Source organism: Paenibacillus sp. J22R56 (assembly GCF_056269375.1).
The window spans coordinates 403,699-461,369 of the sequence record NZ_JBWDNV010000005.1; the positions used below are offsets into that span (position 1 = coordinate 403,699).

The 57,671-nt window shown below is 47.1% G+C and carries 40 protein-coding genes (1 of these 40 running past the window's edge); 9 read left to right on the plus strand and 31 right to left on the minus strand.

Translation table 11 applies throughout. The annotated features are described in order from the left end of the window. Positions 1-7: 7 nt before the first annotated feature. The 4 genes from ytaF to AC0YNT_RS14695 all read right to left on the minus strand — a co-directional run bounded on the left by ytaF (position 8) and on the right by AC0YNT_RS14695 (position 11,435). Positions 8-709, minus strand: a complete 702-nt coding sequence (gene ytaF, locus AC0YNT_RS14680; protein ID WP_475805263.1) for a sporulation membrane protein YtaF — start codon at positions 707-709, stop codon at positions 8-10. A gap of 99 nt (positions 710-808) precedes the next feature. Beyond that, a complete protein-coding gene (mutM, locus tag AC0YNT_RS14685) occupies positions 809-1,672 on the minus strand; it encodes a DNA-formamidopyrimidine glycosylase (RefSeq protein ID WP_475805264.1) in 864 nt (287 codons plus the stop codon). 179 nt (positions 1,673-1,851) lie between these two features. Beyond that, on the minus strand, positions 1,852-4,533 hold the full coding sequence (gene polA, locus AC0YNT_RS14690) for a DNA polymerase I (protein ID WP_475805265.1): 2,682 nt from the start codon (positions 4,531-4,533) through the stop codon (positions 1,852-1,854). Positions 4,534-4,661: 128 nt separating this feature from the next. Next, positions 4,662-11,435, minus strand: a complete 6,774-nt coding sequence (locus AC0YNT_RS14695) for an S-layer homology domain-containing protein (protein WP_475805266.1) — start codon at positions 11,433-11,435, stop codon at positions 4,662-4,664. A gap of 321 nt (positions 11,436-11,756) precedes the next feature. Between AC0YNT_RS14695 and AC0YNT_RS14700 the strand changes: the two genes are divergently transcribed. Further along, a complete protein-coding gene (locus tag AC0YNT_RS14700; RefSeq protein ID WP_475805267.1) occupies positions 11,757-12,959 on the plus strand; it encodes a HupE/UreJ family protein in 1,203 nt (400 codons plus the stop codon). A gap of 65 nt (positions 12,960-13,024) precedes the next feature. On the opposite strand, the gene phoU is transcribed toward AC0YNT_RS14700, so the two are convergent. The 5 genes from phoU to AC0YNT_RS14725 all read right to left on the minus strand — a co-directional run bounded on the left by phoU (position 13,025) and on the right by AC0YNT_RS14725 (position 20,597). Further along, on the minus strand, positions 13,025-13,696 hold the full coding sequence (phoU, locus tag AC0YNT_RS14705; RefSeq protein ID WP_167280050.1) for a phosphate signaling complex protein PhoU: 672 nt from the start codon (positions 13,694-13,696) through the stop codon (positions 13,025-13,027). A gap of 22 nt (positions 13,697-13,718) precedes the next feature. After that, positions 13,719-14,492, minus strand: a complete 774-nt coding sequence (gene pstB / locus AC0YNT_RS14710) for a phosphate ABC transporter ATP-binding protein PstB (protein WP_167279660.1) — start codon at positions 14,490-14,492, stop codon at positions 13,719-13,721. 166 nt (positions 14,493-14,658) lie between these two features. Further along, positions 14,659-15,807, minus strand: coding sequence for a methyl-accepting chemotaxis protein (locus AC0YNT_RS14715; protein WP_475805268.1), 1,149 nt, complete (start codon positions 15,805-15,807; stop codon positions 14,659-14,661). Positions 15,808-15,962: 155 nt separating this feature from the next. Further along, complete coding sequence (locus tag AC0YNT_RS14720) at positions 15,963-18,158, minus strand: hypothetical protein (protein WP_475805269.1); 2,196 nt, start codon at positions 18,156-18,158, stop codon at positions 15,963-15,965. Between the two features lie 363 nt (positions 18,159-18,521). Next, positions 18,522-20,597, minus strand: coding sequence for a beta-galactosidase (locus AC0YNT_RS14725; RefSeq protein ID WP_475805270.1), 2,076 nt, complete (start codon positions 20,595-20,597; stop codon positions 18,522-18,524). A gap of 126 nt (positions 20,598-20,723) precedes the next feature. On the opposite strand from AC0YNT_RS14725, the gene AC0YNT_RS14730 reads away from it, so the two are divergent. From AC0YNT_RS14730 to AC0YNT_RS14745, 4 genes are all read left to right on the plus strand, one after another. Then, entirely contained in the window at positions 20,724-21,551 is an 828-nt protein-coding gene (locus AC0YNT_RS14730; RefSeq protein WP_475805271.1) for an AraC family transcriptional regulator, read from the plus strand. A gap of 91 nt (positions 21,552-21,642) precedes the next feature. Next, positions 21,643-22,824, plus strand: a complete 1,182-nt coding sequence (locus AC0YNT_RS14735; RefSeq protein WP_475805272.1) for a M20 family metallopeptidase — start codon at positions 21,643-21,645, stop codon at positions 22,822-22,824. Positions 22,825-22,999: 175 nt separating this feature from the next. Then, positions 23,000-24,694, plus strand: coding sequence for a M3 family oligoendopeptidase (locus AC0YNT_RS14740; protein ID WP_475805273.1), 1,695 nt, complete (start codon positions 23,000-23,002; stop codon positions 24,692-24,694). 12 nt (positions 24,695-24,706) lie between these two features. Continuing rightward, positions 24,707-25,582, plus strand: coding sequence for an N-acetyltransferase family protein (locus AC0YNT_RS14745; protein ID WP_475805274.1), 876 nt, complete (start codon positions 24,707-24,709; stop codon positions 25,580-25,582). Positions 25,583-25,867: 285 nt separating this feature from the next. Here AC0YNT_RS14745 and AC0YNT_RS14750 read toward each other — a convergent pair whose 3' ends face one another. The 3 genes from AC0YNT_RS14750 to pdxR form a co-directional block, all read right to left on the minus strand. Beyond that, a complete protein-coding gene (locus AC0YNT_RS14750) occupies positions 25,868-27,472 on the minus strand; it encodes a glycoside hydrolase family 9 protein (RefSeq protein WP_475805275.1) in 1,605 nt (534 codons plus the stop codon). A gap of 160 nt (positions 27,473-27,632) precedes the next feature. Continuing rightward, positions 27,633-27,989: a nucleotide excision repair endonuclease gene (locus tag AC0YNT_RS14755; RefSeq protein ID WP_208420456.1), complete on the minus strand. Its 357-nt coding sequence runs from the start codon at positions 27,987-27,989 to the stop codon at positions 27,633-27,635. 40 nt (positions 27,990-28,029) lie between these two features. After that, positions 28,030-29,451, minus strand: a complete 1,422-nt coding sequence (gene pdxR, locus AC0YNT_RS14760) for a MocR-like pyridoxine biosynthesis transcription factor PdxR (RefSeq protein ID WP_475805276.1) — start codon at positions 29,449-29,451, stop codon at positions 28,030-28,032. A 116-nt stretch (positions 29,452-29,567) separates the two neighbouring features. Between pdxR and AC0YNT_RS14765 the strand changes: the two genes are divergently transcribed. Continuing rightward, a complete protein-coding gene (locus AC0YNT_RS14765; protein ID WP_475805277.1) occupies positions 29,568-30,116 on the plus strand; it encodes a pyridoxamine 5'-phosphate oxidase family protein in 549 nt (182 codons plus the stop codon). A 43-nt stretch (positions 30,117-30,159) separates the two neighbouring features. Here AC0YNT_RS14765 and AC0YNT_RS14770 read toward each other — a convergent pair whose 3' ends face one another. Continuing rightward, positions 30,160-31,134 (minus strand): 2-hydroxyacid dehydrogenase, encoded by a 975-nt coding sequence (locus tag AC0YNT_RS14770; RefSeq protein WP_475805278.1) that lies wholly within the window; start codon positions 31,132-31,134, stop codon positions 30,160-30,162. Between the two features lie 152 nt (positions 31,135-31,286). Here AC0YNT_RS14770 and AC0YNT_RS14775 point away from each other — a divergent pair, with 152 nt between their 5' ends. Further along, entirely contained in the window at positions 31,287-32,153 is an 867-nt protein-coding gene (locus AC0YNT_RS14775; RefSeq protein ID WP_475805279.1) for a helix-turn-helix domain-containing protein, read from the plus strand. A 23-nt stretch (positions 32,154-32,176) separates the two neighbouring features. Here the strand turns inward: AC0YNT_RS14775 and AC0YNT_RS14780 are convergent, their stop codons facing one another. The 6 genes from AC0YNT_RS14780 to AC0YNT_RS14805 form a co-directional block, all read right to left on the minus strand. After that, on the minus strand, positions 32,177-32,896 hold the full coding sequence (locus AC0YNT_RS14780; RefSeq protein WP_167279646.1) for a response regulator transcription factor: 720 nt from the start codon (positions 32,894-32,896) through the stop codon (positions 32,177-32,179). Positions 32,897-32,989: 93 nt separating this feature from the next. After that, positions 32,990-34,765: a two-component system histidine kinase PnpS gene (gene pnpS / locus AC0YNT_RS14785; RefSeq protein ID WP_475805280.1), complete on the minus strand. Its 1,776-nt coding sequence runs from the start codon at positions 34,763-34,765 to the stop codon at positions 32,990-32,992. Between the two features lie 43 nt (positions 34,766-34,808). Beyond that, positions 34,809-35,771, minus strand: a complete 963-nt coding sequence (locus AC0YNT_RS14790; RefSeq protein ID WP_475805281.1) for a bile acid:sodium symporter family protein — start codon at positions 35,769-35,771, stop codon at positions 34,809-34,811. A 67-nt stretch (positions 35,772-35,838) separates the two neighbouring features. Next, positions 35,839-37,245, minus strand: coding sequence for an ATP-binding protein (locus AC0YNT_RS14795; RefSeq protein WP_475805282.1), 1,407 nt, complete (start codon positions 37,243-37,245; stop codon positions 35,839-35,841). A gap of 111 nt (positions 37,246-37,356) precedes the next feature. Beyond that, entirely contained in the window at positions 37,357-38,052 is a 696-nt protein-coding gene (locus AC0YNT_RS14800; RefSeq protein WP_475805283.1) for a Na-translocating system protein MpsC family protein, read from the minus strand. 124 nt (positions 38,053-38,176) lie between these two features. Continuing rightward, positions 38,177-38,878, minus strand: coding sequence for a Na-translocating system protein MpsC family protein (locus AC0YNT_RS14805; RefSeq protein WP_475805284.1), 702 nt, complete (start codon positions 38,876-38,878; stop codon positions 38,177-38,179). A 396-nt stretch (positions 38,879-39,274) separates the two neighbouring features. Here AC0YNT_RS14805 and yfbR point away from each other — a divergent pair, with 396 nt between their 5' ends. Both yfbR and AC0YNT_RS14815 read left to right on the plus strand, forming a co-directional pair. Next, positions 39,275-39,871: a 5'-deoxynucleotidase gene (gene yfbR / locus AC0YNT_RS14810; protein WP_475805285.1), complete on the plus strand. Its 597-nt coding sequence runs from the start codon at positions 39,275-39,277 to the stop codon at positions 39,869-39,871. A gap of 196 nt (positions 39,872-40,067) precedes the next feature. Continuing rightward, positions 40,068-40,499, plus strand: coding sequence for an NUDIX hydrolase (locus tag AC0YNT_RS14815; RefSeq protein ID WP_475805286.1), 432 nt, complete (start codon positions 40,068-40,070; stop codon positions 40,497-40,499). A gap of 219 nt (positions 40,500-40,718) precedes the next feature. Here the strand turns inward: AC0YNT_RS14815 and AC0YNT_RS14820 are convergent, their stop codons facing one another. From AC0YNT_RS14820 to AC0YNT_RS14875, 12 genes are all read right to left on the minus strand, one after another. Beyond that, complete coding sequence (locus AC0YNT_RS14820) at positions 40,719-41,696, minus strand: aldo/keto reductase (RefSeq protein ID WP_475805287.1); 978 nt, start codon at positions 41,694-41,696, stop codon at positions 40,719-40,721. Positions 41,697-41,917: 221 nt separating this feature from the next. Continuing rightward, positions 41,918-43,525: a glycoside hydrolase family 3 protein gene (locus tag AC0YNT_RS14825; protein WP_475805288.1), complete on the minus strand. Its 1,608-nt coding sequence runs from the start codon at positions 43,523-43,525 to the stop codon at positions 41,918-41,920. A 22-nt stretch (positions 43,526-43,547) separates the two neighbouring features. Beyond that, complete coding sequence (locus tag AC0YNT_RS14830; RefSeq protein WP_475805289.1) at positions 43,548-45,182, minus strand: response regulator transcription factor; 1,635 nt, start codon at positions 45,180-45,182, stop codon at positions 43,548-43,550. Then, complete coding sequence (locus tag AC0YNT_RS14835) at positions 45,179-46,996, minus strand: cache domain-containing sensor histidine kinase (protein ID WP_475805290.1); 1,818 nt, start codon at positions 46,994-46,996, stop codon at positions 45,179-45,181. The genes AC0YNT_RS14830 and AC0YNT_RS14835 overlap by 4 nt, the downstream gene beginning before the upstream one ends. A 23-nt stretch (positions 46,997-47,019) precedes the next feature. Next, a complete protein-coding gene (locus AC0YNT_RS14840; RefSeq protein ID WP_475805291.1) occupies positions 47,020-47,877 on the minus strand; it encodes a carbohydrate ABC transporter permease in 858 nt (285 codons plus the stop codon). Next, entirely contained in the window at positions 47,877-48,758 is an 882-nt protein-coding gene (locus AC0YNT_RS14845; RefSeq protein WP_475805292.1) for a carbohydrate ABC transporter permease, read from the minus strand. The genes AC0YNT_RS14840 and AC0YNT_RS14845 overlap by 1 nt, the downstream gene beginning before the upstream one ends. 264 nt (positions 48,759-49,022) lie before the next feature. Beyond that, positions 49,023-50,405 (minus strand): extracellular solute-binding protein, encoded by a 1,383-nt coding sequence (locus tag AC0YNT_RS14850; protein ID WP_475805293.1) that lies wholly within the window; start codon positions 50,403-50,405, stop codon positions 49,023-49,025. Between the two features lie 193 nt (positions 50,406-50,598). Further along, positions 50,599-50,772 carry a hypothetical protein gene (locus AC0YNT_RS14855; RefSeq protein ID WP_475805294.1) on the minus strand — a complete coding sequence of 58 codons (174 nt, stop codon included), beginning with the start codon at positions 50,770-50,772 and terminating at the stop codon, positions 50,599-50,601. Positions 50,773-50,781: 9 nt separating this feature from the next. Further along, positions 50,782-53,673: a DEAD/DEAH box helicase gene (locus tag AC0YNT_RS14860; protein WP_475805295.1), complete on the minus strand. Its 2,892-nt coding sequence runs from the start codon at positions 53,671-53,673 to the stop codon at positions 50,782-50,784. Next, complete coding sequence (locus tag AC0YNT_RS14865; protein WP_475805296.1) at positions 53,670-55,253, minus strand: SWIM zinc finger family protein; 1,584 nt, start codon at positions 55,251-55,253, stop codon at positions 53,670-53,672. The genes AC0YNT_RS14860 and AC0YNT_RS14865 overlap by 4 nt, the downstream gene beginning before the upstream one ends. A 135-nt stretch (positions 55,254-55,388) precedes the next feature. After that, positions 55,389-57,137 (minus strand): sensor histidine kinase, encoded by a 1,749-nt coding sequence (locus tag AC0YNT_RS14870; RefSeq protein WP_475805297.1) that lies wholly within the window; start codon positions 57,135-57,137, stop codon positions 55,389-55,391. Positions 57,138-57,243: 106 nt separating this feature from the next. Then, on the minus strand, positions 57,244-57,671 hold the 3' portion of the coding sequence (locus AC0YNT_RS14875; RefSeq protein WP_475805298.1) for a tetratricopeptide repeat protein. 244 nt of this gene lie beyond the right edge of the window; only the last 428 of its 672 coding nucleotides appear in the window; its start codon lies off the right edge, out of view; the stop codon is at positions 57,244-57,246.

A 57,671-nucleotide genomic window follows, 5' to 3' on the forward strand; every position in this document is an offset into this window, starting at 1 on the left:
AATCATCCTATAACAGCTTTAATATCCCAATCACAATCAATAAAATACCCGGAAGCACCGAAACCGCCTGCATTCCTTTCCAGTTCGAGAACCGGAAGCCAAACCGTATACCGCCAAGAAGAAACAAGGCGCTCGCCACGGCAATCATAATAGGAGTTAATAAAGGTGACAATCCAACCATCGCAGCCCCGATACCTGCACCAAAAGCATCAAATGACAAGGCAACACCAAGCATTAGCGCTTCAGTCGCAGAAATCGTCCCCGACTTATCAACATCGGCAGCCTGTGGAGTCCGCAATATTTGTATAACCAATCCTAGGCGCTTCAATTCAACAATGACAACAAGCACCGGATGCGAACGATCAACCAAGGTCGATGGCTCAGTTCCTGATTCCTGCTCGGCATCCGCCTCACCGTCACCAGCTCCGGCTTCCTTGCCGCTCCGTCTAAGCTGTAAGAGTGCCCAGGTCCCGATGGCAACAAGAACCACAGATCCAATTAACTTAGCGACAAAAGGGGATAAATATCCCGTAATCCATGAACCAACGAGCATCGACAGAAAAATAACCATGCCAGAGCAAATCGCAATGATGACAATCGATAAGAGCGGAATTCGTATTCGCCGCAATCCGTATGTCACGCCTACTCCGAAGCCGTCCACACTGACAGCAAAAGCAAGCACCAGCAAAGAAGCAAAATGCGCGAACAACCCGCAGCCCTCCCCCGCATATCAGATGTCTCAATCATCTAGACATCCGCCTATTGTTCGTAACAACAACAGCATATGCGGGGAATCCGCTACGGTGCATTAATCCTGCCGAACGTCCTTTTTGCGGACCTTCGGCAATGGCTGACAGCTCGCGCAAGTATGCGTTCCTCTGCCGCCTACGACCGTTTTATCAAGCAAGCGGCCGCACTTGGTGCAAGGCTCGTTCTTCCTGCCATACACAAGCAATTGGTGCTGGAACATGCCCATTTCCCCTTGCCCGTTCACGTATGATTTCACCGAAGAGCCGCCTGCAGCAACTGCTTTCGCCAGCGTCGAAATGATCGCTTCATGAAGAAGATCCCATTCTGCCTTCTTCAAGGAATCAGCCGTACGCTCTGGATGGATACCTGCGAGGAACAATGCCTCATCCACATAAATATTGCCAAGCCCTACCACATATTCCTGATTCAGCAGCAGCGGCTTGATCAGTCCGGTTTTTTTACCAAGTAAGCCTCTTAATGCATCCACTGTAAAAGCTTCATTATCAAGCGGCTCCAGTCCAAGCTTATTGAGCGGCTTCAGTTCAAATTCCGTGCCTGGCTCAAACAAATGCATCGTGCCAAACTGACGTACATCCTTATATCTTAAGTCCGTTCCATCTTCAAAATGAAACAGGACATGTGTATGAAGCTCTACCGGCTCATCGCTAGGGAAAACGCCGTAACGTCCTTCCATCCGCAGATGGGAGACAAGCACGAGATCATCTAATATAATTCGCAAAAACTTTCCTCGCCGCTCAACGGTCTGAATCGTGCGACCTTCAAGCGCAGCAGCAAACGCCTCTGGCTCAGCCGGTCGTTGTATGATGCGGGGAAGCTTAACCGTCACCGATGTAATCTTTTTACCGGCAACAAGTTCAATTAACGTTCTTCTTACGGTTTCTACCTCTGGCAATTCAGGCATCTCTATTCACCTCAACAACCATTATACCTGATTAATCAAAGGTTCGGCGTGGGATACTTTTGTCAATCCCACGGCTTAGCGAAACTTTCGCTATTGCAGGGATAAACCTCGCATCATTCAGGCGAAACTTCGCTTAGGCGGGATACTTTTGTCAATCCCACGTCAGCTTGAGTCCAGCCTTACTTCGCCTCATACCAGTTCATACCGTAGTTCACGTCCGCCTTCAGCGGAACATCAAGCTCAAGTGCTCCGGCCATTACGCTAGGTACAAGCTCCTTCATGAGCTCAAGCTCATCTTCAGGAACTTCGAAGACAAGTTCGTCATGTACTTGCAGAAGCATGCGGCTCTTCAGCCCACGTTCGCGAAGTGTCTCATCCATCCGCACCATCGCCAGCTTGATAATGTCTGCCGCTGTGCCCTGGATCGGCGTATTCATTGCGGTCCGCTCCGCGAAGGAGCGAAGGTTGAAGTTCGAAGCTTTAATCTCCGGCAAATAACGGCGGCGCTCTAGCAGAGTGGTCACATAACCATCACGACGGGCTTGCATAACGATATCGTCCATATATTTGCGCACGCCTTGGAACACTTCGAAATATTGCTCAATGAATTTCGACGCTTCCTTCCGCGTAATGTTCAAGTTCTGCGATAAGCCAAAATCACTGATTCCGTATACGATACCGAAGTTAACAGCTTTCGCCGAACGGCGCATATTCGAATCAACTTGATCAGCCGTCACGCCAAATACGTCCATCGCCGTCTTCGTATGGATATCCATGTCGTTGATAAAAGCTTCCTTCAGCCGTTCATCGCCTGAAATATGAGCAAGCACACGCAGTTCGATCTGCGAATAGTCCGCCGCAAGAATGTACCAGCCAGGCTCGGACGGCACGAATGCCTTGCGGATCTGTCGGCCTTCTTCAAGACGGATTGGAATGTTCTGCAGATTCGGGAATTGGCTGCTAAGACGGCCTGTTGCCGCGATCGTCTGACGGTAATACGTATGGATTTTGCCTGTCTCTTGACGAACCTCTTTCAGGAGACCTTCAATATAGGTCGATTGCAGCTTCGACAGCGTACGGAAATGTAAGATAAGCGGCACGATCTCATGATAAGGCGCCAGTTTTTCCAGTACTTCCGCATCTGTAGAGTAGCCGGTCTTCGTCTTCTTCTGAACGGGAAGTCCCAGCTTTTCAAACAAAACCTCGCCAAGTTGCTTAGGAGATCCAATATTGAACTCCATACCAGCCAAACGGTGAATTTCACTCACAGCTAATGTCAGCTTACTTTCAAGTTCACTGCCTAGACGTTCCAACTCTGCCTTTTCTACCTCAATCCCTTGTCTCTCCATACCGGCGAGCACGACAGATAAAGGCTGTTCAAGCTCATAATACAGCTTGTTCATGCCACTCTTCTCAAGATCCGCACGCATCAGCACGGTCAGCTTGCGAACCGCGTCTGCCTTAGCAGCCAGGTGGCGATATAACGCCTCATTATCAGGCACTTTGAACTTGGCGCCTTTGCCGTACACCGCTTCATCAAGCGGCACAGAAGACTGAGTATAACGATCACAAAGTGCGTTAAGCGATAGATTCGTATCCGTTGGATCAAGCAAATAAGCGGCAAGCTGCACGTCAAACGCTGCACCCTTCCATTCGATCCCATTCCAGCCAAGCGCCAGCTCGATCTTATGCGTATCAAAGCCAAACTTCGGCTTGTCCGCATCAGCCAGATAAGCACGTAGTTCTTCGGTGAAAGGCTGCTTAAGCGCAGCTGTTGGTACGACATAGACCGTATCTTCTGATACTGCTGCAGCAAGACCCAATACATCCGCATGATGAGGATTTTCCCCAATTGCTTCTACGTACAGGCCATGCTCGGCACCTTCCACGTTCAAGGCTTCAAGCAGCTTCTGCAACGCTTCCTGATCATTATCCGACTCGATGACAATCACATTCAGTTCAACAGCAGGAGCTGCTGCTTCACCGCTGTGTGCTCCTTCACCGCCGAGATCCAGCCGCTCGATCAGCGACTTGAACTCAAGCTTCCGGAATGCTTCTGCAAGCACGGCAGGCTCATAACCGTCATAACGAATATCATCGGCGCCATGCTCAAGCGGTACTTCACGGAAGATGGTCGCAAGCTTTTTGCTCATAATCGCATCTTCTTTATGCGTCTCGACTTTTTCTTTCATCTTGCCTTTCAGGCTGTCTGTGTTTGCCAAAACCTCTTCAACGGAACCGTGTTCATGCAGCATCTTGAGCGCTGTCTTCTCCCCAACTCCTGGAATTCCCGGGATGTTATCGGATGCATCGCCCATTAGACCCTTAAGGTCGATAATTTGCATCGGCTTCAGGCCGTATTTCTCATCAATTCCTGCTGGGGAGAACAGCTCCACTTCACTAATCCCTTTACGGGTAATCGCAATCGTTACATTATCCGAAGCAAGCTGCAGCATATCTTTATCACCGGTAACAACTAGCGTCTGCACGTTTTGCTCATCTGCCATACGCGTCAAAGTCCCAATAATATCATCGGCTTCATAACCGGACAGCTCGAATTGTGAGATCCCAAATGCTCGAAGCAAATCCTTCATAACCGGGAACTGCTCAGACAGCTCCGACGGCGTTTTCGCACGGCCGCCTTTGTATTCCGTATAGCCTTCATGGCGGAACACGACTTTACCCGCATCGAAGGCAACAAGCACATGGGTTGGTTTCTCTTCTTCAAGTAATCTAAGCAGCATCGTTGTAAATCCAAATACCGCATTCGTATGTAAACCTGCTGAGTTCGTAAGCGGCGGCATCGCGTAAAATGCACGGTTCGCGATACTATTGCCGTCAATTAATATCCACTTGTCCATTCAGACACCTCACTAAACATTTCTACCCTCTATCATACCATATTTATGAAGCAAACTCCTTGCTGCAGGCGGGGTAAATAGAAAACCGCCGGGACAATGTCCCAGCGGTAATCTCGAATGACTGGATGTTACTTTGTGAACGTCAGAATTGAAAGCAATCTGTACAGCATAACTACACTTTCTGCACGAGTTGCATCGCCTTCCGGATCAAATTCATTGCCCGGTTTGCCATTTACAACTCCAAAGCCTGCAAGCTGGCTGATTGCTTCTGCTGCCCATGCTGGAATATCTCCTTGGTCGGCAAAGTCACCAGCTTTATCTGCATCATTGGCATAGCCTGCGAACGCTAGACCACGCGATAAGATTACAGCCATTTCCTCACGAGTAATCGTTTGGTCTGGTCTGAATTCGCCATCCGCGTAACCGTTAATTAATCCGGCTTCTGTAGCTGTTGCAACTACAGATGCGAACCAGTCACCAGATTGAACATCATCGAACGTACTTCCGCTAGTTGTTGACGGAGTCGCAAGGCCGAACAGACGAACAACCAGGGCTGTAAACTCAGCTCGTGTAATGGAACGATTCGGATCAAAGCTGCCACTACCTACTCCGTCAACGATCAACAGATTAGACAATGCATCAATCTCTTTTTTCGCCCAATGGGCTGCCGTATCAGTAAATGACTTATCTGTCTGTACGATCAGGAATGTTCCATCCGTACGGCTCATGATAGAAACCTCTGAGCCACTAACCGTAAACGGTACAGGTGTATAGACGGTATTGCCTTTCGCATCCTTATCGATACGAACAACAGCTACATGCCCTGTGTTTGGCTGACTGCCAAGCTTAACGGTCCGTTTGATATAGTGACCAAGATCGTTCAAGACAATCTCTTGCCCATCTTTCTTAACTGCTTTTAGCATAAAGCTAGCCGAACCCAGTACGTCGAAGCCTGCTTTTTCCGCAGAATCCGATGCTGCTTGATCAACAGCCACTTCAAGCTTCAACTGCAAATCCGTTAGCGAGAGCCCAAACATTGTGACAAGCTTGCTCCAGTCATACTGGCCCGGTTTCAAAATATACGAGCCCGCTTGTGAATCAAAGATAATCGTGTCCACTTTGTTCTGAGCTAGGAATTTAGCCAGCTCTGCCGCACTGATGCTAATGCCTGAACCAGATACCTTAACCATAATGGTAGGAGAAGATGCATTTTTCAAAGCTTCCTCAAGCGGGCTTAAAGGTACTGTTGTGCCTCCGCTTGTCGGCGGCGTGACAACCGGTGCATTCTTTTTCGTAACGGTTAACATATACGTCTCGGTAGTTGTACCGTCTGGTGATGTGATAACAATCGTGAAGACTGTTGTCTTATCCGGAATGTTGAACATCGCTTTAATTGGTTCTTCCGGGTCCTGTACTCCCCCGCTAATCGTTACTTCAGCATCTGCATCCGTCGGAACGGCGTACATCAGTAATTGCTTTGTGTCGCTTTCCACTGTTACTGTGTAGTCCTTAACTCCAGGAGTGACAACAGGCGACTTGTACACTTCGTACGTATTATCAAAGACCGACAACTCTTTCAAAGTAACATCCTGCGAATGTTCGATTGCTTTGACACTTAGCTCCTTCGTATCACGTACACGAATCCGGTAACCTTCCGAGAAGCCTCCGAGTAATCCAATAGCTTCAAGCTCATCACCAATCGCCGCTTGAGGAACTGGACCCGACTGATTCACAATATAACCGTCTGTGAACACCAGCATCTCGCCGCTGCCATCATTGATCATATAAGAGTTTTCATCGTATTTCTTTGTTACTGTACCTTTTACTTTAACAAGCAAGCCTTGATTTGATGGCAAGTCTGCATCACCAGTGGCCATAATCTTCGGACTTGCTGCTGCCTCATGTCCAACAACAACGACATCCTTAGCGAAGGCTTCGTAAACAAGTTCTTTGTTATTCTCAAAGGTTTGTGTTTCACCATGGACACGCACGATGTCGCCAACTTTCAGCGCACCTTCCGGCACATCATGGAACGCCATGACCCCGCCTGTCGCATCCTGTACATAGAAGGCATCATAGAATACACCCGCTCCTGTCGTGACAACACCCTGGATAACAACATCCGTTCCGTCTGGCAATGCGCGTGCAGCACCAATATTCGATACGGTCATGCCGCGGCCAGCCAACCAGTTAATTGCGTTCAGGCCAAAATCATTGTTACCATAATCGCCATACGTATTATCCCATTCCAAATCATTAACCACGTTCATACCAGTGACTATGATTCGGCTGTTATTCGGCAGCACCTCAGAGGCCATAGCCGGAATTGTGGAACCGCCTGTTGTATCGGACACCGTATCATACGTGTAGGTTGGCGCTTTTACAGTCGTCTGATAGGTGGTTTCATTACCGCCAGCCAGAATCGATACCGAGCTGCTGTTAGTGAGCGGTCCGCCGCCAAGCTTGAACAAGCTTGATCCGCTGTAATACTCCAGCCAGCTCACACCATCCATGATGCCATTGTCAACGATGTTCGGGAACATCTTGACCGCATGCTTGGCTGTAGCAGGTGTTGACCAGTAGTTGCCTGTTGCGGAATCATCATAGATGCCATCATTTGAGATTTGAATCGTAGAACCTACGGACGCAAGCAAATCATTATTCAGCGTTGGATCAAAACTGAAGTTGCTTTTGCCTAACATGAAGAGAGAGCCGCCGCCATCCACGAATGCTTTGACCGTTGCATTCTCATCACCCGTGAAGTCCACGCCAGCGTTCGTCACCATCAGCACTTTAACTCCTGCTAATACTTCAGCCGTAAGGGCAGAGGTGTTCTCCACTACCGTATAGCCTTCTTGTGCAAGCATTTGTTTGAACAAGCCTAGCTTATTTTTGTACGTACTGTTTGGATCGCCAGATGTATTCTCATTCTTATGACTGGCGTCAATCATCACGGTAATGCCAAGCGGTGCTTTCACCGTTACATCGATGGTGTACACATTATCAGCAGGATTATCTCCTTCAACAGGAGACACCACCGCAATAAGCTTATGATCGCCTACAACCGGATCCGCCCATTTCACAGAGACGGAGGAAATCGTGTTGCTTGCCATCGAATCAATTGTACTTGTGCCAATCAGATGCGCTTCATCTTGGTTGTCATAATAGAATTTCACTGTCAGATTCGAAAGCGCACTTGTACCGGTATTGCTGATATCCGCTTTAAGTGTCGCTTCAGTACCTTGAATCAGTGCATTTCCTACAACTTCGGCAGCGGATATTTTCACATCCACTTCTGTATCCTGCGACCAAATTGGCGCCGAATAAGCACGTTCGCCATCTACTTGCGTCATTCGGATCATGTACCATTGCTGGCCACCCGTTACGTCAACGGTTGGTTCCCAAGTGAAGGACTTAGCACTCTCGCTTGGCACATAGGAATCGATCACCTTGCCGCCATTTGAGATCAGTTCAACCTTCGCCACATTGTCATTGGAAACATAGTTAGCTGGCAAATAATCATATTCGGTCATGGAACGGTTTTCCGTAACGTTGTCGCTGCCATGTACGCTGAAGTTCAGCTTGGAACCTTCCGCTACTCCACCCATATAAATACCGTTAGCCATAAAATCCAACGTTAGATTCGGATCTTCCGTCATGTATACCCGTCTCTTACGCATCGAATCCAAAAGCGACTCCGGTGACAGATCCTCAGACACAATCACTGTACGTTTCATCGTTTGGCCCCATGTACCGTCATGATTGTCTTCTCCGTAAGTTGGAGCAACCTTCCAGCCAAGATCCAAAGCGCCGAAATACGTTTGTTCGGCATTCGCGTACGAGTAGTGACCAGAACCGTTACCGACCTCAAACATGGTAAACAACTTCTCTGCCTCCACATTTGGCTTCATATTATTGAAGGAGCCTTTCGGATCGTTCGGGTGGTTGAATTGGGCTACTGCTTCGTCATGTGTCAGTACCCAGGCATAATACTGATTCACATCGGTATTGTAGATGCCGCCATTTTCCTTACGGTCTATAAAGTTCTCCGTACCAAAAACATTGGAATGCCCCCAAGTTGTTGAGGTCATCTCGAATGCAGGGAATACGACAAACTCATCGTTTTTCGTATACTCCTTGGAAAGAGTTTTCGTCAGCTGCCAATCCGCGCCGCCTGTTCTCTCCTCCATGCCGCCTTCGTTTTTCACTGTATCGGTAAAAGTACCCGAAGCAGGAGCATCGATGTCATGGGAATGATCAGAGAAAGCAAACCAGTCGTAGTTGTATTTCTCCGCAGCCATCAGAGCATCTTCCGGTGAACCGGTACCGTCATGCGAAATGTTCGTATGGTTATGCGTTGTACCGCGGTAATGATTGCCGCCTGTGAATGGCTCACTTACAATAAACGACCACTCAAATGTGCTATCGTTACCAACGGAGTCTTTTGACGTTACTTTTAATTGATGCGTACCAAGCGCAAGATCAGTCGACGGAAGATAAGTCACCTTCACATGCTGATTCGTAACCGAGGCTGGTGTCTTCGTAATCGAAGCCGTAACATCGGATTCATCAAGCTTCAGAGCGATCGAACTAAGATCTACACCACTCAGATCGTCGAGCTCGATAGCAATAGAAGGACGATAGTTCTCTACCCGGTAATCCTGTTCCGGTACAGCGCCAGTATATTCAGGGCCAACTGCATCCGTAATCAGCGTTACAGTGTATGGGGACGCCGCTGAACCTGATGTTTTGGAGGCAACTGCAGATGTAGCTTCAATATAATACTCGAAGTTTGAAGTCCCAATCGCATCTTTGGAGATTGTAGCTGAGTACGTATTTGTCCCAGACAATGTCATGGCTGCCTTGGTATATTCGCTCACACCCGCCTTTCGGTAATACAAGCTTACCGAAGTCGCACCATCCACGCTTGCTTCAACATTAACATCAACATTGGTATATGTTTGTTGGATAGGCGTATGTGTGATCGACAGCGTAGGAATGATATCCGCTGTTGCACGCGGGAACAATTGGTAACCAGTCGTGTACGGACTGCTGCTGTCATATTGCCCGACAAGACCAGTGATGACATAGGTTTTTCCTACTTGCAACGACGACGAAACATCAATTCCAGTCGTAGAAATCACACGTACCGTGATCGTCTTGGTCGTATCGTTTGGATCCTGTACAGTCATGTTATAATGGGCGCCGGAAGCGGCTTGGGCCGTTACGGTAGCCGTTAGAGAAACCAACTTGCCTTCGAGAGGTTCGGCTGTATTATAGGCGGTCAGGCTTGCTGCGGTTGTCTGAATTGGATCAGGCAAGACGGCACCTTCCCCTAATTTCTCTACTGCAGAAGGCTGGAACTCCGTTAATCCGTTATAGAAAATAAGAGACCCCGTTAAGCGAAGGCGGTCACCTTGTGCAATCGTCAGTCCGGAAGTAGTACCTCCGTATACATTCACACCACCGGTACTATCCTGCACGTAATACGTGTTTGCACCAAGAATATTATTAGTTGCTGTAGCCACGCCTTCAATTGTAAAGATCTGGTCTTTATAGACAGGTGAGCCATTAGCATCAGCCTGACGAAGCGTGCTGATTGGCGTAGTGCCTGAAGAATCAAGGCTTTCGGCCTTAACCGCATCACTCTCGAGTCCTCTGCCGCTCGAAGAATTGATCTGTTGGGTCACATAGACCGCAGCAGGCGCATCGTTAAGAGTAAAACTGAAAGCTTTGTCGCTGCCTGCGGTTACTGTCTGAGCACCACCGCTAGTCGACAACTTCGTAGTTAGAGTTTCATCGGAATAGACGGATATAATCGCACCTGCAGCCCCGGCTGTTCCGGCCACCGTTCCGACATTCGAGCCGTCAACAACGTAACCGTTAACGGTTACGACTGGTGCTTTAACTGCTTCATTAATAGTAAGATCAACACTTTCCGTCTTCCCTGTCTCTTGTACTGTAATTATAACGGAAGCTGCCGCTCCTACCGTAGCTTCAAAAGCACCGTTGGTGTCAGAGGTGGTTGAGGTAATCAGCGTATGAGTGTCTGCTGTGTAGACATTAACCCTCGAACTAGGTGCAGCCGCACCGGAGTAACCTGTTAATGTTCCGGATAACAGCTTAATCTCCTTACCTGCTGCCTTCGAGCTTGCCGGCAGTTCACTGCCACCTTCCGTTGGCGGAACTTCGAGAGGGGATGCAGAGTTTCTTGGATTTGGAGCAGTAACAATGAAATCGGCCGAGTTATCATTGCTGTCATAGCCTGCGCCCATACCTGTTGTTCCAGTACTATCTGTGCTGGAGGCTTTACGAATTGCCGCTGTGGAGTTGCTGAGGGCTGCCGTTTTTGCTGTTTCAAACTGGGTTGCATTATAACCTACAAAATCAATTAAACCCTTCACCGAAAGCCCCGAAGTATCCCCTGCAGTACCATCGATAGGGGTTGTAGAATTAACCAACGCAACCTTCCCCGCGGAAGCAGACATAGTGAATTTACCACCAGCTACATCAGGGACGGGCAAATCCTTAATATTATTCGCACCATTTGATTCTTGAATAAGATAATAGCCAAACGCCTTAATCGTACCCGTTAAAGGCGTCATTGAAGTCACTGCATTAGTAAAAGAACCTGATGAACTAGTATATTGTACCGACCATCCATCTAAAGAAACATCAGTTTTTGTGGGGTTGTACAATTCAATAAAATCGGAGGTATAAAGCGCCCCGCTATTCCCCCCGCCGCCATAAACCTGACTAATCACTACATGATCCGCAATCCCAGCAGCCGCAGCACCCTGCACGCTTGGAACACCGACACTAGACAATAATCCGGCCGATAATGATGCGATCAGCAGCATGCTTGTCCATTTCTTCTTGTTTCTCGATAAAGAAATAAGCATATGTCACTCTCCCATTTGAACATATGTTCAAAATTTACTACCATTTATCTTGCCAAAACCATAAAATTACCTTCCCCCAAATCACCTGCCCGCACTTTTTGTCGAATCACACTTAAATGTAACACCATTTTGTAAACTATAAGTTAAAATTTGATGTAGTATTATTAAATATAACCAGACCACCTTTGTTTTGTAAACAAATGCCTGTCTATATGTTAAGTTTATGTAAATGTTTTTTAGTATGAAGTTAATTTAATTGACATGTTATTTCCGACAGATTTATAATTTTATTAAACATTTCTTCTTTCGGGGGTTAATATATTGAACAAATTTTCACGAAGTAAGCAACTAATCATGTTGCTTTTGATCATGACCATACCGATCATAACCTTGCCAAAGACTGCTGACGCCCATCCACTTAGCGCAAGTTACACGGAAATTACATTCGAACAGGAGCAAACCAAACTCGACTTCTCCATTGATGAGCTATCTGTTCTAGAGAAAGTTGATGTGGATACGAACGGTGATGGCAAGCTTGACCAAGAGGAGTTAACAACTAACGAAGAGACAATTGCCCATTTTATAGAGGATTCAACGGCTTGGGAGGTTGATCAGCAGCAACAAGCCGGCGAAATGACAGGCATTGAGTTCAGTCAAAAAAACAGCATGACTTATGTAACCATCCATTTCGTCTATCCGGCAGTTCCCTATGGAGCTACTGTCAATCTGAATGACGGCCTATATTACAACGATAACAATACGAATTATGCCAATCTGCTCGTTGCGAACAGCGGCTCCGATGTCAGCCAAGCGATTCTTACCGGCAATGATCGGAATTTTACAATGATCCATACCGAGCCGCAGCTCGAGCAAGGCCAGACTGGTCAGACAGCAGCAACAAACACAACAGTTCCAGCAGCAGGGCAAGATACACCCGCAACAAACAGCCCTTCTGAAAATAAGCACAAAACCAGCTTTGAAGACTCGGCTTGGTTTTCTTTCTTCAAGCTTGGCATGCATCATATTCTCGGCGGCTATGACCACTTATTGTTCCTGCTCGCCCTTCTGCTGGGCAGACAAACCTTCAAGCAATATGCAGCAACAATTACAGCCTTCACAATCGCACACAGCATCACACTGACACTGACCTATCTAGATATCCTGCATTTCCCTTCAACCTTTATCGAATCCATCATTGCCTTCAGCATCGTGTATGTCGCAATTGAGAATATCTTCTTCAAAAAAGTTCGTTTCCGCTGGCTTGTCACCTTTGCCTTTGGCCTGATTCATGGGATGGGCTTCGCGGACATTCTGCTCGGCATGGATATTCCAAAGCGCTTTGTCGCTGTCGATCTAGCCAGCTTCAACATTGGCATCGAAGTCGTTCAGCTCTGTCTCGTCGCTCTGGCAGTCCCAGTCATCCGGTATGCACAGAAATACAAAGGCTACTTCCGGACCGTCCAGGCTGCTTCCATCCTCATCGCTGCAGCAGGTGCCTACTGGCTGTACGAGCGATTACTGTAGGTAAAAAAGAAAGAAGCCTGTTATCCGAGCAGCTCGGGTAACAGGCTTCTTTTTCATCACACATCTTAGATATTGTGCTGAGTATTCAAATCCGGGCGTTTATTCGTAACGAGGTATACAACACTCTCGCCGATGTTTGTGGCATGGTCACCAATTCGCTCGATGTTACGGGCAACTAAGTTCAGGACAGTCGCCTGCGTAATGTTGCGTGGATTCTCCATCATAAGCGACAGAAGCTCGCGTGAGATCTGGGCACACAAGGCATCCACCTGATCATCCTCGACAGCCAGTTTATAAGCCAAATCAACATTTTCTTGGACGAAAGCCTGGATCGACTCATAAGTCATCGTTTGTACGATCTCCGCCATACGCGGCAAATCAATCAAGGGTTTAATTAATGCCTGCCCCTCCAGACGTACGACGAACTTTGCGATATTGACGCACAGGTCGCCCATTCTTTCGAGGTCCGATGCAATCTTGAACGCAGCTAAAATCCTGCGAAGATCTTTAGCAACCGGCTGTTGGGTAGCAATCAGCTTAGAACCAAGATCAGTAATTTGATCCTCCAGATGATTCAAATGCTGGTCATTATTAATAATTGCTCTTGCTTTCTCTACATCCGTACCACTCAGTGCTTTCATCGAATCAACAAGTGCCTCTTCGACGAATGTCCCCATCTCAACGAGCAAATTATGAAGCTGTTCAAGTCCATGGTCAAACTCTTTTCTTGTAGTCATCATCATCATTGTCCCCCTTGTCTTAGCCGAAGCGTCCGCTAATATAGTCCTCTGTCCGTTGATCCGTTGGATTGGAGAACAACTTCTCTGTATCCGAGAACTCAACAACCTCGCCATTCAAGAAAAAGACCGTCTGATTCGACACACGAGCCGCTTGATGCATGTTGTGCGTAACCATCACGATCGTATAACGGTCTTTCAGCTCTTGCGCAAGCTCTTCGATCTTCAAAGTCGAGATCGGATCAAGCGCCGAGGTTGCTTCGTCCATGAGCAGAACATCCGGATTCACGGCAATCGCACGCGCAATACAAAGCCGCTGCTGCTGCCCGCCAGAGAGACTAAGCGCCGAACGCTTCAAATAATCTTTCACTTCATCCCACAGTACTGCAGCCTTTAGGCTTGTCTCTACAATCTCATCCAGCTGCTTTTTGCTGCTAATACCATGAAGACGTGGACCATACGCAACGTTATCATAGATCGATTTCGGGAAAGGATTCGGCTGTTGGAACACCATACCAACTTTCTTGCGAAGCGTCTCCACATCGACATCATTGGAATAAATTTCTGTACCACCGATAGAGATACTTCCTTCGATTCTCGTTCCCGGGATCATGTCATTCATCCGGTTAAGCGTACGAAGCAGTGTCGATTTCCCGCAGCCGGAAGGGCCGATAAACGCTGTGATTGCTTTCTCAGGGATAGTGAGTGATACGTCTTTCAAAGCATGAAAAGCTCCATAATACAAATTCAACTTATTAATGTTAATTAGGGTCTGCGTCTGCAAGGTTGTTTGCATGATCGTTCTCCTCCGCTTATTTAAATAGAAAAATGGGAAGCCTAATCATTAGTTCATCCCAGAGAAAATGAAATATTTGTGTTTAAGAAGGCACAGGGCTAATCCCTGACCTTTCTATCCTACTAGCCGTTTGTAAATAGCGTATTGTTGTTTTGTAAATTCCATGTTAAAAATAAGACCCAAGCAGGTTATCGATCTCCTTATTAACATGGACCGTCTGCTGATAAGCCTGCTCCGACAGTCGGCCAATCTGCTCCGAACTGTCCTTACTGTTCGCCGATGCCTGGAACAAATGGCTAAAGACACTACCCGCTTCCTTGACATCAGACTCACTAACGAACGCTTCTTCCCGGCCTTCCCGCGCAAGTGCAGCCGTCTGCTCAATTGCCGCCAGAATTGTTTTCGTCAATGTTGTGATTGACTCCGCGGAGCGCTTCGTCTCGCTCGCCAGCTTCATCACCTCGCCGGCTACAACAGCAAAACCTCTGCCATGCTCACCAGCACGCGCAGCTTCAATTGAAGCATTGATCGCAAGCAGATTACTTTGCTCAGCTAATTCTTTGATCAGCTTAGAGACGTGACTGATGGATCCCGCTTCAGCCTGCAGGTCGTTCATCCGCTGCTCCTGCTGCATAGAGTTAGCGGCGAGCTTGCCGAACGCAGCGGTTACTTTGTCCAGCTGATTCTTGCCGCTTAACGTCAAATCCACCATATCCGCAGATATTTCCTTACCCTGCACAGCGGATTGTCTTACCGAGCTTACAGCTTGATCAATTTCCTTCACCCGGTTACCCACACTATGTATCGTCTTGACCTGTCCATCAATCGCTTCCTGCTGAAGCTGACGGGACATACGAAGCAGGTCAGAGACCGTTAAAATTCCGATCATTTGCTCATCTTTCGTCACGATGACACAGTTATATAGAACGTTGTCCTCACGCTTAAGTGCACTGTCTATTAATTGTTGTGGTGAATGACTACGGTCTACGATAAGAGGAGAGGGATCCATCAGCTCCGAGATCGGCTTCTCATAATACAGATCAACACCAAACCGCTGACTAAGCCGCATAAAAAATTGATTGCGCATCATGAGACCTACCGGCTTGTCCTTCTTTTCTCCTTCGTCACACACAACAACGCATTCGCTGTCCGGATATTGTTTAAATAAGGCTATCGTTTCTTTGCATGACTGAGTAGAAGTAATAGCAGGCGCTGAACGGATAAATTCAAGCAGACGGGTTGATGGTTCAATCGTTTCGACTTGTTTTTCGATTTGTTTCTCTTTTGCTTGACGTTCTAATACAGCAATCGTCATGGTCTCTCACCTTTCTCTATAGGCTATAGACCTAATTCTAGGGCTGAAGAATCAATTTCAGTTCATATTAATGTTTTCGCTGCGTTAAAATTCCATATTATATAAAAAACTGCAAGCAGAGCGCAATATACGCACTTTGCTTGCAGTTTATAATTTTAGTTCCAGGCTGCTTTCACCAGAACACCTTCCGGTTTGCCGGGGTATCGGATAAGCAGTGTTCCCGAAACTTCGTCGTACACATGTTCCGCCTTGATACCATCTGCGGTTACCTGAGAAGGAACCGAAGCTGCACGAAGCCGTGTGCTGACCGTCATATCCGACGGGCTTTCCGAACGGAAAGTGATCTCCTTGGCACTCACCGTCTCATCCTCGATCCGCGATGAGCTGACAAGAACCTTCGCAACGTTGCTGCCGGTCGCAGTCTCTACCGATTTCAGATCGTATAACAAACAATTGCTGCCTGGCTTCAATTCAACGGTAGTCCGAATCGGGAGATCATGCTCGAATAGGTCGATAAAAGACCCTTCAATCCGATTCCCCTCATGTTCTGTCTCATCAAGCGCTTGCGCAATGACATAAGGACCTCGCTTAATACGGAGCATCCCGCTTTCACGATACGCTTCAGCTTCGCCTCTAAGCTCCAGTGCCAGCTGCACACTATCACGGACCATATCGGCACCATCACTCGAGCGTGATAGAACGGTTGGATGAACACGGCGCACAATGACGAACCCATCACCTGCTGCATACTCGCCGCTCTCTTGATCCACCGATAACCCCAGCGTCTCGAACAAATGCTGATCTGGACGCTCATAGGTACGCCTGCTGCCTTCCCGGTTCCACCACTCCCGAACACTATGGAAGTCATCTGATCCGTCGCCAACGTAGATAAGCACACCGCCATCTCGGACCCATCCCGCAATGGCCTGATGCAGCCCCGCATGCTCAGGCTTCATAAACTCATAGCTGAGAAGCAGTACTTTATAATCGTCCAGGTATCCCGGGAAAGTCAGTGCGTTATCCAGTTGAACCGGACGCAGCGGAATACCATGCTTCACGAGCGGCAGCGCAAGTCCATAGAACGCAGACCAGTCAAGCAGCTCCTGCTGCTCAGGGGACAGCATATCTGACGTTGTCACCCCATCCGCTTTTTTGCCGGCAGTCGACTGTTCCGTCTCTTCAGGTATAACATCGCCTCGTTGGAACATAGCGGAATTGGACAAGAGTAGTCCAATTCCTCTCGTATAGATATCATCCTCTTCTTCCACATGATGATGGAGATCCCGAAGCACATTCATGACCGTAAGAAGAACGGTTTTGTAGCTCGCCGGAATGACTTCTTTTCCTTTACCATCTTCAGTTGGATAGCCAAGTGTGAATACCCGCCATGGCCAAGGACATACTTCAAACTTCGATACACCCGGATGAAGCAGGGCTGCCACAACCGTTGCCCGATAGTTATGGCGGTAATCACTCCAGCTATAACGGGGATTATCCTCGATCGGATCATGCAGGAACCACATGTCTCTGCCTGTACCACGAGTCAGCTCCTGCATAACACCATATTCCAGGAATGCCGTCTCGAAGGTACGCTCCCGCCGGACGCCTTGGTATACATTTGGCGTTCTCGCCGTTCCTGTCCAGATCTGCGCGATAAACCCGTCGCAGGAAGGCATCGATACGAGCAGCGCCTCTGGGCTGATGATACGCCATTGCGTGTAGTTAATTAAGCTGTGGGTAGGAACGTAGAATCGAACCACCCTGTCATAGGTAACAAGTGCATATTCTTTCATCTGCGCACAGAGCCGATCAAGCGCCCGATAATATAAGTATGCTTTAAGCTTCGAAGCCCGGTATTGTGCATCCGGCGAGAGGTGAGGAGCTATCCACGGCTCCCCGTAATACGTCAGCCACTCTCGTTTGAACGCCTCCGAATAACCCGACTGCGCCCAAAATTCCGGCTCCTCCAGATGGATCGCTTCTACACCACAGTCGATCGCCTTCTTGATATAAGACGCCAAGTATTCGGAGAAAGCGACTGTCGGAACCATATACGGTACGTCCTTGCCATGCTGAATATAGTTGCCGAACCGGTCCTTTTGAGCTTCATCCCAATGATTTCTGCCGTCAAATTTCTCGTACAAATAATCCTGATATTCTCCCCATGAAACACCGGTCATGAGATGAATCGTGTAGCCAGCTTTCCTCCAGCCTTCGATACGTTCCTCTAACTGATTCGACAGCCCATACACCATTACAAAATCAGTTCGAAGATCATACTTTGGCCCATAGGGACGCGATTCCTGAAATCCCGTCCACTCGGCCCGCTCCTGTTGCTTATTCACTCCCATGCTTCGCTTCCTCCTTTACTGTCGTACCGTTAGTTAAGCATTTGAAGGGTAACCACACCCTTCAGATTATCGTTCGTATACTTGATGGCATGTACAAGTTCTTGCCCAACATTTTAATATAAATATTAAATATAATCAATATTACATTTTAACGAAAAATTTGCGCCATTAAACAGTAAAACAAGGCTAGTTGACTCATTTTTTCGAGGAATTTCGTATAAATTCAGGAATTTTCGACTTTATTAGACTTATTTAATATATTTAATATTAAGACATCCAGTACATAGATACAGCAAATAAAAAAAACTGCATGCAGAACGCATCATGCGCTTTGCTTGCAGTTTATTATATAGAACAGATAGCTTATTGATGGAAGCTTGCTTTTCTTTTCAGAATACGCACATCATGCAGCGGCAGCTCAAGCTCATTCGCCACTTTTCCACCGGCAAGGACGTCTTCGTACTCCTTCTCATCAAGCTTCACTTGCTGCACCGATTCGCTGAAGTTCATTACGAATACATAGTCGCTCACACCGTCAGAACGCAATTGAGCAGTAACACCTTGCGGAAGCTCTGTTTCAACTACCCGCTTCAGTCCTTCTTGTTCAACCAGCTTCTTAAAGAAATCGGTTTGGAACGACTCAGTGTTGCGGGAAGCTACATAATATGCTTTGCCTTCCCCAATCTGATTTAACGTTAAGGCAGGACGACCGGCATAGAAGTCATCGCCATATACAGCGAGCGCTTCAGCGCCTTCCAGGTGGATCAGATCGCATAGCTCATAAGCTTCGTACTCGCCTTGCAGGCCCAGCTTATTGCCTTCGGACATCACGACACTGTTCTTTTCACCGTCATGAAGCGAATCGATCTCCTCCGACCAGATACCAAGCGTCTTGCGGAGTGGTCCAGGGAAGCCTTCCAGGAAGCAAAGATCGCTTTCATCTACGATACCCGACCAGTAAGTAGCAACAAAAGTGCCGCCTTCCTGCACGAATTTCTCAATCCGCTCGCCAACGCCTGGACGTACCATGTACAGCATAGGAGCTACAAGCAGTTTGTAGGAGTCAAACGAGCACTCGGAATCGATAATATCGACAGGTACCCCCATTTCCCAGAACGGACGATAGTGGCGTTTCATCGTTTCTTCATAATGAATGCCTCCGTTACGAGGGCCCTGCGAATCTTTCACCGCCCAGCGGTTCTCCCAGTCATTGATGATGGCCACTTGCGGCTTCACCGATGTTCCTACTACTTCTTGCAATTGTTCAAGTGCTTGGCCAACATCCGTAACATCCTTGAATACACGCGTATTCTCATGACCAACATGGTCGACTACAGCACCATGCAGCTTCTCGCTGGAGCCGCGGCTTTTGCGCCATTGGAAATATTGAACCGTATCCGAGCCATGAGCAACAGCCTGCATCGAGGCAAGGAGGTGCATGCCTGGCTTCTTCAGCTTGCTGACAGGCTGCCAGTTCGTCATGCTTGGCGTGCTTTCCATCAACATAAACGGCTTACCGCCTTTGAGCGAACGGAATACGTCATGGTTGAAACCGATCCATGAGGCAAGCTCGCTTTGATCCTTCGCATCATGCCAAGTCGGATAAGCATCCCACGAGATCATATCGAGAAGATCAGCGAATTTCCAGTAGTTCAGCGGTTCAAAGTCCAACATGAAATTGGTTGTAATCGGCAGCTCCGGATTAATCTCACGCAGCGGCTCCATTTCATGACGGCAGAAGTCTACCGTCTGGTCGGTTACGAACCGTTTCCAGTCGAGGTTCATGCCATGAACAGCTTTCTCCCCGCGGTAAGTTGGCGTATCGATTTGACCGAAGTTTGTATATTTGTGTGCCCAGAAGGACGTCCACCAAGCATTATTCAACGCTTCGATAGTGCCATAACGTTTCTCGAGCCATTGTTGGAATGCTTCTGTACAATAGTCGCAGTGACATTCTCCGCCAAATTCATTGGAGATGTGCCAGCCGATAACAGCCGGATGATCCGAATAACGCTCAGCCAGCTTCCGGTTCATCTCCTGCACCTTCGCGCGGTATACAGGGGACGTGAAGCAATGGTTATGGCGTGCGCCATGCAGGTTACGAATACCGTTCTCCTCAACACGAAGAACCTCCGGATATTTCTGCGACATCCAAGCTGGTCTTGCACCACTTGGTGTTGCCAGCAGAGCATAGATGCCATTCGCTGCAAAACGATCAAGCAGCTGGTCCATCCATTCAAATGTATATACGCCCTCTTCAGGCTCTAATGCCGCCCATGCAAAGATGCCTACGGACATCACATTGCTGCTCGACAGCTTCATTAATCGGATATCTTCCTCAAGGATATGAGGGTAATCAAGCCATTGGTCAGGGTTATAATCCGCTCCATGGAGCATTTGCGGGAATTTTGGGCTAATTGGCGGGAACTTCAAAGTCATGGATATTTGCCTCCGAACGAAGAATTTGTCTATTACTATATTAATATTGTAATACGCATTAAGATCCAATAAAATCACATTATATTCACCTTACTTATAAAATATGAAACTGGAAGTGGTTCCATTATGGATAAATTGGTATTTCCGACTTTGGCAGATGCCGACCGGAAACTCCCTCTATATACAGATATTATCGGCCATTGGGACAATCAGGAAACGATTGACCGGCCGCAAGGCTTCCCGCACTATCAATGGCTGCAAGTAACAGGCGGCGAAGGCGAATTATGGATTGGAGAGGAACGATATACGGTAAAAGCAGGCCAAGGCTTCTGCTTATTCCCTGGCGTCCCTCATCGCTATTCTACAATCCGCGAGCCTTGGGACATCTATTTCATCAGCTTTGGCGGCAGTATGTCCAAGGAGATGCTTGCTTTAGCCGGCATTAAGGAGCCAGGCCTCTATTCCGTTACCGACAGTGAGATGATAGTAGCCCATCTGCGGGGCATTTTGGCTATGGCGCAATCCGGGCTTCCTTTTCTCGGTATCGAGTGCTCGAAGCTTGTGTATTTATTCCTGCTCGACCTGATGAAGGTAATTCAAGTCAGTACGCAGTCCGCTCAGCAATATTATACGAAGCTGAACCCCGTCATCCGGTATATTGAAGAGCATATTGACAGCATGATGTCCATCCAAGAGTTATCTTCACGCATAGATGTCACTCCGCAGTATTTGTGCCGGTTGTTCAAGCAATCGATGGGGATGCGGCCAATGGAGTATGTGAACCGGGAACGGATTAACCGCAGCAAAGAGCTGATGTTTCTAGGCAGAGAATACAAGATGCATGAGATTGCATCCATGGTTGGCTTTGAGAGTGCAAGTTACTTCAGCTCCGTCTTCAAGAAGCTGGAAAACATGAGTCCTGAGCAGTTCAAGAAGATGCACGGGATTCACTGAACAGACCCTCCATCACCTCCTTCATGCGGGCAATGGCGCTCTATTTGGGGTATAATGTTGGGGATAATGCTTGATAGAAGGAGGCTTGTCCATGACAAGCAGCAACAAACAACTCGTATTTGATGTGATTGATTCTCATGCAGATACATTCAAACAAATCTCCCGTACAATCGGGGCAAATCCCGAGCTTGGCCATCATGAATTCAAGTCAGCCGATATGCTGTGTGCCGAGCTTGAGAGACAGGGCTTCTCTGTCGAGCGGGGTACGCTTGGCATCCCTACTGCGTTTATCGGAACTTATTCGTCCGGGAAGCCAGGACCAACGGTCGCTTTTCTATGTGAATATGATGCTTTGCCAGAGATTGGCCATGCCTGCGGCCATCATCTGATCTGTACGATGGGTATTGCGGCGGCGGTTGGATTAAAGGCAGTACTGGAGCAATTCGGCGGAACGATCCGCGTATATGGTACTCCTGCTGAAGAGACAAAAGGTGCCAAGGTACCGATGTCCGAAGCTGGCTTATTCGATGACTGCGACTTTGCCCTTATGGCTCATCCTTACTATACGTTCGAGAAATCCGGCGAATCGCTTGCTTTGGACGCTATTCAATTCGAATACTTCGGCAAGCCTGCCCATGCCGCAGCGAGCCCTTATGAAGGTGTTAATGCGCTGGATGCGATTCTTCAATTGTTCAACAGCGTTAATGCCCTGCGCCAGCAGACCCGCAGCGATGCTCGGATTCACGGCATTATTAATGATGGTGGCAGAGCGCCAAACGTTATTCCGGACTACGCTTCCGCCCAATTTTACGTTCGATCCGCATCCCGCACGTATACCAATGAACTTGCAGAGAAAGTACGTCGCTGCGCAGAAGGTGCTGCCTTGCAGACCGGTTGCAGGCTCGAGATGAACAATTATGAATTCTCCTATGACGAACTGGTTACAAACGAAGCGTTATCGGAATGTTTTACCGCTAATCTGTTTGAATTAGGCGTTCAGCCGGAAGAAATCGAGACGGGCAAGGATCATGGTTCGCTGGATCTTGGCAATGTCTCCGTCCGTTGCCCGGCCATTCATCCTTATGTCAAAATCGTCGAGGAGCGTTTCCTCCTTCATACCGTGGAGTTCCGTGATGCTGCAATGACAGAGCGTGCACTCGAGCGGATGATATTCGCTGCCAAGACACTCGCCGCTACTGCCTATGATGTATTTGCGGACCCAGCATTGCTCGCCCGAATTCGGGAGGAATTCGAGCTTCTGCAACAGAAATAACAACTGAGTTGAACATACGTTCACAAGAGGCTGCTCTTCCACTTAACATTGGTGAAGGGAGCCTCTTTCCTTTCGGTAGAAGCAGGATTAGCAGCAACAGCTAACGAATAGACTGACAAGGCGATGGCATAAGATCCCATTCCTAATTTATTTCCAGAGAGGGCAGGTGTACCAAGTGAAATTTAATGAGTATCGTTATGAACGTCCAGATGTAGCAGCTTTCGAGAAACAATTCAAGGAGCTTCTTGCCGTATTCAGCTCAGCAGCTAATTATGAAGAGCAGGATGCTGCTATGTCGGGCATGAACAAGCTTCGGAGCGAGTTCGATACGATGCAGCAAATTGCCTACATCCGTCACTCGATCGATACGAATGATGAATTTTATAAAGCTGAGCAGGATTTCTTTGATGAGAATGGACCTGTTGTTCAGGAATACATAACGGATTACTACCGGGCGCTGGTTGGTTCGGCATTTCGTGCGGAGCTAGAGAGTAAATGGGGGCGTCAGCTGTTCCAGCTGGCTGAGCTGTCGTTGAAAACATTCAGCCCTGAGATTATCGAGGATCTCCAGCAGGAGAACAAGCTGTCCACCGAATATTCGAAGCTGATTGCTTCTGCCAAAATTATGTTCGACGGCGAAGAACGGACGCTTTCTCAATTATCGCCTTTCCAGCAATCAACTGACCGTTCGGTCCGCAAGCGCGCATCCGTTGCGTCTTCCGGCTTTATGGCTGAGAACGAAGAACAATTCGACCGTATTTATGATGAGCTTGTAAAGGTTCGTACAAGAATTGCGAAAAAGCTTGGCTTCACGAACTTTGTCGAGCTTGGTTATGCCCGCATGAACCGTACCGACTATACAGCGGAGATGGTTGCAAACTTCCGTAATCAGGTGCTTGAGCATATCGTTCCCGTTGCAACAAAGCTGAAAGAACGTCAGCGCGAACGGATTGGCGTCGATCAGCTGTATTACTATGATGAGAATCTCGCCTTCCTGACGGGGAATGCGAAGCCGAAGGGCGACCCGGACTGGATCGTTCAGAACGGGGCGAAGATGTATGCCGAGCTGTCCTCCGAGACGGATCAGTTCTTCACATTTATGCAGGATAACGGCCTGATGGACCTGGTTGCTAAGAAAGGCAAGCAAGGCGGCGGCTATTGCACCTATATCAGCGAATTCGGTGCACCGTTTATTTTCTCCAACTTTAACGGCACTTCCGGAGATATTGACGTCTTGACGCACGAAGCCGGTCATGCGTTCCAAGTGTATGAGAGCAGAAGCTTCGCGGTGCCGGAGTATGCCTTCCCTACTTACGAGGCTTGTGAGATCCATTCGATGAGTATGGAGTTCTTCACATGGCCGTGGATGGACCTGTTCTTCAAGGAAGATGTAGATAAATACCGGTTCCAGCATTTGGCGAGCGCTCTGCTCTTCCTCCCTTACGGCGTAACGGTGGATGAGTACCAGCATTTCGTCTACGAGAATCCGGATGCTACTCCAGCTGAACGCAAGGCTGCATGGCGAGAGATCGAGAAGAAATACCTTCCTCACCGGAACTATGAAGAGAATACGTACCTGGAACAAGGTGCTTATTGGCAGCGCCAGGGCCATATTTTCGGCAGTCCGTTCTACTATATCGACTACACTTTAGCGCAAATCTGTGCGTTTCAATTCTGGAAAAGAATGCAGGAAGACCGTTCCGCCGCTTGGGCAGATTACCTGCACCTGTGCCGCCAGGGCGGAAGCCTATCCTTCACCGAGTTGGTTAAGGTGGCCGGCCTCATCTCGCCATTCGAGGATGGCTGCGTAACTTCTGTTATCGGCAGCATCGACAGCTGGCTGGAAAGCGTAGATGACCAAGCGCTGTAAGGAGGAAGACGTATGAATATCACGTTTCGGCCTCTCAGCGAGCTTCCTATCGGAGAAGTGTCAGAGCTGTGGAACCAGTCCTTTGAAGATTACTTTGTCCCCGCTGCTCTTCCACTTGATCGTTTTATAGGCCGTGTGGCGAATGAAGGGCTGGCACTCCAGCATTCCCTTGCCTGCTATGTCGATGGTGAGGCAGCAGGACTAGTCATGAATGGCTTCCGCGAGATTGACGGAAGAAAGCTGGCCTGGAATGGCGGAACGGCGATCAAGCCTGCGTTTCGTGGCAAAGGAATCGGCAAAGTGATGATGCAGCGGAATTTGCAATTGTATGAGGAACAAGGCGTACAGCAGGCGAAACTAGAAGCGATTGCCCATAATGAATATGCCATTCGGCTATATGAAAGTGTAGGTTATTCGCAGATTGACCGCCTGCTTATTATGTCTACAGAGCAGCCGATTCCGGATATGGACGACAGCTATGAACATTCTTATCAGGTGGCACTTGGCATGGCAGCAGAAGCTGCTAGACTTCCCTTCTATAACGAAGGCGAAGTCTGGCAAGCTGGTATTCCCAGCTTGAGAGACGGCGAAAGTGTAGCTATCTTTGACGGTGAGGATGCTGCAGGCTATGCCTTATTCAGGCGAACATTCAGCCCCGAAGGCAGCTTAACGGGAATTATCTTGTACCGGCTTGAGATTGCGCCAGACCGTAAGGACTCCGCAGGTGTCATACGAGCAGCTCTGCAGGAGGTTTGGCAGCCCGGCGACAACTGCCGCCGATCAGCCTTTAATATCAGGGCATCAAATACCGTTCTCGTTGAGCTGCTCAGCGAAATGGGCTTAGTGACTAACATGGAACAGGTGCTGATGGTTCGTAAAATAAATTAACAAGTTAATGCCGTTCAACGGTATAAAAAACAAAGGAGCCCTCCCAATAGTCATTATATTGACGATGGGATGACTCCTTTATTTTGTTCTACTCAGCAAATTGTATTTCATCCAATATAATTCGGCATATTAGACAAATTGGTAATCCATGTTGGATAACATACAGTAAAATCAGATGCTTTTCTATGAGATTGAGCCTTAGACAGAAATATACTGGATAAACTCCAACATAGGCACGCATGATCTGTAAGCTCTACTCCTTGTAGATAGATTCGCGAACACGACCTATACAAAATGAGACAGCACAAACACAGCTGGCGAATTCCAATAAATCGTCACTTCGTTCGTCGAGTAGCTTTCCATCACATCGGCGAATGCTGCAGCTGGAGCTCTGTCTGTCAAATGCTCGCGGGCGTATTCATCCTGCACGCCAACATTAGGTCCGCCTGAGACAAGTCCGGGTACCGGTTCCTCCACTCCATCACCTTCTGATGGACGGTGATGTGGATGACGAATTGGCTTGCTCCCAAAGCCAGTCACATAACTCATGCCAACCGCATTCATCCCAAACAAATAATGAATATGGTCCTGCACAAGACGTTCATATGACGTTGTGCCTGCCAATCGATCGGCTAGAAGCAGCAGCATCGCTTGATTAAGCAGCACCATATTGCTGCCCCATATGTACTGCTCCGGCAAGAGCGATATACCAAAGCCGTCCTGTCTGCATACGGCAGCCAGCTTTCCTGCTCCCTCCAGCAAGCCCGCCTGTAACTGTTCCGCTAACCCCGCTTCTCTCTCACGCTCCGACATCAGATACGAGATGGTTCCATAACCGCCCATATTAGCCCAGCCAAGCTCATACTTGTCAAAAGAAAACTCCGCTAGCTGCTGGAACGCTTCATGATAACGAGCTTCCCCAGTTGTACGGTACAGCTCTGCTGCAGCCCAATAACGTTCATCCGTATCCAGCTTATCTCCATATTCCCCCGTCACAATGGAAGATGGATTTCTAAAGCCTGGGTACTCCGGATGAAGAGTCAGCCACTCCCATGCTGCTTCCGCTGCGGTCAGACAATTGGAGGCAAAAGCTGCATCAAAGCGGTCATACACCCGTGCGGCCATCGCCATAATACCAGCAAAACAACCCGTCGCTGTTGCCGAGATCGGAGAAACATATAATTCTTCAGTATCATCCTCTGGCATCGTATCTGCTGATGGGAACCGTAATGTCGTCAACTTATGGAAAACACCACCGGACTTGCTATCCTGCATTCGCAGCATCCAATCCAGTTCATAACGGCATTCATGCAGCACATCTGGCATGACGCCGTCCGTTTCGGGCAGCGGCACCATTCGTACGAAGGCCTTCGGATAACATTCATACGCGAGCAGCAAATCAGCCACCGCCTTAGCACCTGGACCTACATACTTGCCGTAATCCCCGGCATCATGCCATCCGCCCCATGCGTCCACTCTTCTGGTTTCATCACCATAGACAATCGCAGGCGTCAGATGGCATTTTCCATGCTTCCATTCTCCAGCATACTGCTCTTCTAAATCCATTCCGCAGCGGAAATAATAATACGCTTTCAATAATGCTTGATGAGCTTCTTCATAAACCTCTTCCCCGATTAGGAAAGGTTCTGACTGTAATCCATTATTCACCTTCACATAATATGTACCCGGCTGCTGCCACTCAGAAAAATCCAACTTGCTGACCGTCATCCCGCTCGCAGCATCATCTAGTGAGATCAAAGTCTCACCTTCCCAGACTACTTCGCCATTTTCCTGATTAATCAGTTTGAAGCCTTCGCTTTCTCCCGCAAATACAGCTGTCTTCGTATCCTTATTCCGGTAACCAAGCTGGTTAATTGCAATTTCCATCATAGTAAGCCCCTCTCCTTGCCGAGAATAGATCAAGCCGCTACATTATATCGCATCCGATTATATATGGAACTATCGAAACTAAAGGACATGCTGTGCAATCTACAGTTTCCACAAAAAAAGGCGCTCATCGCTGAGCAGCCTTTGACATACCATCTTCATTTTAACGGAAGAGTACCTTGTCCACATTATACTTCGCTTTAAACTCATTGATCAGAAACGTCTCATAAATCTCCCGCTCAACAGGATCTTCATTGACATAGATCTCAATCTTGGTCACTTCATCACGGTAATTCTTCATTGGAGATACGCTATCTTCAAAATGCTTCTTGATACGAGGTCTAAGCTTTCTGGCTTTGCCAACAAACAGCACATCGCCCTTGAAGTTGTAGAATATAAAGAAGCCGCCCTTTTCCCGCGTAATGAGATGGAAATCCGTAAAGTTGTAAATATGGCTCAGCTCGGGATTGGTTTGTTTGTAAATCGTAACGTCCGGTTCCGGAATCGTAATGGTAATCAAAAAATTCACTTCTCTTTCCTTGTCTGTTTGTAGTATTGTATCACATCTCAGAGAACCAAGCTTTACTTAACAGGATAATTCCTTCCCGGATCTTCTCTTCGCTAAGGCCCCCAAAGCCAAGCATGATATAGGAAGGGGGACATTCCTCCGGATTCAGCCAATTCAGCCTAGGCGTATATACAATAACTCCCTGCTGATAAGCTTGTTCAATTAATTCATCACTTGACCGGTTGTACACATCCAGCAGGAGGTGCATGCCTGATTTTTGTCCAATAACGCCAACCCGGCTGCCCAATTGCTCCTGAATCACCCGAAGCAAGGTTTTATGCCGTGCTTGATACAGCTTTCTCATCTTACGGATATGACTTTCGAAATATCCCTCCTTCATAAAACGATACACAGCTGCCTGTATAAGTGGTGAGACAGATTGGCTGTACGTTTGAAGCTTACTGCGATAATCCTTCGCCAGCAGCTCCGGAAGCACCATATAACTAAGGCGTACACCTGGTAGAAAGGACTTCGAAAATGTCCCCAAATAAATGACCTTGTCTCCCGTATCCATCGCCTTCAGAGCAGGAATCGGCTGTCCCTGATAGCGAAGCTCACTGTCGAAATCATCCTCAATAATATAACCATCGTGCTCATAAGCCCATTGCAGAAGTCTGACCCGGTTCTGGACCGGCATAATAATGCCAACAGGGAATTGATGAGACGGGGTAACATATACCGTGTTAGCTCCACCTTGCTTCAACAGTTCAACAGATAGTCCATCACTGTCTAAGGGAACAGGAATAATCTGACGTCCATGATTACGGAACACCGTTCTAACTCCATTATAACCAGGCTCCTCCATCGCTACCTTCTTTGGTAACGGTAACAGCTGGCATAGCATGCTAATCATCGTCTGCGTACCCGCACTGAGGAAAATCTGATCAGGTGAGCAAACAACACCACGTGCTTGGTACAAATAATGGGCGATTTCAGTTCGAAGTCCTGCGTGTCCCTGCCGGTCTCCATACCCATACACCTCAACTGTACATTCCTCCAGAGCCTCTACCATACATTTCTTCCACTGCCGTACCGGAAAATGCGCGAGTTCCACATCCCCGTATTCAAAGTTAATAGCAGGAAGGCTCGACTTTGGAATCTCCTGCGTCTTTTCCGAACCCAACGTTGTCCCGGTTTTTGCTCCACTTCCCTCTAACTCCAGCTTTTCCAGTGCCATGACATATAACCCGCTTCGCAGCTTACTTTGGATATAACCCTCCGCAAGCAGCTGCTGATAGGCGGTTTCCACCGTATTCTTACTGACGGATAAATAAACAGACAACTGCCGAATTGATGGCAGGCGCTCATTCTCTTTCAATATTCCTGCTTCCATCTGTCCCTTCAGATAGGAAAAAAGCTGCTGATACAGCGGAACATCACTTTGTCTATCTAAATCAGGTGTTAAACTGATCATTGACTGCCACCAACCTCTGTACCTATCATTTTCAACAAAACTGTACCTTTTGATAAGGACAGTTGACCACTACAATGATAGCATAATTAACTTTTTCCAGAAAGTGAGTGGTCAAGATGTTTCCTATTCGATTACAAAAAAGAGCCTGTACCGATCCTCACAAAATCCAACAATTCCTGGAGCAAGCGCGCACCGGATTTCTTGGCCTCGCCTCGGGCAATGTGCCATACGTCGTTCCTCTTAACTACGTATGGATGGATGAAGCCGTTTATTTCCACGGCGCGTCTGAAGGCAGGAAGATCGATATGATTGCTGAAAACCCCGAAGCCTGTTTCACAGTTAGTGAAGAATACGGTACGATCTCCGATCCAACTCCCGCTCATGTCGATACGGCTTATATGAGTGCAATCATCTATGGCACTGTTATCAAAGTATCGGATTGGCATGAAGCAACTGCCGCTATGCAGGAGATGCTGAACAAATATGTTCCCGGCTATTTCGACCGTCCGCTAGCCAAGAGCCATCTGGAGAGATACGTCTCCTCCATGGGAAGCAAGACGTCTGTTTTCAAGCTGGTCTCAAGCTCCATCACAGCGAAAGAAAGCGAAGTGAATGAGGCGAAAATGTTTCATGTAGGAAGGACTATCCGCAATGATCTGAACTAAATAATAAAAAGGCGCCTCCGCAGCATGCAGAGGCGCCTAACTGTTATTTTTTCAATTCCGGAATGACGTACTGCGGCTCTCTACCGTACAACGCATCCACCAGGTTGCGGGCGGCTACCATTGCCATATCGTCCCTTGTTTTCTTTGTTGCCGAGCCTATATGAGGCAGTGTCACGACATTATCCAGCTTGAGCAGCGGATTGTCCGCGCTGACTGGTTCCTTTTCGTAAACATCCAGCCCAGCACCAAAAATTCGCTTGCTGCTAAGAGCTTCAATTAACGCCGCTTCATCAACCGTCTCACCACGTGATACGTTAATGAAGATCGCGCTCCGTTTCATGCGGTTAAATTGCTCCGCACCAATGAGATGCTTCGTCTCTGGCGTAAGCGGCGTCATCAGCACGATAAAGTCCGACTGTTCAAGCAGATCATTCAGCGGTAGGTAGTTAACGCCAAGCTGCTCCTCAACCTCCACCTTACGGCTGCGGTTATAGTAGGAAACTTCCATATCAAAGCCAAACTTCGCACGCTTCGCTATTTTCTCGCCAATCCGGCCCATCCCGATAATACCCAGCTTTGCATGATGTACATCCATGCCAAACAACTGCTCCCCGATGCCTCGCTGCCAGCCCCCGGTACGCACCAGATTATGAAGCTCGGTAACCCTTCTTGCAGCTGCCAGCATAAGCGCCAATGCAAGATCAGCTACCGTATCATCAAGAACATAAGGTGTATGAGTACCAATAATATTACGCTTCTTCATCGCTTCAAGATCATTATGGTTATATCCAACGGATATATTGCTGACCGCTCTTAACTTTGGAGCTGCGCTGAGCAGTCGCTCACTGATTGCGTTGCCGGCAGCAAGCAGCCCTTCTACATCACCGATTTTCTCGGCGAGCTGCTGGCCAGTAATCGCCTTCTCCTGATCCTGCCACATTTCGCAATCGCAATATTGATCGAGGTAATCTTTTACCTGATCGGAAACTTTCGCTGATATGTATACTTTTGGCCGCATGCCATCATCTCCCCTCGAATTCTATTTCTATTATACACATGTCCCAAGGCGAATGGTTGCCTTTAAGTCAGAAGCCCACTACAATAAAGTAGGCTGCATATGACTTAGACTCGTGCAGAATCAAACTACAGCGTAAGGTGGGACTAGCAAGGGTGGAACCGTTTAACGAGAAAGTTGTCTATGAGAACCCTTTGTTATCCTTGCGGGTCTGGCAGCCGATTCGAAAGGATGACGACCTGACTAACTGGCATTATCACCGGCAGCTTGAGCTGCTATATATTATGAAGGGCAAGCTTGAAGTTGATGTGGAAGAAGAAAGTTATCATCTTGAAGCAGGCGACGTTATTATAATCGGAGCCTCTCAGCTGCATCGCGACCGAAGCGCCGGGCATCTGGATTACATCGTTTTGCAATTTGAGCTCGAGCCATTTTTTGATCAGAGCACAATTGCCTATATGAGATATTTCTCCGAGACGGAGAATCCGCTCAGCCAGGCTAATTATATTTTCCAAGAGAACAGCGCTGTGAAGAAGCAGATTGGTGACTTCATCCGTCAGCTGCATCATGAGGCAGAACGCAAAGAAACCGGTTATGAGCTTGCCGTTAGCGTCTTGATCAAGCAGATTCTGCTTGCACTGCTGCGCAACGATCATCGAAAGGCACTTGCGGAACAGGATGACTTCGACCGTGTCCGTCTCAAGCCTGTACTCGACTATGTGGAGAATCGGCTGACTGACCGCATTCAAGTTGAGGAAGTATGCAAAATCGCCAATATGAGCTACTACTACTTCGTGAAGTTTTTCAAGAAGACGATTGGCATGTCCTTCACTGAATTCGTTAATTACCGGAAAATCAAATGGGCAGAGCGCATACTGCTGACAAAGGATCTCAGTATTACCGAGGTTGGCGAACGAATCGGAATGCCAAATATGGCCCATTTCTATAAAATGTTCAAAAAATATAATGACTGCTCGCCAAAGCAGTTCCAGCGTAAAATGCTCGATTGGAACCGGCAATAGAACAAACAAAAAACTCGTCCCCCTTATCCCTTGGGTGTGACGAGTTTTTTCGACATTACAAGTTTATAACCAACACCACGAATCGATTCGATCTGAACCGTCTGGCCTAATTCAAGCTTTTTACGAAGCGAGCTGACATGAACGTCTACCGTACGTTGTCCCCCGATGTAATCAAAGCCCCAAACAACATTCATCAAGTCATCGCGTGTAATAACCATTCCCGGACGCTGCACCAAGTATAGCAGTACTTCGAATTCCTTCGGACGAAGCGGAACAGTCTCACCATTCAGAATCACTTCGTATTTCTCTGGATAAATCGACAAATCTCCAGCTGTGATGACCTTCTCCGATGTTTCGATTGGCACCACATCATCCGACTGAGTCCGGCGTAGTACCGCTGATACACGTGCGAGCAGCTCGGCCACACCAAACGGCTTCGTAATATAGTCATCAGCGCCATGCTTCAGCCCTTGAACGACTTCTTCCTCTGCATTACGTGCCGTCAATATAATAATTGGCGTCTTCACGCCGTTCTGACGGAGACGTGTTAATATTTCAAATCCATTTAAGCCTGGAAGCATGATGTCTAAAATAATCAAATCGAAGGTGCGTTGTAAAGCTGTCTGCAGCCCCGTTGCCCCATGATCAATAACAGTCGTTGCATAACCTTCTTGCGTCAGATTATACGACAAAAGCCGAGCTAATGTCGGTTCATCTTCAATAACCAATACTTTATGCGACATGATAACCTCCAGCCTGTCCAGCCTAGACACAATTTTTCTACCTTATTTTATCACGATTTCATGAAGAATGGGTAAATTTTTAAGTTAGGCAGATTATTGCTGAAGAACTGGCAGCTCGATAATGAAGGTCGAACCAAGGCCAACCTCACTCGTTACCGATATTGTTCCTTTATGCAGCTCAACCAAATGCTTCACAATAGACAAGCCTAAGCCGGTGCCGCCTGAACTGCGTGACCTTGCTTTATCCACCCGGTAGAATCGTTCAAAAATACGCGGTAAATCTTTTTTCGGAATGCCAATACCCGTGTCGCTGATCTTAATTCGGATATGATCCTCATCGATGCTCGCAATATGAACCGAGACTTTGCCACCCTCTGGTGTATAGTTTATACCATTTGCTACAACATTCATCATAATTTGTCGTAAACGGTCCTCGTCTGCTTCGACATAAAGTCCTGGCTCGATCTGCAGATCCAGAATGATCGATTTCCGAGCTGCCTCTGTCTCCAGCATCGTGATTGTCTTCATCATGAAGGAATCCAGCTCCACTGGCGAGAAATACATCGGCACCCGTTTGGATTCAATCTTGGAAAGGGCCAGAATATCGCCAATAAGTCGGTTCAAACGGTCACTCTCATCAAATATAATCTGCAGGAAGGAACGCGCTGTCTCTTCATCGTTTACAGCTCCACTAAGCAGTGTCTCGGCAAAACCTTTGACAGCCGCAATTGGTGTTTTCAGCTCATGCGAGACATTTGCGACAAACTCACTGCGCATTCTCTCGAGTCTACGGATCGCAGTGACGTCCTGAAGAACAAGCAGCAGACCGCTGAATTCATTATTTTCTCCATGGATCGGAACGAGGTTAAGCTCTAGCAGGCGTTCTTCCGGGAAGTAGAACGTAATCTCTTCACGAATATGCTCGCGGCTACTAAGCGCCTCTTGAATTAACTGAGACAGCTCATATTGCTGCTTCGCCTCCGCATAATTGCGGCCAACCAGCTCACGTGCCGAAAAACCTAAAATTTCTTCCGCACGGCGGCTCATAAGCAGAATACGTCCGCTAGGATCAATCATCATAACTCCATTGATCATGTTATCGAGGACGCTTTCCAGCTGGCTTTCATTTTGCCGGATTCGGGTCATTTGAACTTCGAGGCTCTCCGCCATGGCGTTAATCGCATGACCAAGCTCGCCCACCTCATCCTGCTTCTCAATCTTCACCCTTGCTTTATAATCAAGCTGCTTGATTCGCTGCGCCACCTTCGTAATTTGCTCCAGCGGGCGGGTCAAGCTTAAGGCAATACGGTAGCTGACAATTGCAGCAAGGATAAACAGAATAAAGAGCCCAATAATAAGCACCGTCCACAGCTTATAGATGCTCTGATCCACTTCCTTCAAGCTCATCGCAAGACGGATGACATTCGAGTTCGGATCGGATGCATTCGTCGGTATCGCTACATACAATAAATCTTCCTTCAGAGTAGCACTGGACCGAACAGCTCGTCCTACCCCTTTTTTGTGCGCCTCCTGCACCTCAATCCGGTTGCTGTGATTGTCCATTGTATCCGGAGCATGGTCTGAATCACCGAGCACCGTGCCATCACCGGCAATAAAGGTTACCCTCGAACCTGTAAAGTCTCGAAGGCTTTCTGCTTCTTTCGTAAAGTACGGAAATAACGAAGCTTTATCCCCCTGCTTCCATTCCGTCTTGGCCAATATGATATGCATCTCACGAACCATATTATCTTCCAGCGCGTTAATATGATTATCTTTAAACGTCTTCGCCATGAAGAGACCTGCAGCTGTAACGGACAGCGCAAGTATAATGATCATTGTAAAAGTAAGCCTATTGCGAAAGCTGTTCATGGCCAAATCGTTCATCTCCCCTTGCCTATCTTAGTCACTCGTTTTATCGTACATGCGCATGCGACGCATCGCTAGTCTTGTTTTTGTTAAGTTTTTGTAAAACAAAATGATGCACTGTCGCAAGTGGCTGCTGTACAAGGATCGACAGGACGACCGGTACAGCCGCCAGAGGGCTGAAGTAGCCAAGTGCAAGCACGATACCAAGCGAAATGTTGCGCATTCCCGTTGCATAAGAGACAGTGACTTGGACATCCTTGCGGCTGTGTCTCGCTGTTCCGAAGTACCCGATTGCATAGCAGGCACCTACCAGTACAATAACAAGAGGAACAAGCTTCACCATATCCCTTTTCAATTGATCGACATATGGTGCAATTGCTGAGGCATTCAGGGCAACCACGGCTACGAAACAGAGCTTGGAGATTGGCGCCGCCACTGGCTTGACCCGGTCTTGAATACGTCCTTTGCTTAACTCATACAGAACAACTCCACATATGGTCGGAAGTACAACAATGACGAACAAGTCGAACATAATCGGCCCAATCGCAATATCAACGGAAGTATTAAAGAAGAGATGAATGCCAAACGGTACAACAAATGGACTTAACGCAGAATCGAGTACAACCATTGCCAACATAAGCGGCACGCTGCCACCCGACATCCCTACCCACAATACAGTCGATACCCCAAGCGGAATGATCGTAAACAAAACAAGTCCAACAACATAAGGGGAAGCTGCGCCGAAGATAAGGCTGCCTATCCCATAAGCAATTAATGGCGAGATCAAATGCGCCAGAACTAGTGTCCATAACAGCACGCCAGGCTTTCGTACCGCTTCGCCCAATTGACGAATGCCGCAGCCAATCGCCATCGTCAATGTAACGTAGGCAAACAAATAGGGAACAGCGTCAACCATCGACTGAAGCTGATCAGCAAAAAGAAAACCCAGGACAAGAGATCCCGGGATAATTAGAAACATCCACCGCTCGAAATTTTGGTTGAATTTCAATCCAAATTCTCTCGTAAGCCATCCCTCATTTACTAATTATGGTCAATTACCCCCTATCATATCTTATTTATGGAGTAAGCGCATCGTCAGGATGGCAGAAATCTGCCGGTAATGTAATATGAATAGTTGTCCCTTGGCCTTCGCGGCTGTTTATTTCCAACGTACCCCCATGAGAATGAATGATTTGTTGAGTAGCCATCATGCCAAGCCCTGTCCCTGTTTCTTTGGTTGTATAAAAAGGAGAGCCGATTTTAGAAATGAGTTCTTGAGGAATCCCATATCCGGTATCCATAACTTGTATCTGAATAACGTCCGCGTTTGGCCTAGAGGCGATAATATCAATTTGCCCGCCATCTGGCATTGCTTCGATCGCATTTTTGATAAGATTAATAAACACCTGCTTCAATTGTGCCCGGACGCAACGTACGGAAGGCAGGTCCTCCAGATGATAAGTTCTAATTTCTACATTGTGCATTAAAGCTTGTGAGCCCATAAGCACTATAACATTCTGTATGATTTGGCTGATCTGCTCCCTTTTAAACTCCTGAGCCTGCGGCTTGGCTAAATACAGCAATTCACTCGTTATCTGTTCAATTCGTCTCAGCTCATCCTTCATGATCTCAAAGTAATGCTTGCTGACTCCGGATACGGCCTGCTCTATAAGATGGACAAACCCTTTCAGGGAGGTAAGCGGGTTCCTTATTTCATGAGCGATAGATGCCGCAAGCTGGCCAACTGCGCTCAGCTTCTCCGCTTGCAGCAGCAACACTTTATTTTGATTGGACTGTGTTATATTTTGGGCAACTCCAAATACCCCCACGGCTTCATCGTTTACGATAATCGGCATGTTGGTTACCTTAACATCGATAATTGCTCCGTTCTTGTGGTACGCCTTCGTTTCATAATGCTGCGTAACGCCTTTGGCAGCTTGTAGAAAATGGCTCTTTGTCTTATCCAGCTCCTCCGCTGGTATAAGTGGAGTATACGACATGGTTAAGAACTCATCCGCACCATAACCTAAGAGATGCTCCATGGCCGGGTTAACGCTTAAATAATTCCCTTCCAGATCAAAAGCAAAAACAGCATCAGGGTTATATTTATAAAGGGATTCATAGTGCTGCTCCTTCAGTAAAGACAAACCTTTCTTTTGTGTAATGTCTATTAAGTAAATCGATAGCCCGCTGGCAGAGGGAAAGACTTTTACTTCTAACCAAATGGCAATAGGAGGACAATACGCTTCAAATTCAATCCGAGTTTGTTCCTGCATCGCTTTATAATAATGTTCATAGAAAATGGAAAAAGCCTCTTTCGAAAATTCATCCCATATACATTTGCCTATAACTTCTTCAGGCCTGCGCGAGAATAATCTTGAAGCCTCTTCATTCATATATGTAAATTCCCAGGAGTCATTAAGTGCAAAGACGGCATCCGTGATTCGATCGAGAATCTCATTCTGTTCATAATAATGGACCATATATCTCCCTCATTTCGCGAAGTAACCATAAAGAAAGCCTAAATAAGAGCTGCATTCACAGCTTTTACTTAGGCTTATGCCCAGCGATCTCTCTGGTTCATTGCCGCCAACTTATTGACCTGGATGTAAGATGAATACAATCACACTTTTATCCAGATGAAAATCCCAGTCGACAAACAGATCAATTACCTTTGCATTCAGAAACTCCTGGAAACGGCCATTATTATGCAGATGACTCTTTTCAAGATTACGTTTAGCGAGCCTTAAGCTTTCTTCATGACCAATTCGAATCAGCTCTTTCTCAATGCTAATCAGAATTCCAAGCCGAATAACGAGCAGGGTTCTTTCATTAATCAAACAAGAATACAATTCGCCCGGCCATTTCTCAACCTGTTGACTGATTGTATTAACCTCTAATTCAAGCTGCTCTTTCCCTGTATACTCGGATTCCAGGCGGGACTGTCCATATTCTTCGGGAGCTTCAATTCCTACCATAACCCCCGACTGATTATGAAGTCCCCAATCATAATAAAATTCCTGAATATTCATACCTGCAAGCACGAGCAGATAAGCTTTGATTTCAGGGATTAATGACTTCATTAATAAGTCCCTAGTCGACTGAATGGTGTAGATTTGACCTTGATCAAGAAGAATCTTCTCTGTTGGTGATAAGAAGTTTCTTAAATAAAGGACTACAAACGGGCGATTAATGCTGACAAAAATCGATTGAGGACCTTTCCCAAACGACTCTCTTAACAATCGGCCAACATAGCTCGCTATTTCGGATTGAGCAGCCTGTTTATCCAAGATCATTCATCCTTAGGTTCAGGCAAAAGCTTTATTTCTTTCGCCCCAAATTTATTGTAATTATTTAGTTGGAATAAAACAATCGAAACTTATTATGCACGGATGGGAAATTTATATCCATTTCCTATTTACTTGGATTTAGAATAAACACGGTGACGCTTTTATCCAGATGAAAATCCCAGTCGATAAAAATATCCGATATTTGCGATTGAAATATTTTCTGAAATTGATTGTTATTAAATTGATGGCTTCTCTCTAGATTGCGTTCCGCCAGCTTCAAGCTTTCTTCAAACCCTAGCCGGATTAATTCCTTGCCAAGGCTAATCAATATCCCCGTTCTGACAACCAGAAGTGTCCTTTCATTAATCAGATAGGAGCGAATTTCTTCCGGTTTCTTTTGAATTTGCTGACTGATCTTCTCCATTTCAACGTGCAGTTCCTCTTTCCCGGCATACCACTCTTGTGGACTATAAAGTAAGGAATGCCGGTCTGATTCCATTCCAACAAGGATGCCAGAATAGTTATCGAATCCCCAGTCATAGTAAAATTCCCGAATGTTCATTTGCGCATCATGCAGCAAATAGGCTTTTATCTCCGGTATTAACGACTTCATCACCAAGTCTCTTGTATGTCGAACGGAATCGACCTGATCTTGCTGAAGAAGGATCTTCTCTGTTGGCGATAAGAAGTTCCTAAGATAAATCACAATAAACGGGCGGCTGATATTCACATAAATCGATTGCGGTCCTTTTCCAAAAGATTCACGCAGTAATCTTCCAATATGACTCGCAATGTCGTTTTGAGTTTGTTTTTCATTCTTGTCCAAAAATCCCATCCTCAGTAGCTGCAATTATTTAATAATTAAGTAGAAAATAGAAATAAAAATAGCCTAAATAAAAGTTGTTGTGAACAACTCTTATTTAGGCTTATGTCCAGCTCCATCTCTGGTTCATTAATGCCGAATTAGTCGTTAGTCAGAAGCATCTTAGTATAAGGCAAAAGCTTTATTTCCTTCACCCTTTCATCATTCTAATAATTTTTATACATTTAAACAAGAATTAATTTACAGGACCTTTATCCTACTGCTGACCGTTTACGATCTGTGCTGCCTCACCCATGATCTGATCCCTACTCTAACGAACCGTGGTATAGCCCGTATATGGTAGGATATAGTAAAATAAGCAAATGGAAAGATACGTAATGGAGAGGAGCTTCGGATCGAATGGAAAGTCATTTTTTCGCTTATATGTACCGTTTGAAATATATTGAACGCTGGAGCTTGATGCGCAACACGACCAAGGAGACCGTAGCGGAGCATTCCTTCCATGTTTCGCTGCTCGCCCACATGCTGTGCGAGATTGGCAACAGCTTCTTTGGCCGCAGCTACAACGCTGATCGTGCGGTTACGATAGCTTTATTTCACGATGCTACGGAAGTATTCACCGGTGATATCCCAACTCCCGTTAAGCATCATAATCCGAAAATGCTAGCGAGCTTCCGTGAGATTGAAGCAATGGCCGCAGAGCGAATGCTTGGCATGGTGCCTGAGCAGCTTCAGTCTGCCTACGCCCCCCTGCTCGGAAAACCAGACGGGACGCTTTCCAAAGAGGAGCAGCAGCTCCATAAGATTGTGAAAGCCGCTGACCTGCTGGATGCTTATTTAAAATGCTTAACCGAGGTGTCCACCGGCAACCGCGAATTTCTCGTCGCCAAAGGACAGATCCAAGCTTCCCTCGAAGATCTTGGCCTGCCGGAAACTGATTGGTTCCTTGCTAATATGGCGCCAAGTCTTGGGATGACGCTGGATGAGTTGTCGTAAGTGGACGATTTTCCGGGATTATTCGGGATCAAAGATTAAGTGGACATCATAGTTATTTGTAAAAACAAAGGATCGGTTAACTCATTTGAGTTGCCGGTCCTTTACCTCTTTTGCAGGATAACGGTTTGATTTACCGAATACCATTTTTGTATGGATATATCATCCAATTGGAAACGCCATTTAAGGAGGCATTATCTTGTCGAACAAATTGATAGGCGCGGCAGCCGTTATTGTAAATGAGGAAGGCAAAGTACTGCTCGTTAAGCACAGCTATGGCAGAAACAACTGGGATTTACCCGGCGGAAAATCGGAGTCTAATGAATCTGCTGAAGGAACCGCAGCGAGAGAAGTGCTGGAGGAAATTGCCGTACAAGTTGATATTGGAGCATTAACCGGCGTTTACTACGATTCAGAGTATGACATGCATCATTTTGTATTTCTCGCAACGATTAGAGATAGTCAGCAGCCAAAGCCAAGCTCAGATGAAATATTAGAACTCGGCTACTATGCCCTCAATGATCTGCCAAGACCGATGAAAGACTTCACCTATAATCGCATTCTAGATGCACTAAATCCTCAACGGGAGTCACTCTTTCATACAACGATATCACGGCAATGGTTGGAATAACAGATAACACATAAAGCCCCCGAATAAAGGGGTCGACTCAAGGGGTTTACTCGAGCGGATTCCAACCTTACCTCGTTGATTCAAAGGAATCCCTGAGCAAAAGCGATAGGAAGAACATTAAAATGCGTAGGTTGCTATTGAACCCGAACACGAAAAGGGTGCCCATCGTCATCTACATGACTTATGGGACACCCCTCTCTTCGGTGCTATTTATAACAATTAACCGTTTCGAATCGATTGTTTGATTAGTTCGACTTCTTGTTCGGTCAGCGGACTGCCAGCAGCACTGGCGTTTGACTCCACTTGACGGATATTTTTAAACCCAGGAATAACACATGCATTAGGGGATTGTGCCAACGCATATTGAATAGCCGCTCGTACTAAATCCTGTGTTTCGTGGCCAAAGTGCTCCTTCAACGGCTGAAGCTGTCTCCGAATTTCGAGCAAGCGCTCTTTGGAATACGATTGATTCGTCGAGCGAATATCTCCCTCACCAAATTGAGGAGGATTCTCCGGATCGAATTTATCCAGCAGCAATCCTTGCGCAAGCGGGCCAAACAGTACCACACCTAAATTTTCTTGTTCTGCCCATTGGAACAGCTGTGTTCCCGGCTTATCGAATTCATTGCCGAAGGCATTATAATGGAACTGCAGAACATCCGGCCGTGTTACCGGGCATACCCGCATAAAATCTGCATAGCTGTAAGCCGACTGGCCAATCACCCGAACCTTGCCTTCTTTCTGAAGCTCGCGCATCGTATCAGCTGCTTCTTCCAGATAGAGGTCATTTGGTCCAAAATTCGTATTATGAAAATAAAAAAGATCTACGTGATCTGTACCTAAATTCGTCAGTGTCTGCTCCAATTGATGACGGATATGTACGGGCTGCATTGCATTAGGTGCTGTCCCTCTGAACCAGCCTACTTTCGAAGCAACGACCACAGAATCACGCGGAACATCCTTCAGAAATTGACCGATTACTCTCTCAGAGTGACCGTCACCATACACATCTGCCGTATCTAAGTGATTAATGCCCAGCTCATGAGCTCGGCGCAAACCTGCAAGAGACTCGTTATCATCATTACCCGACCAGCCTACTGGATCCCCATCCCGCCATGACGGACCACCTATTGCCCAGCAGCCTAAGCTGACTTCACTTACCCGCAAACCTGAACGTCCTAATACCCGGTATTCCACGAATATCACCCCTGAGATAAATTTGCAGCAATTGGTACACATAAGTTGCAGTTCATTATACCTTAGAGCTTTGGCTTAAAATAAGAAGGGAAAAAATATTCACTTAGTTCCCTCCATGATACTATGAGAATGCGACATTACAGTCTCCTTTTACCGGACATAAAACGCCTATAAAAAAACGCCTCTGAATGGTCAGTCCTTACCATCAGAGGCATTTCGTATTATAACGTTACGTTCCAGCCAAACGGATATTGCGCGGATAGCTCCAGCGGTAAACATCCTGTTGGCTTAAGCTCTCCCGTTAACACTTTAGCAGCTGATTCAAGCGCCAGCGGACGGCATTCATACACGGCCAGATAAGCCTGTGCATTAGGATACACGTTCAAATCAAGCGGGTTACGGACCGAAACTGCAACCGTACGGTCACCAGCTTTGGCAATAACTTGACGAGCAATATCCGCTTCGATTGGATGTTTTGTCGCATCATATGTGACGACTACAATCTGCTCGAACGATTCCAGATCAGCCAGTGGATCAGTTCCATTCATAGAGCGCTCTTCTACCTGATCAAGCCGTATTGCCAAATAATCACCCAATGTTCCGTCACCAGATAACATCTCATCCGCAACCGAAACTGGCTTAATATCCGGCCATAACACCAAAGTACGGCCCTCACGGCGAAGCGGCAACAGAGCACCTTCGTTCTTCACAAGCGTCGCAGAGGCTTCGCTCCACTGCTGAGCAACAGCTTTATTCGCAGCAGTCCCAATGGCAGACTCTACTTCTTCCCACGAACCCAGCGCTGCATCTACTTCATAGTCCTGCTTTAGCTGCATAACCCGGGTTAATGATTCATCGATACGAGCCTCTGTCAGCTCTCCGTTTTCAACTGCTGCAACAACAGCTTCAAGCGCTGCGACCTGTTTTTCATACGTATGACAGACAAGCACCATATCCGCCCCTGCTTGAAGTGCAAGCACCGCACCTTTCTCAGGACCATAATACTGATCGATGGCATCCATTTCGAGACAGTCCGTCACGATAACCCCTGTGTAGCCCAGCTCTTCACGAAGCAAACCCGTTAATACCGGCTGCGACAACGTCGACGGTTTACCCGATGGATCAAGTGCAGGCAAGCATACATGTGCGGTCATAATAGCGGCAGTTCCCGCTTCAATCGCAGCACGGAATGGTGCCAGTTCAATGGCATCTAACCGTTCACGACTATGAGGCAATACCGGCAAAGCATGATGCGAGTCAACCGAGGTATCCCCGTGGCCCGGGAAATGCTTAACGGTTGCAGCTACTTTGGATGCCTGATAACCAAGCAACGCCGCTTTACCCAGCTCTCCAACCAGCTGCGGACGATCTCCATAAGAACGAACATTAATAACGGGATTATCCGGATTATTATTTACATCAAGGCATGGCGCATAGTTCATCGTGACGCCAAGCAAACGGAGCTCTTCACCGCATACACGAGCAGTTTCACCCGCACCTTCTGCCGAACCTGTTGCACCAAGAGCCATATTACCAGGCATCAACGTCACGCCATCTACAATACGAGCAACCATGCCGCCCTCCTGGTCAATGGCAACAAGCACATTAGGTCTGCCTGCACGGCTGGCAATATCCTTCAGTGAGCCGGACAATTGATGAACCTGCCTTGCATTCTGAACATTACGTCCAAAATAGATGGTTCCTCCAATGCCGTATGTTTCAATTAAAGAAGTAATCTCCTCAGTTGGTTCATACCCATGAAACCCAAACACAAACAGCTGACCAACCTTCTCCCGCAGCGTCCAGCTGTTCCAAGACAACTCTCCCATTCCCCGTCCCCTTCTTTCAGCGCTATTCTGCTTCCTGCTCCTCCAGGCCAACCGGATTCTGCTGACGCTTATTCCGGTAATCCGTCGGATTTTCCCCTGTATATTTCATAAATACTTTCGTAAAATACCGCCGCTCTGCATAACCAACTTCCTTAGCGATTTGCGCGATGCTTTTCATCGTATCGGCCAGCAGCGATTTCGCCTTCTCCATCCGTTCGCGGGTGACATATTCAATAAACGTCTCGTTATAGGTCTGTTTGAACAACAAGCTGAAGTAGGAGGTACTTAAGCCCACATGAGTTGCTGCTTCCTCTACGCTCAAATCACGATACAAATTCCGGCTAAGGAAGGCTTTAGCCTCCGACATGGAGCGTTCAGACTGTTTCTTTTTATCCGTCGATTTCTCGGCAACCGCCTTCGTCACCTGCAAGATAACGGACAGAAGATCCTTAATACCAAACCGCCTGTCAAGCTTCAGCCAGAGCAAATCTTCCTGATCCCGAGAGAAAATCCCCATTTCCTTCGTCTCGCGCATCAGGTTTAGCACGAAGAAATGCAGCATTGGCTTGAAGCGTCCAAGCGAGGTCTCATTCATCCGCTGCAATTGAGTCGTCAGCCGCTTCAGCTCATCATCAACGACAGTCGTATCGCCGCGCTTTACTGCACCAATCAGCTTCTCGGACGTATCCCAGAAGGCTTGATCTTCCCGCGAAGAACCAATCCGTTCATCTGGATAGACAGCGATATACTCTTGAACTGGCGTTAGCTGCATCCCCTGTTGTACCAGCTTATACGCTTGGGAAAGGGACGTCACTTCAGCATATTCGCGATAAATGCCTGCGTACAAAGACAACTTGACGTGATTTTTCACCGCACTAAGCAGAAGCTCTGTCCAACCTGTAATTTGCTTCAAATCATAAGGCAACGCCTGCTCGCATTCAATCAGTACGCACCACTCACCGTCCCGAATTTGAATGACCGCATGATGCAGGCCGTTCTGCTGAAGCTTCTCACGGAGTACATTACATACCGCAAAATTCCATAGCTTTCGCTCTTTATCCGACCATTCCCGCCAATCTTTCGTCCGCTCCGAGCTTACGTCAAGATCAAGCACAATTAGTACATATCTCTTATCCAGTTCCTGCTCTTCCCCGCTAAACAGCCAGTTCCCGCTTGTTACTTCCGTATAATCCATCAAAATATCATAAAGGATCTTCTCGCTAGCAAGGTCAATCATCCGGCCGATCTTCTGCTGCTCCTCGCTTTGCTGCTTCCGTTTCTGACGTTGATTCGCCATTACCCGGGCAATAACTCCTGTTAATTCATCATAAGGAATAGGCTTTAAGACATAATCCTTTACCCCATATTGAATTGCAGCCCGTGTATAAGCAAAATCCTGATAACCGGACAGCATAATAATGTCGCTTTCTGTCCCTTTTTCCCTTATATGCCGCACTAGCTCAAGTCCATCCATAACAGGCATCCGAATATCACATAGTACCAAATCAAAAGATTCGGACTCCAGAAGCTCTAGAGCTTCCATCCCGTTTTTCGCTGTCCCACCAACGGTTAAGCCAAGCATTTCCCATGGAATAACCTTCTCCAAATTACGGGTGATATGCGGCTCATCATCTACGAGCAATACTTTGCCATTCATAATCGTTCACCTCTGTTTTTCGGAATGGTGCAGCGGATCACTGTGCCATACCCCTCTGCGCTGCAAATCCTTAATCCGTAAGATGGACCATAATGAATACGTAGGCGATCCGCTACATTGCGGAGCCCTAGTCCCCGTCTTTCCCCAAGCTCTGCGGCATTACTCCGCTTACCACTTGGCTGCTGCTCTCTTTCGGCGAACTTCTTAAGCGTCTGCTCGTTCATGCCATGTCCGTTATCACTAACCATAATGACAATCTGATAGGCTTCGACGATTACCTCGATCTTAATAACGCCATTCCCATCCTCAAGTCCTTCAAAGCCATGCTGAATGCTATTCTCAACTAACGGCTGAAGCGTCAGCTTCAGGATCGAAAAATCAAACGCTTCTTCCGATACATTCAATTCATAAGTAAATAAGTCCTCAAATCGATATTTCTGAATCTCTAAGTAACTTCGGACATGCTCAATCTCCTGCCCGATGAAAATCTCTTCCGTATGGTGCATGCTCGTGCGAAGCAAGTTGCTTAACCGCCGCACCATCATCATGATCTTTCCGCCCTCATTCTGAGCGGCAAGCGCATTAATCGACTCTAAGGTGTTAAATAAGAAATGTGGCTTAATTTGTGCCTGCATGAGCATCATCTCGGCATGCTGCTTTCGTTCCTGCTCTGTACGCACTTCGGTCAGGAGTTCACCAATCCTCTCCACCATACTGTTGAAGCTGTTGGCGAGAAGCACCGTCTCATCCTTACCCTGCGCATTCACGCGAATATCAAGCAGACCTTGCTCAACAAGCCGCATTTTGCGAACGACTTTAATAATGCTTTTAGCGACCCGGTTCACGAAGAAGATGTTAAATAGAATTGCTGATAAAATACAGAAGATTGTGATCATACCTATCCACTGTACAAAACGTTCATTCTCATTCGTTAAGGAATCCCATGATTTGACCGATACCAGAACCCAGCCGTTAAAGCCAAGATTATAGGAAGAAACAAGACTGTCTTCCCCATCAAATCGCAGCCTGGAGCTTGAATAATCCACTGTCTTCTGCGGCAGCTCGCTGGAGTAATCCGCAATATTGGTTCCTTCGAAATGCTTGCCGCTGTCGAGCATAACAAGCCCTTCTGTATTCACAATCACATAACGGGAGGTTTGGCCTTCAGCCTTCGGATTCAAGAAGGTATTCAGCATGGAATACACTTCTTCTGTCTTATACTGCGTGATCATCAGACCCAAATCATCCAGTGTCTCATAATCTTTTACTAACCTTAGTTGGGTAAATAGAGGTGGTTCGACCCCTGTCAGCTCTTGATGCTCATATGGGCCGATCCATTTTGGACGTCCGCCTAATTGAATCGTTTCATTATATAGAGGCTGGACCTTTAATGCTTCAAAGGCAATCGGGCGAAACGTCGTTGGATCATTGCGGAAGGTGCGGAACATCGTCCCATCCATCGCATACAGCACAACATAGCTGACTGCAGGATGCTGGAACAAGATCCGCTTCATTTCCTTTTCCGATTGGTTAATCGCAATTAAGGTGCTGGCATCATCGCTCGAATAATATTTGCTGTAATTCAGCGTATCCTGCACCTCGGAGCTCGTTAAATTACCGTCTGAGAGCTGGTCAAGCTCTTTGAAAAAGTATTTAATATTCCCACCGACAGCCTTGAGCGATATTTCAGTCTGCTCGCTGTATTTCTTCTCCAGCACGGATTCCGTATTAAGAAAAGACACAATGCCTAATCCGATCATCGGAAATACGACCAGAAGAATAAAAGCAAGCATCAATTTCGGTCTCAAGTTCATCTAGCGGGCCCCTTCCGATCGTCTTAGCCCTTCACGCTTCCTGCCGTCATGCCTTCAATAATTTGCTTCTGCAAGAAGAAGTACACGACCAGCACAGGGATAATGCTCATAATAACGGCAGCCGACAAAGCGGCAAAGTTCGTGCGATAGCCATCATTAAAGCTCGCCATGCCTGTAGGCAGTGTGCGAAGCGATTCGGATGTAATAAATAATTGAGATAATATATATTCATTCCAGTTTCCAATAAAGTTAAGAATCGTAACGGTCACAAGTGCAGGTAACGAGACCGGAAGAACGACTTTTACGAACAATCCACCGGCGGACAGCCCGTCCATAATTCCCGCTTCTTCAAGCTCATTTGGTATCGAGAGCATAAAGGCATAAATAATAAATACCGTAATGGGCAATGCATATGTGCAGTATACCAAAATAAGGCCGAAATGCGAATTGTATAAATGGATGCCGCCAACACTCAATTGCTGGATCAAACGGTACAGCGGAATGAACAAGGCGCCCGGCGGAACAAGCAATCCGAACAAAATAAACTGGTACACGGCTTTGTTCATTCGGGAATATTTCATACGCGATAAAGCGAATGATGTCATCGCTGCAAACAGCAATGTAACCAGACAGGCAATGATCGTGACATAGAAGCTGTTCCAAGCATAAAGGCCGATTTTCGCAGTATCCCAAGCCTGCCTGTAGTTATCGAAGTTGAAATGCTTCGGGAAAGCCCACGTATTCACCGTAATTTCACGACTCGTCTTGAAGGAAGACATGAGCAGCCACACAAGCGGGAATAAGGTAGCAACGATATAAACAATGAGCGAAAAGTGAATCCAGAACTTCCCTCTGCGCAGTCCAGTTAATGCTGCATTCATTAGTACTGCACCTCCTCATGCTTCGTCAGTTTTTGCAGGATGCCCGTCAGCACGAGAATCAGAATAAACATCGTCACGCCAATCGCACTGCCATAACCAAGCTCCATCGAACGGAATCCAACCTTCAGCATATACGTGGACATAACCTCGGTCGATTGGAACGGTCCGCCATTGGTCATAATCTGAACGATATCAAGCACCTTCATCGTACCGGATACACTAAGGAGCAGCATGACGAACAGTACCGGCCTGATAAGTGGAAGGGTAATACTCCAGGTTTCCGTCCAGCCGTTTACACCATCAATCTTCGAAGCTTCTACAATTTCCTTAGGGATGTTCAAGATGGCAGCAAGGCACAAGACAATAAAGAATCCAATGTTCTGCCATGCGTTAGCGATCAGAATCGACAGCATTGCAAGCTTCGGATCCGACAGCCATTCACGCGCCCAGCTATCAGGTGCTATCAAACGGATAAACTGGTTGATGAGGCCCGAATCATAGTTGTACAACACACCAAACAATATAGCGACCGTTGCGGTCGAGATCACGACCGGCACAAACACAGCCGACTTGTAGAAGTCACGCATACGACCAACCTTACTGATCAAGATCGAGATAAGGAAGACGAGCGGAATATTCACGACTAAGGAGAATGCCATAAAGTAGAAATTGTTTGCAAGCGATTTCAAGAAAACTTCATCTTTCCACAGCCTTGTGAAGTTATCCAGGCCGATGAACACCTTATCTGTAATGCCGTCCCATTGGTAGAACCCATAAACGAACGATACGATAACCGGATAAACAAAAAACAAAGCGTATAGTACAAGCGTTGGAATAATGAACGCGATATAAGTAAACGGATTTCTGAGAGCCTTGTTCATAACTTCGCCTCCTGCTTCCTTCCTTTAAAAAAGCTAAGGTTCGTGAAAAACCTTAGCTTTTTCCTTTTCCTATTTCCCTTGCCTGTAAAGTTGTTTTGTTTTGATGTTGATCTTTTCGCTTCGCGCTTGAGCGGAGCAGAAGAATCATTCTGGAGAAGTGAAACGTTCGCTTTTGTCATCCGAATTTCATCCGCTTAAGCGGATTGTAATGAAGAAATTCGGTGACAATGGCGATCGGAAGAATGATTCTTTCGCGCAGCGGTCTTACTTTGCAGTAGCAGCGTTAGCCTTGTCTTGTGCGGCTTGAATATCCTTAGCTACTTTATCAGGCTTACTCACCTTACCGATCAGCTCCTGCAAACCTACGTTAACAACAGCGCCTACAGCAGGTTGAACGATAGCATCATAAGCTTTCCAGGAAGTAGAAGCGTTAGCCATAACCGTCAGCACTTCAGAGATCAGCGGATCTACGCCGGACAGGTCAGACAATTTCATGGAAGGAAGAACTTTGTCTTCAAGAAGCGTACGTTTTTGAATTTCTTCACTGTAGAAGTTAGCGATAAATTTCTTAACCATTGCAACTTGATCTTCGTTCAGGTTAGCCGAGAAGCCGAAGCCGTTCGAGTACGATGCATTGATCGACGTTTGGTCGCCTGCGCCGCCTGCGATTGATGGGAAGTTGAAGTAGCCGATTTGGCCTTTCAGATCGCCTGCTTCTTCGCCTGTGAAGCGGTTAGCATCCCATGAACCTGTGAATACCATTGCTGCTTTACCAGAGAGCAGTTGTGCGCCTTGATCCGCATAAGCAAGACCAAGTGCACCTTTTGTGAAGTAGTCTTTGTTTACGAGATCCGCGTAGTTCGTGAAGCCTTTGATGAAGTTTTCATCCGTCCATTTTGCTTCGCCTGTCACGAGCTTGTTGAACCCGTCGATACCTACGTTACGCTCCATCACTGTGTTCCAGAGCATACCATTTACCCAGCCGTCTTTTGCTGCAAGACCAAGTGGTGTAATTTTTGCTGCTTTGATCTTGTCAGCAACTTCGACCAGTTGATCCCAAGTTGTAGGGACAGACAATCCAAGGTCAGCAAAGATTTTCTTGTTGTAGAAAATACCTTCCGAGTAGCCGCCAAATGGCAAGCCGTATACTTTACCGTCAACCGTGAACTCGTCAAGGCTGGCGAATTTGTCTTTAATACCAAGCTCTTCAATGATTGGTGTCAGGTCAAGCATGCGACCTGCTTTTACATACAAGTTCAGGTCAGCACCGCCGAATACTTCGAAGATATCAGGCGGGTTGCCTGCTGTCATTTCCGCTTTCAGCTTTTGGTCGCGGTTAACAACTTCGTCGATCCCTTCCAGCTTGAATGTAAGGCCAGGGTTTTCATCCTGTGTTTTCTTCACAACATCTTCGAGAATTTTAAGGCGGTTTTTGCTCGTCTCTTTAATTTGCGTGTGGCGCAGAGATAAGGTCACATCTTTTGCTTCCGGACTTGGTGTTGCTTCTGTTGTAGCTGCCGGCTCTTGCGAAGCTTCTGAGCTTGCAGGAGTGTTATTACCACCATTATTATTGTTTGATCCGCAAGCTGAAGCGACCATGGTGAATGATGCAAGCAATGTGGCGATGAGTAAAGTACTTTTTTTCATTTAAGAAGACCTCCTCGATATAATGTTGCTTGTTTGCCTTGCACCCTTATTATAAGTTCGCTGCGTAAGGGCCAGGGAGGTCGAAAATAAGCCCGATGAGGGATACAATTCTATTATTTTTCGAAATAGGGATAAAAAAACACAGCCTCTCGGGTTACTTTTTCCGACAGACTGTGTAATGATAGGTCACATATTACTTACGCATATCGATAACATGAGCTTTAATTGCCTCATAGAAAGCTTTCCATTCTTCATTTCCTTGCTCAGAACCTGACACTTGTTGATTAAAGCCTTCTTCATCCGGCTTAGGGAGACCGGTATGCCGTTCGCTCATTGCTTTAGCCCATTTATCCTTGCCCTCAGACATTTATCCCCCTCATCCCTTTAACCAGTTTTTACGAAGCGCGAATAGTTCTTTCAATTCATCCGTAGACATTTCGGTGATCCACTGCTCCGACTGACCAACAACCTGCTCGTTCAGCTGCTGCTTGCGATCAATCATCTCGTCGATCTTCTCTTCAAGCGTGCCTAACGTAATAAATTTATGAACCTGTACTTTCCTCGTCTGGCCAATCCGGAATGCCCTGTCCGTTGCTTGATTCTCAACTGCGGGATTCCACCAGCGGTCGAAATGGAACACATGGTTGGCGGCAGTCAGATTAAGACCTGTACCGCCAGCCTTAAGCGAAAGTACAAATGCACAACAAGGCTCCTCAGGATTCTGGAACTTCTCGATCATCTCATCCCGCTTCGCTTTTGGTACACCGCCATGTAAATAAGGGACAGGCAGCTCAAGCCGTTCTTCAAGCAGCTTCTTCAGCTGCTTCCCCATATCAACAAACTGGGTAAAGATCAGGCAGCGTTCTCCTTCAGAAGCGATCTCTTCAACCATTTCCAGCAATCTAGCCACTTTATTCGAACGAGTGTCGTCCCACTGCTGATCACTTTCCTCGTTAAGCATAGCGGGATGATCACAAAGCTGCTTCAGCCTTGTTAGTGATGCCAGGATTAGTCCGCGGCGCTGCATTGGACCAAGCTTATCCAGCTTCTCCAGCAGGTCGGCGACAATATTCTCATAGATGGCGCCTTGCTCTGTTGTTAACGTCAAATACGTTTTTGATTCATTCTTGTCTGGCAATGACAGCTGGATAGCTGGATCCTTCTTCACCCTGCGAAGCATAAACGGCTTCACCCAACGCTGCAAACCACTGATTACTTCCTCATCACGATTACGTTCAATTGGAAGAACAATCGCTTTGCGGAATTCACCCATACTTCCAAGATAACCTGGATTTATAAAATCATAGATCGACCATAGCTCAGTCAGCCGATTTTCCATCGGTGTACCCGTAAGCGCAAGACGATGATGCGCGGGCAGAGCACGGATAGCCGTTGACTGCTTCGTGTATACATTCTTTATATTCTGAGCTTCATCCAGACATAAAGCGTCCCAATCAATCTGATTCAGCTCTTCTTCATCTATTTGAGCAAGGGAGTATGAGGTAATGACCAGATCCGCGTCTGCAATCGCTTCTCTTAATGCCTCGCCTTTCTCCCTCTTTGGACCATAATGCAGGTAAGCCTTCAAGGTTGGTGCAAACTTCTCAAGCTCCTTCTCCCAGTTGCCGATTACTGAGGTCGGGCAAATGAGAAGAGAAGGACCAAAGCTTTTATCGCCATGCTCTTTCACATACGACAGATAGGCCATAAATTGAATGGTCTTACCAAGACCCATATCATCAGCTAACACGCCGCCAAGACCAAACCGGCGAAGGAATAACATCCAGGATACCCCTTGATGCTGATAAGGGCGAAGTGATCCAAGAAAGCTCTCCGGAATATCAACAAGCGGAATTTCAGCCGTGTGCTGCAGCTGTTCGAGCCATCTCATCAAATGATCATTCAGCTCAACTTCAGCTCTAAGGCCTTCCGAAGCATCTTCTCCCTCTTCCAAGGCGGAGCCGCCCATCAAATGCATCTCCATCACATCTCGGAAGGACATGCCTTTGCGTTTGCCGACCTTTGTCATCCAATCCCTAATTTGTGCGACATCCTGCGGATCAAGATGCACCCATTCCCCGCCGATATTCATCAATCTGCGGTTTTCTTCGGCTAGTCGCATAAACTCTGATTCGGTCAAATCGATATTGCCCAAAGCCATTTTCCAATCGAATTGGACGATCTGATCAAGACCAAACATCGGCTGCGTATCGGAGCCAACCGAGGACTTCATCTTCGCCTTCAGCCTCAAGCGGCGTGAACGTACGGCTTCCCACCAGCTTGGCAGAAGGACCGGACAGCCTGCCTCGAGCAGCTGTAAACTTGCTTTCTCCATGAAGTACCAGGCATCATTATCTCCCAGTTGAACACGAAACTTCTCCGGGTTCGCCTCATCTCTCCAGACCGGCAGGGCAGCAAGCCATTTCCCCTGCTCTTTCGCAAGCCTAGTCTCCAGATGCGGCATCCAATCCTCAGGCAGCAGGCCGTCCTGATCGAACATGGCCTGCCATTGCCCATTCACCTGTACCACAGAAATCCACGGTCCGCCATTCCGATCCTGCAAAGCCGGACGCAGCTGCCAGCTCGCCCCTTCTACAGGCTCTGCAAGCTGAAGAGCAACCTTAAACGGCATTGTATCTTTATGCAGCCCAAGAGCAATCAGCCAATCCTCTTCATCGGCCGCTTTGTGAAGCAGCACGGATTCACCGCCTGCTGCCGCAGCTATTTTGCGCCAAGCGCTGGCAGCATGATCATTTTGGGCCAGAATTTCTTCGACTGCCTCACTTAACCATTGCTCTACGCCAACTACCCCAGCATCTCTTGTCTGCTGCTCCCAAGCCGCGAGAAAATCTTTCTCCTCGGCTGGAACTTCCATTCGCCAAGCCCTTCGATACTCCGACCAGCGTCCCCAGTCTGGCTGAAACCATCCGTGAAGCAGCACCTGACGCAGCAGACCGGCCATTTGCATCAAGCCTTGCAGCCTCGTTGTCCATTCCACTTGAAGGAGACGTACGTGCTGAGGAGAGGATAAATAATCAATGGCAATAAGTGGAGAAAGCTTAAGTGCTTTGCCGCCCTCAATCTCAATATCTTCGACCTCAGCACCATACCAGGATGCTTGATGCCATGCGAAGAGCACCGGTTTGAGCCGAGCCGAATTCTCGGACCGTTCAGCCGCAGCCAATATGATCGCACTTTCTTCTGCTGTGTCGCCTTGCTTCCAATATCCGTCCACCACTAACGTTCGAGCGCCGATGAATGATTTCATGTTACGATTTTTCCTTTCCAGAGCTCTTCCTGAAACGCTCGAAGCCGTTGATTCTTGCTCACGATACCAGCAAGGTAACGGTCCCATTTTTCCGCACCTTTGCCCGCTTTGTACAGCTTCTCGAGCTTCTTCAATTCTTTCACGGCCATGCGGTATCCCTGTCTATTACGCGAATTGATCCACTCATCAATCGACTGATGATAAAGCGGAATCATCACGCTAGGAGCCACTTTCGCAACTTCCCGCACATTCTGAATACCAAGATCATCTGGTCTCATTCCGATGAGCAGCTGAAGGTCGGCCCATTCCTCATATTTCTTCACAGCAAGCCAATGATCCGACAAATCGGAATAGGAATGTGGCAGAAGCTCCACCATATACCGGGTCCAGCGTGGTTCATCCGGCTGATCGGTATCTGCTCTTCTGCATAAAGTCATAAACGGACCAATCGTCCGTGCATTTTTCACTTTGGAAATATTCTCATATAGGAAGCCCATCCACTCGCCGATTACCTTCCAGTCGCCTTCTTCAAGACGCTGTGCAACGCAAGGATAGATGACCTTCTGTGAACGCGCGAAATCGGTCTTGCCAAAATGCGATAGTGCCGCTTCGTCATCTCTGCCAAAGAAGCATAACATCGCTGCAGCCGTATGCACGAACGTCAGATCAACAGGATCTTCCCTATGCTCTTCCCGAGTCATCGAAGCAAGCTCTTGCTCATACCACTCGGTATCCTCTGCCATCCGTTCGCAGATCGCCAAATAAATATAGGTCCAATCAAACAGCTGCTGCTCGTTTTTCATTGCTCTCTTCTTCGCATAGTCCGCCACATAGTTAATCCATCTGCGGTCAAGTCCGATGACTTCTGACGGCTGCATCTCGAGTACAAGCGTATAATAATGCTCCACCCATGGCTCCGCCATGCGTAGAAACGACATTTCATGATAATAACGGCTGAAAGTATCGACCGTCTTGATAGCCTGCTCCGCCTGATCGAGAACAAATAAGATGACACTCATCCAATGAAGCCTTTGGCTTCGTTTGTCCCAATGCTTGGTCGTTCCCTTCAAGGCCGACAGCACAGGCTGCAGCGAGTGGAGGGAATGGCGGCAGCTGCGCCACGTCTCGCCATATTCCTCCTCCATCCAATGTCCCCAATCCCATGGAGAAGCATCATCGGATGGCTGCTCATGCCTGCCGCTGAATTTCGGAACGCTCACAGTGACCGATGTCCGCTGCGGTTTCTGGTCTACACCTCGAATACGGTCATAAGCTGCTTGTGCCGCAGATTCACCGTCCAGATTATGACAATAGGCGAAATAAACGGCCGCCATATGTTTGCAATAATCATTAAAGGGACACGTACATTTACTGTATCGAAATTGGTCTGAGTCAAGCAAAACCGAATAAACATCTGAGCCTTGTACGGCACCGTATAAGGTATCTTCATCCGCTTGTTTGACATTCAGCACCTGGCCGCTTCGATAATAATCCCATCCGCGGCGAATGATATCTTCGTGCAAATGCTGACCTAGACTGTGTTCAAGCGTTGTATGAAGCTTATCATCAAGACTTGCCAAGCTATTTCACCCGCCTTCTTCCGTTCACCTAGCATCTTATTAGTATACCACAAAAAATGCCCCCTCTGAAAAGACAAAAGCAGCCCAATTGACTCTCAACCTGAGCCAATGGACTGCTGATTATGAAGGTATTCATTAGTGCGGGATACGAATATAGAAAGTAATACGGTTCTCTGCTTCCACATTAACTTGGATCGTGCCTTTATAATGCTCCGTAATCGACTTGACTGTAAATAAGCCAAGCCCTTGATGAGCATTATTTTTTGTGGTGAAGCCTGCTTCAAACAAGGGCTTGTCTTTCACTTCATGTGCGTTCATGCAGGTGTTGCTGATACAAAACTCAATGAATCCGTCCATTTGTCGTCCGGACAGCTCGACCTCTCGTCGATCCTCCGCATATTTCATTACCTCATCAAAAGCATTATCAATCAAGTTGCCAAGCATACGGTTCACATCCAGCGTCTTCAGCCCCATCTCCAGACGGTTAAGTCCACTGAAGGAACAGCTGAAGGCGATCCGATAGCTCTCTGCCTGCGAAATCTTAGAACGGATTAAGGCCGCAATAGCCGGATTCCCAATATTGATAATATCGTTCATCAACCGGATTTCACCCGTTAATTCCTTCGTATACGCGACAAGCTCCTTCGATTTGTTAAGCTCTGCGAGTGAATGGATCGTCTGAACATGATTTAGAAAGTCATGCCGTTGTGCCCGGATTGATTGGAACATGCTGTTGATCTCATCCACATAGGTCTGCTGCGTCACTTGTACCATCTTTTCACGAGACTGATGGAAATAACGCATAGCGAAGGTCGCAATCAGAATACTTATTCCCGTAATAAGGAAAATAACAATAGCAATGTTCAAGAACTGGGAATCAAGTCTTTCCTGAATAACCTGATAGTCGGAGACTAATGAAAGCACATACCCATGAATCGGTTCACCGTTCTCATCAACAATGCTCGCTCCAGTATCAGCTGTCAGCACAGGAATAAACATTTTGAGCACATGCTTGCCGTTGATAATCTCTTTAGCCGAAATAATCTTTCCTGATTTATAAGCTTTCTTTACGTTCTGAACATCGTTGTCCGCTTCATAAAGATAGGATCCATAAAAGATATCCTTTTGCAGTAAATGCTCCAGTACTTCACCATCTTCATTCACCGTATCAAACGAGCCTTCACCAAACGTAGACGGATTAAATACGGTAGCTTCCAGCAAGGAATCGCTGTTCTTAATCGACTTATCAATTAATTGATTTGTACCCGTTAATTTCTCATAATCCGCAAGAGTCGTATAGTTGACGTATGGATCGATAATATAGTTGGTTGTTCCGTCGTGATAATAGCCCCATTTGTATATATGATCGGGGTCTGTCGAAGCTACCTCAAACGGTCCACTCCAGAAGTTCGGAAGCGTCTGCCCAAGCCAATCGATCTTCACTTGCTTGTCATCAAACAGTTGATTAAAGGCAACGTACCAGGGATCCCAGGTTTTTGTTCCTTTGCCAAGCTCGTTCTCGTCAGATGACTTGTACAATATTATGTTGTCTTCTGTCCGTTTCATGAGTGTGATATGGCTGACGCCAAGCTTAGCGCTTAATTCCTTTAACTGTTCATTCGTTACCTTCTCTACATCTGGGTCCAGCGCATATTGCGCTGCAATGGCAACAATTCGCAGCTCCCGCCCAATCTGCTCCTGAAATTTCTCAGAACCAAGCCGGGATTGCTCAACCGAAAATTCAATTTGCTTTGCAACAGCTCGCATCTCATGGTTTAGCGCATCTTCCAACGTTTTTTTGGTTAGAAAATAATAAGCAACATTGCTAAGTAAAACGATAATAACGCTCAAGCTAATTGCCATGAGCCAAGTATTGCGCGGCATATGATGCTCCTTTAAGCTCTTGTAATGTACTTCGATTATGGATGATTTTCATCGAAACAACAATAAGGCTTGAGGTAAAAGAACCTTGAAATTGTTTCCATCAACCTTAGGTTCGCCGTATACGCAAACGTATAGCCCATTTGCGTTCCACCCGCTTCTTATATCTTGGCAAAGAACGGTAGATTCGAAGCCCATCCCGAACCGCTTGTTTTGCATCTTCTTTCCGGTTCATCTGCTCATAAATAGCCGCGAGTCGGTAATAAGCTTCGCAGGAAGAGGAATGGATTTCCTGGAATGCTTCGATATAAGAAAGAGCTCTCTCCGCATCTTGGTTTGAGTAATAGGCGGCCAATCTTAAATAAGGAGCTCCATATTTGACTCTAGGGTTAAGCAAGAGTGCTTTACTCATAGCTGCTTCGCCTTCTTCCGGCTTACCGGTCTGCATGAGGCAAAGACCAAGATCATCCCAGTATTCAGCAGAATCATCAAGCATACGCTCGAGTGGTGAAAGCAGGCTTACTGCTTCGTTGTATT

Coding starts and splice junctions, on each gene's coding strand:
- AC0YNT_RS14825 (WP_475805288.1), bottom strand. CDS start 43,525: ATGGGAGAGTTGTCTTGGAACAGCTGGACGCTGCGGGAGAAGGTTGGT.
- AC0YNT_RS14695 (WP_475805266.1), bottom strand. CDS start 11,435: ATGCTTATTTCTTTATCGAGAAACAAGAAGAAATGGACAAGCATGCTG.
- AC0YNT_RS14745 (WP_475805274.1), top strand. CDS start 24,707: ATGAATATCACGTTTCGGCCTCTCAGCGAGCTTCCTATCGGAGAAGTG.
- AC0YNT_RS14845 (WP_475805292.1), bottom strand. CDS start 48,758: ATGAACAAGGCTCTCAGAAATCCGTTTACTTATATCGCGTTCATTATT.
- AC0YNT_RS14840 (WP_475805291.1), bottom strand. CDS start 47,877: ATGAATGCAGCATTAACTGGACTGCGCAGAGGGAAGTTCTGGATTCAC.
- AC0YNT_RS14765 (WP_475805277.1), top strand. CDS start 29,568: ATGTTTCCTATTCGATTACAAAAAAGAGCCTGTACCGATCCTCACAAA.
- AC0YNT_RS14750 (WP_475805275.1), bottom strand. CDS start 27,472: ATGATGGAAATTGCAATTAACCAGCTTGGTTACCGGAATAAGGATACG.
- AC0YNT_RS14730 (WP_475805271.1), top strand. CDS start 20,724: ATGGATAAATTGGTATTTCCGACTTTGGCAGATGCCGACCGGAAACTC.
- pnpS (WP_475805280.1), bottom strand. CDS start 34,765: ATGAACAGCTTTCGCAATAGGCTTACTTTTACAATGATCATTATACTT.
- AC0YNT_RS14780 (WP_167279646.1), bottom strand. CDS start 32,896: ATGTCGCATAAAGTATTGGTTATTGAAGATGAACCGACATTAGCTCGG.
- polA (WP_475805265.1), bottom strand. CDS start 4,533: ATGGACAAGTGGATATTAATTGACGGCAATAGTATCGCGAACCGTGCA.
- AC0YNT_RS14795 (WP_475805282.1), bottom strand. CDS start 37,245: ATGGTCCATTATTATGAACAGAATGAGATTCTCGATCGAATCACGGAT.
- AC0YNT_RS14855 (WP_475805294.1), bottom strand. CDS start 50,772: ATGTCTGAGGGCAAGGATAAATGGGCTAAAGCAATGAGCGAACGGCAT.
- AC0YNT_RS14860 (WP_475805295.1), bottom strand. CDS start 53,673: ATGAAATCATTCATCGGCGCTCGAACGTTAGTGGTGGACGGATATTGG.
- AC0YNT_RS14725 (WP_475805270.1), bottom strand. CDS start 20,597: ATGACTTTGAAGTTCCCGCCAATTAGCCCAAAATTCCCGCAAATGCTC.
- AC0YNT_RS14715 (WP_475805268.1), bottom strand. CDS start 15,807: ATGACGATTGCTGTATTAGAACGTCAAGCAAAAGAGAAACAAATCGAA.
- pdxR (WP_475805276.1), bottom strand. CDS start 29,451: ATGATCAGTTTAACACCTGATTTAGATAGACAAAGTGATGTTCCGCTG.
- phoU (WP_167280050.1), bottom strand. CDS start 13,696: ATGACTACAAGAAAAGAGTTTGACCATGGACTTGAACAGCTTCATAAT.
- pstB (WP_167279660.1), bottom strand. CDS start 14,492: ATGCAAACAACCTTGCAGACGCAGACCCTAATTAACATTAATAAGTTG.
- AC0YNT_RS14720 (WP_475805269.1), bottom strand. CDS start 18,158: ATGGGAGTGAATAAGCAACAGGAGCGGGCCGAGTGGACGGGATTTCAG.
- AC0YNT_RS14870 (WP_475805297.1), bottom strand. CDS start 57,137: ATGCCGCGCAATACTTGGCTCATGGCAATTAGCTTGAGCGTTATTATC.
- mutM (WP_475805264.1), bottom strand. CDS start 1,672: ATGCCTGAATTGCCAGAGGTAGAAACCGTAAGAAGAACGTTAATTGAA.
- AC0YNT_RS14770 (WP_475805278.1), bottom strand. CDS start 31,134: ATGCGGCCAAAAGTATACATATCAGCGAAAGTTTCCGATCAGGTAAAA.
- yfbR (WP_475805285.1), top strand. CDS start 39,275: ATGGAAAGTCATTTTTTCGCTTATATGTACCGTTTGAAATATATTGAA.
- AC0YNT_RS14850 (WP_475805293.1), bottom strand. CDS start 50,405: ATGAAAAAAAGTACTTTACTCATCGCCACATTGCTTGCATCATTCACC.
- AC0YNT_RS14735 (WP_475805272.1), top strand. CDS start 21,643: ATGACAAGCAGCAACAAACAACTCGTATTTGATGTGATTGATTCTCAT.
- AC0YNT_RS14835 (WP_475805290.1), bottom strand. CDS start 46,996: ATGAACTTGAGACCGAAATTGATGCTTGCTTTTATTCTTCTGGTCGTA.
- AC0YNT_RS14830 (WP_475805289.1), bottom strand. CDS start 45,182: ATGAATGGCAAAGTATTGCTCGTAGATGATGAGCCGCATATCACCCGT.